Here is a 56,476-nt window from a genome sequence, read left to right on the forward strand (position 1 = left end):
CAAAAAAACAAACTAGAAAGACTAAAAACTAAGACACTTAAAATAACTTGAGTTTGTCTTTGTTTAATAAAAACAGATAAATAATTAACTTCCTGAAACCATAGCCAATCGATAATTATCTGGGAACTCAACTCAGAAATAAATCCCAGAACTATTAATAAAGCGATCGCTTTTACTCGATTATTTTTTAAAAGTTTCATACCTTATCTCAGTAATCACTGTACAGACCTCTTACTTGAGGGGCTGAATGCGCGAGGTTGCTTCCAAAGTTTACTTGTCCTCGAATGGGGATACTAAAAACAGAAGAGTCCGTTTTTTCAGGCTTTTGCACCTATTTTAATTGGTATTCTATTAACTATTTACTATTCAATGCTTGATACCCATTCATAAAACTCTATTTCCTCTGTCTCGCATTTTTGACAAGTTTTGCATTCTTCGGTGGTGAGAGACTTTTGAACTACGCCCTTTTCCACTAGACTATCGAGCATTGGATTAAGAGTCTGGTTATCAATTTGTAGATAGAGTTTCATCTCGGCGATGGAAACACGCTGAAAATTGAAGACAAATTCTTGTAGTTCTTGTAAGTTCATTATCAAAACCTCGTACTAAATAGCCTCAGAATTACTTTAGCTGATAAATTTTTAAACGAGAATCTTTGTAATTAAATCAAATATATTAATAAGCGAGATCGCCAAAGGCGAGGCGCGTTGCGGACAGCTTAGCTGGCGCGTGCGCGCGAGCCTATACTTAGAAAGTGAATGATTGTTCAAGGCTATTTTTCCCTCCCTCAATTACAACAAATACAAATACAGTCGCTACTCAAAATCTATCAATCACGAGCAGCAAACCACCAACTACTAATAAACACAAGATGCCAAATACACCTGCTAAAGGTTGCCGAGCGATTCCTGTGAGCCAATTTTTATCGTCTGTATTGTAACTAATTAATTCTGCACTATCTAAGCAAGTTAAACCCAGAATCCAGCCTGTATGAAGTCCCCAGGCTAAACCGATATTTCCCCCTGCGACAATTCGCGCTAAGACTAATACCATTCCCATAAGCCACAATCCAGGTAGTTGAGGGATGGTTTTTTCGCGTTCCCACACTAAATGCAATAAAGCAAATATAATACTAGAGGCGATCGCTGAAAGCCAATAAGGAAAGTCTACAATCAATTCATTAATTAGAAAACCGCGAAAGATCGATTCTTCTACAAACGAGATTCCTAAGCCTAAACAAAATACTGGCAATACTAAAGAAACTAATCGAGGGCTGTTTTGCCAGTGCCAAGTTATTAAACCACCAGCAAATTCTAAAGAAAAAACGACAATTAGACTGGCTAGAGCTAGCAGAACACCCCATATTAAAAAAGCCAAGCCTTCCAGTTCCCATTTCCAGCCAATAGTTGACCAAGATACACCTTCCCATCTAATCATTAGTCCCATAATAATCAGAGCAAAGGGATAAAGAGAAGCCAGTAATACTATTTTTTGCTTGACTGTGGGTACTTGAGAGAATTGATAGTTAATTTTTTTACTTAAAGGAATAGCCAGAGGTAGCCATACCACAATCCAAGCACTAAAAAAAAAGAAAATTTTCAGTACAGATAAAGTCCACATATCAACGGTGAAATAATAACAAATCACCTCTGAACTCAAAGGTGATTTATCTCTTTTAAATTTAGTTTACAGATAATTAACTTTCTACTTCAACATCATCATCAACATCAAGTTGTTTGAGATGAATGTGTTTGTAACCTAATTTAATTTCAAATTTGTCACCTTCTTTTAATCCCATCGCTTGAGTATAGGTAGAACCGATAACAATTTGACCATTTTTATGAACACTAACACGATAAGTAGGTTCGCGACCACGACCATCTTTTGCTCCTTCTGGATCGAGAGGAACACCCTTTGCAGCAAGGACTGCATCATAAAAGTCGGTTAAATTTACACGAGTCTGATTATCTTTGGTAGTAGTGTAATATCCGCAGCGTTTTGCTGTTTCTCTTCTAGGTAAATGGGATAACTCTTTTACTTTTTGAAGTAAAGCTTTTCCTGTTAAGGGAGCGGTTGCTGTTTCACTCATTATTGTTGAAATTTCAGTTTTACTTTTTGTTAGTTGCCAATTAATTTATCAGCTTATAGTCGATATTATAAAAAATATACCGTTAAATATCTATATTGTCACAATTTTTTTTGAGAATTTTGATTTTTTTTAGATCGGGGTTAGTTGAAATTTAGTGAAATATTGAAGCTGCAAACTAGGCAACTATTGTTTCTATCTCTTTAGTGGTAATTATTTTTGGGCAGCTTAATTACTAGGTATTTTTTTGTAAAGTTGTCCCTCAATACTTTGTAGCTAAATTGGCTGACCAACTAAAATCTTCTTCTAGAACCACATTTCCAACTCTTTTTTCTCTTGCTAGAGGTAAGGAATGAAAATTATAGTGGTATAGTTGTAAAATTGTATGCAGAAAAGTTACTAATTGTAAGAATGAAACTGATATTTTTTTCTCATGAGAGAACTAAGCAATATTTTTTCAGGAAATTTTGACAATTATTTAGATAATCATCATTAAGCAAGTCGATACTAGCTCCTAAAAATCATTATTTCACTTTCAGGGTAAATTGTAGTTATTCCTACCAAGAAAAAGATAAAATTTTTAACAACTTAAAAAATATGGTGTTTATTAAATGGATGAACGACAAAGTTAGTCTCTTCAAAAAAGGCTGACAAAGAGAATAAAGAGTAAGGAATCAGGCACAATACAAAGATTGAAGCGTACTTTATCGATCTGAGAACTGCTGTACGAAAGAAACTTCTACCGATTTCTTAAGACTCTAAGTAATTTAGTAAATTCTTCTGGCAATTGAGCGATCGCCTCAAGGGTGCGATCCGAGATAGGATGCTGTAAAGTTAATTTATAGGCGTGAAGTGCTTGACCTGAAAGATTGACTTTTAATGAGCCTCCAGAGCCATAGAGCTTGTCTCCTACCAAGGGATAACCCAGATGTGTGCTATGGACTCTTATCTGATGAGTGCGTCCTGTTTCGAGCAAAAATCGCATCAGAGTGTAGTTACCCAATCTTTCGATAACTTCCCAGTGAGTAACTGCTTCTCTACCCCCTTTTTCCACAGGGATAATTGCCATTTTTTTTCGGTCTGTTTTATGACGGCCTATCGGTAGATTAATTGTCCCATTATCTTCTCTTGGAGAACCACAAACTACCGCCCAATATTCTCTTCTAGCAGTTTTTGCTTTAATTTGTCCTTGGAGATGCTGATGAACGCGATCGCTTTTGGCAACTACCATCGCCCCTGTGGTATCTTTGTCCAGACGATGGACTATTCCTGGACGCTCTATACCGCCAATTCCAGCTAGATTATCGCAGTGGTATAATAAAGCATTAACCAAAGTACCATTGGGATGTCCTGGTGCGGGATGAACAACTATACCCACAGACTTATTAATAATAATCAGATGTTCGTCTTCATAAAGAATATCTAAGGGAATATTTTCGGGTTTAATATCCAGCTTTTTCGGCGAAGGAATTGTGACTTGAATTAAATCCCCCACTGCTAGTTTAGTTTTTTTGTTGGTACAGATAAGATCGTTTAATTTGAGGTTGCCTTCTTCAATTAATTTTTGTAAACGCGATCGGGAGATATCCGATAATTGAAGGGATAACCATTTATCTAAACGTTCTCCTTTTGTGATTACTTTTAATTCTCTAAGCTGAGAAATGTTATTTTTTGTGAGTTGATTGTTAATGGCAAACTCCTGAGCTTCCTTTAATTATGTAGTTTCTATTTAGTCTTGTCTGAGCGTTAACTAACTGTTTCTTATGAATTTATTCTTGACTAATCATTGGTTATTATTCATCAATTCTATAGCATTCTGGTTAGCCCCTGTTGCTTTAGCCATTAATTTAGCAATAGGTAAGAATAAGCCTAACAGTTATAAGAAAAAAATTGGATATTTCTATGGTAGCTTATGGGCGATCGCTTTTTTAGTTTATTTTGCGATCTTTATTTTTAAGGAATAAGGATGAGTTGTAATGATTAATAAAATACCAGATAGTTCCAAGAGGATTTTCTAATATCTGGGAAAAAGACCAAGTTTTTCTAACAATCGCCAGAAATTCTTTGACGTAATGGATTTTTCCGTTTGTAGAAATTTGATTACTTTCGCATTTCGAGTAAATTAGCTAAGTACAGGACAAAAATTGTCAAGAGAGGAGAAATTCATTAATTTTGTCGCTATGACGTATCCTTAGTCGAAACCGAATTTGTGGTTCAATCAAAAGATACGAGAGCCATTCTTGACCGACAAATTACTTGTCTACAATTTTGTATAAAAACATCAAAATCAACTGCTGCTTAAATTTTGTGTTAACAAACTTATAAAGCAAACGTGGACTCTCCTAAGCTAGCAGTTACCTCGTCGATTCATTTGATTAGAGATAATCGTACCAAATCTGTTTAGTAAAACCCTCAATAAATATTCAGTGTAGAGACGTATCATGATACGTCTCTGCAAGGTTTAACGGTTTCATCTATAAACTGGGTATATAATTCGGATTTGGTATCAATCCTCTTTTATGATTAAGGGGATTTTTAACGAAGATACCTTGTATTCAGCCCACAAAAAATCAAGGTTTGACCTCAAAGTTATAAAAGAGGTATCAAACGGCAGGATGTTTACCATCATTAGCAGAAAGTCATAACAGAGATTGACAAACTACCGATCTGAATCATTATTTTTAATAACTATGTGGAGCAACTTGATTTAGAAAATCTTGAAATCAAAGCCGATGAGTCAGAGAAAAAATTGCCGACAAACCCCACGGATTATAGCTTATGGCTTACAGCTAATTAACTTGGAATGATAATTCAGAATAAAAACAGGATTTGATAAAATCAACTAGATATTATCATAGTCGCTAGTCTTTGTTTTGCTTTACAGAAAAGACAAGTTAAGCCAAAAATTCTCCAAGATCGCTGGGCTATCTATTTTAAAACCGTGCGAGTATGTATTAATAATAGGTTAGTAAGCGAATTTTTAGTAAAGCTTGTAGTGCATAACTTAAGACTAGTAGCTTAAATAGGCACTACGCTTATTAATTTAATTTTAAATATGGCGGGAGGCGGATTTGAACCACCGACCTTCGGGTTATGAGCCCGACGAGCTACCAGACTGCTCTATCCCGCGTCGCCTTAACTAATATAACAAGATATTCGTTAAATAGCAACTAAACACAGAAATTTTTTTTTAGACCATTGCCAGTTCTCCAATGACTTCTAAACGCTTATGATCGGTGAGTTTCATGAATTTTTCTGCTAGATTTTCCGCAATGGCGGGAGATATCCAACCCATTTGCCTTAAGAGATGGATTGCTACTGCGTATTTGGCTCTTTTTGCCCCATCAGCTACTTTAATCGCCAAACCCATACCTTCGCCAACTCGACCAATACATTGGATGCCTTCCGCACCAGATTTGCTAACAATCGAGCCTCCTGTTAACAGCATTAACTCTGTATCAAAATTACCTTTTCCTGATACCATCTGAGGATAGTTGGTCATAGCGCGTACTGTACGCTCTAAACCTAAACTATTACCTGAAGCTAAATGAGCATAAAGATAAGCCATCTGTTGCAATTGCATCGAATAAGTCGGTGCGCCACAATCGTCACGAGCTTGAATCAACTCATCCCCAGGCATAGATAAAATATCTGCAACCTTATTTAAAATCAACTGCTGTACTGGATGGGAACGATGCAAATAAGTATTAAGTGACCAATTACGCTGCTGACAAACTGCTAACATTCCAGCGTGTTTTCCAGAACAGTTGTGTTGTAGAGGACTTTGTTTCCCTTCAGAAATTGGGCATTGTAAAGCAGTGGGGGCAATCTCAGCACGCCACAGAATATTAAATACCTGTCTCGCCTGTTCGATAGTGCCACCATGGGAACTACAAATAATTGCTAAGTCTTTTTCTGTAAGGTCATATCGCTCTAAGATGCCGCTACTAGTAACTGCCAATGCTTGAAAAGGTTTGAGTGCAGAACGGATAAAGGTTGCAGTTTGCGAATTACCAGCTAGTAACATCAAACGATTCCGATTGTCACTAACCACTGCTTCAATTTTATGAACTGATTCCCCAATGCCCTCTCTCAAGAGATGAACTTCCAGCTTGGGTGTATGAGTTCGTTTTCCCCTAGTCATGAGTTATTTTTGATCTTGCTAAACGAACCAGATTATACTGCCAACAATGACTATACATAACAAAAACACAAAAGTTTTTTTAATGCGGTCGAGAATCGGCTGAACTTCGTAACCAACAATTAAGCGATCGCGTGTTAACATAGACTCTGGTTTGAGCCAAACTTGCCCATCGTACCATCCTGACTCTTCATAAGAAATTCGCTCTTGGTACAAGCGATCGCACACATAAGACCAGCCAAAGTATAATTGAAATAGTACTAAAGCGGTTAAAAAAGTCATTCCACCAATACTGGAAAGGAAAAACTTCACAGGATACTTTGTCGGCAAAAAGCTAGCTGCTGCAATGGGTGCTGCAATAATTGATGTGGCAAAACCCACCCCAAGCAGTTTTTTAATGTAGTCTGTAGGTTCTAAAGTAGCCCAGCTAAAAAACCAGGAATCTTGTAATTGTTGATATTCATGAGTGGGTTGTTGTTCTTGGGGAACTGGACAAAATTGAGTAGCAGATTTGTTCATGTTCTAGATCTATACTTAATTGCAGAAATACTAAGTTGCACTAAATTCAATACGTTCTGCATGTCCCCAGAACGCTTCTAAATTATAATATTCTCTTTCTTCCTGCATAAATATATGAACGATAACTTCCCCGTAATCTACGACAACCCATCTCCCATCAGTTTTTCCTTGAACTCTTAGAGGTATTAATTGATACTTGGCTTCAATTTGTTCTTCGATAGAATCACAAATAGCTTTAACCTGAGTAGCAGAAAATCCTGTAGCAACTATAAAATAATCTGCTAGGTAAGAAATCTCAGATACCTTTAAAAGGACAATATCTGATGCTTTTTTATCATCTGCTGCTTCTGCAATACCATGGGCTAGTTGTTCGCTAGAAATTTCAGCAGTAACAGGGATCCTTTTTTCTTGAGTAGCAGTACCATTTAATTCATATTGTGGTGAATTGCTCATTAAATTTCTAAAATTCTACTGTTGAATGCGTAAGTTTTAATTGAGTAAATTGAAAACATTCTATTATTGTAGTGAATTTATACCGAAGAGGAATTTTTTTATGGTTTTTGTTTTCCTTACTTAATTTTAACGACAATTCAGTGAGAATTAGTCAGGCTTTCGATCCCCTAGCACAAAGAGATCGGGGCATTCTCAGCCTTGGTTATAATTATTTTTGTCTTTCCCCTACCTATTGCTCCAAACCAGACCATTAATTTTGCCTCAGTACTTATTTCCAGTTATACAAAGTACACCTTATCTGAATTAAAAACGCCCTTGATACCGTAAAGTTTTTTAGGTTCGCCAAAAGTGATGAATTTCCAATGAGCAAGGAAATTACACGGGTTTTAAAACCCAATTCACATTAAACGTCAGAAATATTTATAAAGAGGCTGTTTTCTTCACTTTCCTTAATGCCCAATTGCGCGTCAAAACAGTACGAGGATGGATTAATTTGCGATCGCTTACCAAATATTGTAAAGTATAGTCACTGGTTTCCCAAACACCCTGATAAAGGTTGTCAGTAGCAATTTCTCGTAAACGATTTAACTCGTTAGTATTTCCGCGATTAGGTTCGATCTTATCAGCAAGATAAACGATACAGCTTAAAGAACTCATTTCAGGATTGCCTAAAGTATGATTTTTAATTGCGTCGAGAATTTTTGTGCTTTTTACGCCAAATTCTTGTTGAGCCACTACCGCACTGACATCTGCATGAAGCAAATGAGGATGTTGCTGAGATATCTCATCGATTTCAATGTTAGCTTTGCGAGCAATACGCAATAGTCGATCTGGCGGAAAGAATTTGGCTAAATCGTGAAGTAGCCCTGCTTTAGCTGCTTTTTTCTCAGGTAGCTGATGACACTTTGCTAAGTGAATACAAGTTGCTTCGACGCCCAAAATATGATTTATACGATGGGAAGATACATTATATTCTAACCACGTTATTACTTGTTTTCGCCAAAGATTTTGTTTTGTACTCACCAGTAGATTTTGCTCAGTCCTATACTTTACCAATAATTGTAGAAGAGCTTTTGACATCAGAGCTATTAAGAACAGAAACAAAAAGTTGTTCGTACTTATCTAAGGCTGATTCAAAAGCATAATTTTGTTCTGCATATACTCTACCTTGACGACCCAATCTAGCTGCTAAGGGACGGTCTTCATATAATTGAATAATTGCATTGGCTAATGCTTGAGGGTCTTCTGGTGGTACAATAACACCGCCACCACTTTTTCTCAATGCGCTAGCTGCTGTACCTGTGGAGGGAACAGAACCCAAAATAGCACGTCCACTAGCTAGTAAAACCTGAATTTTTGAGGGCATATTAAAATCAAGAACATTTTTCTTTTGCACCACCAAACCTACATCCGCAGCCGCCAACATTTCTGGTAGTTTGGCTCTTGGTTCAAAGGGTAGTAGAGTTACATTATCAACGCCATGTTTTTCACAGTATTTTTGCAGTCTTTTGAGAGCTTTACTCTCCCCTACTATAACTACTGCAATATCAGATAAATGTTTGAGGCGGGATGAAGCATCAATAACTGTCTCTAAACCTTGGGTAAGGGCGATGTTACCAGAATATAAAACCACAAATTTATCCTGTAGTTTATTTTTTAGTAAAAAGGAACTGTCTTCTTTTGGTAGTGGCTTAATAAAATTAATATCTACCCAATTAGGAATTTCACTTATTTTGTCTAATTCTACTCCTTTTGCTAGAATATTTTTGGTAAAACCATCCGCAATTACACTAATTTTAGTAGCTGTACTATAGGCGAATTTTTCTAACTTTTTGAGAATTGTGATGATTTTAGAATTGTTAATTAATCCTACATGAACTGCTGCGTCAGGTAAGATGTCTTGTAAATTTAAAACAATAGGGGAACGATAAATTGTACTTAAAATAGCTGCGGAAACTGACACTGGTAATCCTGGAACTGTTAAGAGAATCACATCAGGTCGCCAACCCCGAAAAGCTTGTAGCAAGCTTAAAAACATGAAGCTAAATTCAAAACCCGCTCTATTAACGACATTTCTTTGGCGACGAGTCCAAATATAGCATCTTTGAACCTTCACTCCATTGATATCTTCAGTACAAAATAGTTTTCTTTTGTATTCTGGGTTAATTTCTCCTTCTGGGTACCAAGGCATAGCCGTGATTACTCTAACTTCGTGACCTCGCTTGACCATTCCTTCTGCTAATTCAGTCATTAACGGCGCAATGCCGATGGGTTCTGGATAGTAATTATAAGAGTAAATCAGAATACGCATATTTTTTGTATTGTATGATATAGATAGATATTTGTTACTACTTTTATGGGGGAAGATAGTGACCCGCTCGGTCAATGTTTATCGATAAGTTATGTTACTTAAAGTTATAACACTGAAGAAGCAAAATGACTTTTCAAATTATACTTTTCCTGGCGTTAGTATTATTATTTTATCCTTACTAAAGTGCAAATACAGTAAACATTCTATGTATTGAAGAGCTTTGTATTTAAAACTTTATTAAAGATATCATCAATTCTGTAAATATTCTTGGTATATATTCAGAGATAAACGGTATATTCAATAACATAAATCATGAAAAGTTGGCGTAAAATTCTAGCAATTTGTCTGATCGGCGTTTTATTCCTGACTACTTCTTGTACGGAACAAGTTCCCTCTCGTTTCGATCAAGCACAACAAGACAGTAGCAGCAAGGGCGCAACTACGGTAGTCCAAGAATCGGAGCCTGGTGGTAATTTTAATCGTTATTTCCCCAGTGCGAGTGATGGCTATGAGAGAGTCTATACTCAAGAGAAAAAGGGTTTTGCTGAAGCGAAGCTCAAAAAAGACGGTGAAGAAGTAGCTGTCATGGCAATTTCTGATACCCTCAACAATTCTGCTGCTAAGACTAAATTCCAAAGTAGCCAAGAAACTATTGCTGGTTATCCCGCAGTTAAACAAGGAAGTAAAAGTAACGCTTTATTGGTAGGGGATAGATTTCAAGTGAAAGTGTCTTCCCGTAATGATTCTTTTACTGAGAATGATCGCAAAGATTGGTTGAGTAAGTTCGATCTTCAGGGTTTGTCTGGTTTGAATTAAGCACTGATACTGAACATAAACACTTTAAGAGCTAAGAGGAAATAACCAAATGAGCAAACCAATTTTTGAACTGGTGGATAATTTACCAACCAAAAATATCACCACTATGATGTTAAGCTCTCTTGATTTTGTCGTCCCTGGAGGGTGGCAAAATATAGTGGGTTTTGAAAATATGATTCGCCATGTTACAGGAGAGTCAGATGAGGAGATGATCCAGCAAATCGGCGATCGTGCTATCTGGCTGTATAATGATAAATCTCAGGGTTATCAGAAGGCATTATGGCTCTATCAAACTGTGGATCGTGCTGATAGTGCTTTGGGTGCGGCAGCTTTAGCTAACAAGGTAGGAGATAAGATACCTTTGGTAGGAGGTTTTTTAAGTCGAGTAACTCCCAATCCCGACAAGGCACAATCGATCGATCTTTGTATCAAGCTAGTGGTAGAGCTAGTGGCTTTTTGTCAGATTAATGGTATACCTGGCGACAGCATTGGGGATTTCGTAGCTGCTTTAGGCGATTATGGTGGTGAATCTCTGATGCGAATGGCAGCTTTAGTTTGTGTCGATGGTTTAATACCTTTAGGACCCGATTTTATTTTGAAAGCACAATCTACCTTGGGTAAGATGAGCCATAAAGATTTAGAAGCGAACCCCACATTTAAAGGAGTAAAAGAGTTAATTCCTGGGCAAGACTCTCGCAACCAACTTGATTTTATTGGTAACAGTTTTGACTCAGTTAAAGGCTGGATGAGCAATTTTGTCGCCCAAAGAAATCTCACACCAGAAGAAGTTTTTACTAAACTTCAAGGATTTTTAGAATTTTCGGAAAATAAGCTCGATTATGTAGCAGCTTTTCTCGATTTGACAACAAACTACTACGAGCATACAGGAACACAAACCTTGGCTGCACGATTAATTGAGAGGGCTTCGGCGGAAATTTAAACTAAATTGAGTTTAGTGAAGCATATTTTTTCCTAATAACTAAACAATTACGATAATCGGGGGAGGTAAGATATTGCAATTCATCAGTTAATTTTTTGATAAATTGTAGTCCTCTGCCTCCTTCTTTTTCGATGGAAGTGACATTTTTCTCGTTGGCTAATAGCTGCGCTTTAAGATCGAATGGTTTACCAGAATCCCAAACTCTAATTTCTAAAAAATTAGGAAATAATTCTACTTCTAAATCAATAGGAGTTGATGCAGGTAAATCATGATGAGCATGACGAACTGCATTGGTAAAAGCTTCTGCTAGAGCGACTTCGCATTGCCAGCCTGTTTTTTGGGGTAAGTAAGGACTAATGAGTCTTTCAAACCAAGAGAGGACATCTTTGAGATGACCTAGTTTTGTATCTACTTGTAAATGAAATTTGTGTTTTGTGTGTTCGGAGATCATAGCGAAAGTAGTGGAGAGGAGAAATAGACACCTATAAAAATAGTAATTGTTTTTATGAGTTAAGAAGAATATTCTTCTTACTTAATTAATTATTGATTAACCAAGTTTGAGCGAAAAAATAGTGTTATTTAGCGAAAAATGTACCTGCTAAACTAGGTATTAGCTAAATGCGATCGCAAAGTAATAAGCTAATATAGCGTTTTCCTAGTATGGAAAATTTTTTAGTCAAAAATGTTGATTAAAAACTTATAGTAACTATATTAGCAAATACAAAAGTTTACTTTATTGATTCAACTGTTAATAAGTTTTACAGTAATTTATCATAAAAAACTACTGTAAAAACTCTTAAGTAATTTCCCCATTTCAGATTAGCCAATAGTTTTAGGGACTGGCATTCTACCGTAAAGATAAGTTAAATACTTTAAACGACCGCTAAGTTCTGGGTTAAAGGCTTCTTGGCGACAACGCCATTCCCAATTACCTTCTACTGTAGAAGGAGTATTCATCTTGGTATCTGTACCCAAACCTAAAACATCTTGGAAAGGAACAATTGCAGTGTTAGCTACCGAACTCATTGCGAGACGAATTAATGCCCAGTGAATGCCATCGTCACAGATACATCCCAAGTAGTCTACTACTCTGGCTTGAGCTTCAGGGTCACGAGAGTTAAACCAGCCGATAGTAGTATTATTATCGTGGGTGCCTGTATAGACAATACAGTTGCAGTTATTGTAATTGTAAGGGAGAAAGGGATTAAGGCGATCGCTGTCAAAAGCAAAATGTAAAATTTTCATCCCAGGAAAGCCAAATTGATCCCGTAGGGCTTCTACTTCAGGAGTAATTACCCCTAAATCTTCTGCCACAATAGGTAACTCTCCTAAATCTTGCTTCAGTAGCTCAAAAAACTTGTCTCCAGGGGCTTTTAACCACTTACCACTCATAGCAGTGGTTTCCCCTTGAGGCACAGCCCAATAAGCCTCAAAACCTCGGAAATGATCTACCCGAATAATATCGACGTATTCTAAAATACCTTCGACTCTTCTAATCCACCATTGAAAATCAGTTTTTTCTAACTCATCCCAGTTGTAAACGGGGTTACCCCACAACTGACCAGTAGCACTAAAATAATCTGGTGGTACTCCCGCCATTAACGCAGCTTCTCCTGTTTTTTTGTCTAAACAGAAGATATCGGGATGTGACCAAACATCAGCACTATCATGAGCAACATAAATGGGAATATCTCCAAAAATGGAAATTCCTTTTTCGTTGGCATAGGTTTTTAACTGCTTCCATTGTGAGAAAAAGAGATATTGCCAGAATTTGTGTAAGAATATTTCATCTTTTAGATCGAGTGCCCATTGAGTAATAGCTTCTGGTTGACGGCAGGCGATAGATTTATCCCATTGATGCCAACTTTTACCTTCATGGGCTTCTTTAAGTGCCATGAAGAGGGCATAATCATCCAACCAGTTGGCATGGCGATCGCAAAAGCGATTAAATTCTTTTAAGTCTGTTTCTGTAGCTTGTTGTTGAAATTTCAGACTTGCCTTTCTCAGTAAAGGAATTTTGGTAGCAATTACCAAACTGTAATCTACTCGATCCAAAAAGTAATCGGGTAAATTGTTTAAGTCGTCTTCGGCTAATAAATTGTCTTCTAGTAGTTTTTCAGGACTAATGAGAAGCGGATTTCCTGCTAAAGCAGAATAGCACAAATAAGGGGAGTTACCGTAGCCAGTGGGACCAAGGGGTAAAATTTGCCATACCTGTTGGTCAGCATCAGCCATAAAATCAATAAACTTGTAAGCATTTTCTCCCAAATCTCCAATCCCAAAAGGACTGGGAAAAGAGGTGGGATGAAGCAAAATACCACTAACTCTAGAGTCAAACATTAATTTTTTTCCTTGAGAATATTTCTACTGTGGTTTGATGGGAATCGTCTGGCAATCTTAATTAAAGATTAAAAGGGAATCGGCAAGCGGAATGTAAAAGAAGATATCATCCACTGTGACAAAGTTTTTTCATTGGAGATCATAACAATAACCAATCAGGCAGTTGGGCTAATTAAAGTCAACTGTGCTTATTAGTTCAAAAGTATTATTCAATTAACTTGATAATTACTACCAAAATCTTGCAACATAGATTTTGGTTCATTTTATCTCAATTACTTTTCTACACAGAACTATAGTCACTTCAGCAAAACATTAACAATAATTACAGTTGACGAAAATACCATTTGTAAGAAACACTATTACTCAATTGAGCATCGTAACAGACTAGACCCTATTGCCAGCCTTCTTAGGAGACTTGAGTTATATGAAATTACAACAAAAAAAGACAATCATTCCTTCTCTAGTAAATCGTTTATTGATTAATCGTAAATATCCTTGGTTTTTCTCGCTTTTACTCTGGCTTGTTTTAGTATTACCTGCCCAAGCTCTCGAATTACGAGTGGCAATTCAAAAAAATATTAGTAGTGTTAAAGTAGGTAGTTCTACTACTGCGGTAGTAAAAGACAACACGGGAAATAAAATCGGTGAATTAACGCCAATGGCTGCTTTATCTGCTCAACCAAAGAGTGGCAAAATACTATTAGATCGGTTGCAAGCATCAGAAATTATTGTTGAACCAACAAATAATGGTTATGTCTGGATTGGCGATCGCTGGTATCGAGGAAAAACCCGTTTAATACTCAGTGGCAATAGTATTACTGCTATCAATCACGTCGATTTAGAGCATTATCTCTATAGTGTAGTAGGTGCAGAAGCAGTTTCTACCTGGCCCATTGAAGCTTTAAAAGCCCAAGCTGTAGCAGCCCGCTCCTATGCATTATACAAGCGTAAAACAGGACAGAATAGTCTTTATGATGTAGACACTACCATTAGCACTCAGGTATACAAAGGCTTAAATACAGAATACGTTACCACCCACGAAGCAGTTAACAGCACAGCTGGGCAAATAATGACCTATAACAACAGTGTTATTTTAGCTGCGTTTCATTCTTCCTCTGGGGGACATACCGAGAATGTCGAAGATATCTGGACATCTCCTTTACCCTATCTTAGAGGAGTGATAGATTACGATCATGAATCGCCTGTTTTTGAGTGGGATAAATATTTTCCTCTGAGTCAATTTAATAATTTGCTTGGTATAGGAGTGGGTAACATTAAAAATATGATTCCTGAAAAAGTTACTCCTCAAGGAAGAATTGTCAGCCTGAAGATAGTCGGCGATCGTGGTACAACTGAAGTAAGTGGCAAAAAAATCCGTAAAGCTTTGGATTTACGCAGTACTCTTTTCCGTATTCAAGCCAATGGTAGCAGTGTTAAAGTCTATGGTAGAGGCTTTGGTCATGGTTTAGGTTTGAGTCAATGGGGTGCTTATCATCTGGCAAAACAAGGAGTTGGCTATAACCAAATTTTGGCTCACTATTACCAGAATGCAAGTTTATCTCAATTTAGGTAATTATTTTTATTCCATTTCAGTTTTTTAATTTTTATTGCTACAAAAAACCCAGTCACATTATTTTGTGGCTGGGTTTACCTCTTTAATTGCTAAATAAGTTTAATTTTGTTTATAAGCGATCGCTATTTTCCGAAAAATTATTTAATTTAGCTGAATCAGTAAAGGTGCCTGATTTTATCCATCAAGAAGTAGATATTTAGGACTACTTCCCTTTAGATGATTGGAAAAATTGTATTCGCCAAGTTGGAGGCAAAATTGTTAAAAGTTCCCCTGGTGAATTATTTTAATGTTGGCAAATTAGTTTTAAAGAATAGTGTCATCGCTTTTTATTTTTTCCCAACATAAATCCTATAATTTTAATTCTTATTATTAATTGTAAGTAATTGTTGTCACTTCTAAATTAACTTTTAGTTTTTGGCGTAAAACATCGAAAATTGCAGTTAGGTTATTCATAGTTGGATTGCCTTTTGCGGACAACATTCGATGTAAGCTTTTACTTGGTAAAGATGTTTGTTGGGCTAATTGTTCAAAGCCGATAGTAGCATTCACTAAATCTCTTAATATTAGTCTTGCTGTTTCTGGTTCGCCATTGAGTAATAAAGAAGCAGCTTCATCTAATAATGCTTTGGCAAATTCAGGGTCTTTTTTGAGTCGTTCATTGACTGTTTCCGTAATATCTCTCGTTATAGTCATTTTTGCTATTTTTTATTTTTCTTATTTAATTTTCGTTTGCGAGCTTTGTATTCCTGATATAGAGTTTTAGCTTTCTTGATATCTGCTTGCTGCTTCTTCTTCGTTCCACCACCAAATAAGATTATTAATTCTTTCCCTTCTTGCGCTAAATATATTCTATAACCTGCTCCCCAATTAATCTTGTACTCACCAATGCCATCAAACCATTTAACGTTTGAAGTATTACCCAGCTTTAAGCGGGTTATGGCTACTGTAACTTTGGCAGCAGCTTGAGCATCTAAGCTATTAAACCACTTCTGATAGGGATTTGAGCCATCCTCTCTAATATATTCTCTGACTTCCATACCAATATATAGTAACTTATATGTTACTTTAATACGGTATTAGTTATTGGTGAAGCGATCGCTCTTTTGCTATTTCTGCTAATCTGTAACTGAATAACACGCTTCATTTTATTTCTGAGTTTTGGATGGATAAATGCTACTAATTAATTGCTTTTAGGCTCTATTTTTCTGTCAAGATAGTTTAAGTTTTAAATATTTGACTATGCGATTTTCCTTTAAGCTCTTATTTCTATCTTTATCTACAGTCTCGCTCGGATTTGTATCATCTGGTGAAGCGAGGAAAGCTTTTTTTAAGGGATTAGGCGATATTCCTGGTGGTAATTTTGATAGTTCTGCTTTTGGAGTATCGGCAGACGGTAATGTTGTAGCAGGAAAAGGAAGTTCTGAGAATGGTGGATGGGAAGCCCTGATCTGGAATAACACTGATGAAATAATAAGATTAGGCGATCTTGGCGAGCTTTCAGGCAGTGTATATCTTAGTTATTCCTCTGCCGTATCGGCTGACGGAACTATTGTTGTCGGGAGTTCTGGTACAACCAAGCAAGCATTTATCTGGAATGAAGCTAATGGGATGATCGGTCTAGGCGATCTCCCTGGCGGTAGTTCTAATAGTAATGCTTATGATATATCAGCAGATGGTGATTTTGTGGTAGGTTCAAGTAATTCTGCTAATGGATGGGAAGCCTTTGTCTGGAATAAAGCTGCGGGAATGGTTGGTTTGGAAGATCTTCCTGATGGTGATTTTTACAGCAAGGCTCATGGAGTATCGGCAGAGGGTTCAGTCGTCGTAGGGCAAGGAACTTCTGCTAACGGAAGAGAAGCTTTTATCTGGAGTAAAACTAATGGCATGGTGGGTTTGGGCGATTTTCCTGGTGGCAGATTTTACAGCGAGGCTTATGACGTATCAGCAGATGGTTCAGTTGTTGTAGGACGAGGGACTTCTCATAAAAAGGAGAAAGGTATTCCTTGGGAAGGAGAAGAAGCCTTTATCTGGAGTAAAGCTAATGGCATGGTGGGTTTAGGGGATCTTCCTGGCGGTCATTTTGCTAGTATTGCTTTGGCGGTATCGGCTGATGGAAATATTGTTGTAGGAAAAAGCCATTCTGCCAGAGGATGGGAAGCCTTTATTTGGGATAAAAAGAATGGAATGCGATCTCTAAAAAATGTTTTAGAAAACGAACATAACTTGGACTTGACTGGTTGGACATTAGAAGAGCCATCAGATATTTCTGCTGATGGCTTGACTATAGTTGGCACGGGGTATAATCCCAAGGTAAAATCAGAAGCTTGGATTGCTAGATTAGATTCCGAATTATGAACGACCGTTTCTCGACCGTAGTTAAAAAATGGCAGAGCGTGGGTAATGCCTATTGTACTGATATCGCAGTTAATTATTGTATCTTTGCAAAACTTGTTTTAAATACTTCCCTGTGTAAGAACTCTTATTCTCTGCTACTTCTTCAGGAGTTCCTGTAGCTATAACTTCTCCTCCTTTATCGCCTCCTTCTGGCCCTAAGTCAATAATCCAATCAGAACAACGAATAACATCCAAGTTGTGTTCGATAACTACTAAAGAATTACCTTTATCTACCAATCGCTGTAAAACATTCAAGAGGTGATGAACATCGTAGAATGATAAGCCCGTAGTGGGTTCATCAATGAGATAGAGAGTTTTTCCCGTGGCGCGTCGGGATAATTCAGAGGCGAGTTTGACTCTTTGGGCTTCTCCGCCTGAGAGGGTGGGGGCTGGTTGTCCAAGTTTGATGTAGCCTAAACCGACATCTACGAGGGTTTGCAGCTTTTTCTGGGCGCGAGGGATGTTTTGAAAGATTTCTAAGGCTTCTTCTACTGTCATGTTAAGTACATCGGCAATGGAATAACCTTTATATTTAACTTGGAGGGTTTCGCGGTTATATCTGGCACCTTTACAAACATCGCATTGCACATATACATTAGGGAGAAAATTCATTTCAATGACGTTGACACCCTGTCCGCTACAGGCTTCGCACCTCCCTCCTTTGACGTTAAAAGAGAATCTTCCTGCCTTGTATCCTCTGGCTTTGGCTTCGATAGTTTCGGCAAAAATAGCTCGAATAGCATCAAAAACTCCCGTGTAGGTAACAGGGTTAGAACGAGGTGTTCTACCAATAGGAGATTGATCGATGATGATTACTTTATCAATTGCTTGTAAGCCTTTGATTGTACCTAATTTAGTGGGAAAGGGTTTCTTTTTAGTCAGGTGATGTTGCAGTGCGGGATGGAGTAATTCATTAATTAAAGTGGATTTCCCCGAACCTGATACCCCTGTGATGGCAACAAATTTACCCAGAGGAATATCAACATCGATATGTTTGAGATTATTTTGATGACAGTCTTGGAGTGAAAGACAGACTTGCTTACCTTCTCTTCTTTCGGTGGGAGTAGTGATAACTTTTTTGTGGGATAAATAGGCTCCTGTAAGGGACTTTTTAGCAGCAAGTAATTTTTTAAAACTACCCTCAACGACTATTTCCCCACCGTGAACTCCTGCATGGGGCCCTATATCCACAATATGATCGGCACATCTGATAGTATCTTCATCATGTTCTACTACGATTAATGTGTTGCCTAAATCTCGCAGTTTTTGTAAGGTAGTGAGTAAGCGATCGTTATCTCTTTGATGTAAACCGATACTAGGCTCATCAAGTACATATAGTACCCCTGTCAAACCTGCACCAATTTGGGTAGCAAGGCGGATTCTTTGGGCTTCTCCCCCTGATAATGTCATGGCAGCACGTTCTAAAGTCAGATAGTCTAAACCGACATCTAAGAGGAATTGCAAACGGGCTTTGATTTCTTTGAGAGCTAATTCCCCAATTAATGCTTGACGCTGGGTAAGCTGAAAATGGTTAATTTTATTGAGACAATCGCGGATGGGAACACTTACCAGATCGTTGATTCTATATTGTCCTAAACGCACAGCCAAAGATTCTGGTTTTAAGCGTTTTCCGTTACAGACTTCACAAGGCTGATTAATTAAATACTGTTCTAATTTCTGTTTAACCCCATCAGAACTAGTTTCGCGATAATTGCGTTCCAGCATTCTAACAATGCCATAGTAATTACGGTGATAACCTTCTCCGCCACCACGACTATCTGAGTAGAAAAAAATTGGTTCTTCTGTACCATAGAGTAAGATGTCTTTTTGTGGTTTAGTTAACTTATGCCAAGGAGTTTGAATATCAAAACCATAAGCTTCTCCAACACTGTAAAGCAGAGAGAGATAGTAAGTATTATCTTTATCCGACCAAGGAGCGATCGCACTGTATAATGGTTGTTTAGGATCGGGTACTACTAATTCTGGAGCAAATGTCCGCATACTACCAATCCCGTGACAATGGGGACAAGCACCGTAAGGAGAGTTAAAAGAAAACAAACGAGGTGATAACTCTTCGATGACTGCACCATGTTCGGGACAGGCAAAGTTTTCGGAAAATACGATTTCGTTGGTTTGTTCATCGTTAGTAGAGACGTTCCGTCGGGATGTCTCTATCGTTGATTTTTTGTTATTAGAATCAGGGATAACATCAATTACAGCAATGCCATCAGCAAGACTTAAACAAGTACTCAGGGAATCGGCTAAACGTTCTTCAATCCCAGGTTTTTTGACTAAGCGATCTACTACTACTTCTATATTATGGGCGTAATTTTTCTCTAAAGTAATCTCTTCTGCTAACTGTTTTACCTCTCCATTTACTCTTACCCGAACAAACCCCTGAGAAGCCAAACTGGATAATAGCTGTTTATGAGTTCCCTTTTTACCCCTAATTACTGGTGCGAGAATCAGAAACTTGGTTTGATCGCTTAATGCCATTACCTTGTCGCACATTTCATCGATGGTTTGGGGTACAATAGAGCGATCGCATTTTGGACAATGAGGTTCACCAGCCCGACCAAATAATAACCTTAAATAATCATAAATTTCTGTGACTGTACCCACAGTAGAACGAGGATTATGGGAAGTAGACTTTTGATCGATAGAAATGGCGGGACTTAAGCCTTCAATGGCATCGACATCGGGTTTATCTAATTGTCCTAAAAACTGTCTAGCGTAAGCACTTAAAGACTCTACATAACGCCGTTGTCCTTCTGCAAAGATGGTATCAAACGCTAAAGAGGATTTACCCGAACCCGATACCCCAGTAAACACAATTAGTTTATTACGAGGCAGATCGAGATTGACATCTTTGAGGTTATGCTGTCGCGCACCACGAATGCGAATGGTATCCAGGGACTCAGAGAGATTAGGCATTTACACGGATGATTCAGGACATAAATGATTGTAACGAGTTTTGACCGTGAGAGAGGCTTCTGGCTAGGGAGCATCTCTAATCGCGATGTTGACAGGCTTTGCGCTCAAAGGTAGATGGTAAAAGGATTCTATTTTACACAGCTCCTATTATAAAACCATTGGCTTTAATCATATATCAATCTTTTCTACTACAGAACTTACATAGATACATCTTTTTGGGCTGCTTAATTAATTCATCATTAACTTGGATTAGTTGCAAACTGTGGAAACTAAAAACTATAAAGTAATCTGATATTACTCAAAATTTAGCCAGTTTCTTGAATAATGATAAGTAAGTACAATTTTTTAATTGATTTGGGGGTATGTGGAGCAAATCCTAATATTTAGCAGACCTTCTATCTTAATTTATGAGGGCTTTAGTATTCCATTAATCTGACTTGTCTATATATAAGTCAGAGAAATATAATTAGTATCAAAGATGATTAACAAACACAAAAGTAAAGGTATATCTCATAGATTTCAAATTCGCATTTTGGCTGTATATTGTATTTTAATTCTGTTGACTTTTTCTGGGGCTATTATAGCAATTCGGAGAGTATTATTATTGCGTCTTGATGCGAGAATAGAACAAGCTCTTGAGCAAGAAATACAGGAATTGCAGTTATTATTAGATGGCAAAGATCCAGAGACAGCACAGCCTTTTGGCGGTAACATTACTGCGATTTTCAATGTATTCTTGAGGCGTAATATCCCTATTAGTGATGAATATACAATTGCTTTACTTCCTGATGGTTTTTACGCTTCCGAACCTTCAAGATTACCAAGCTCGATCGGTGCTAATTCTAGAATAGTTAAACATTGGCAAAAACTTACTTTACCAGAGCGAGGAGAAATAGGTGATTCTCACGATCTCATTGCCTATTTAGCCGAACCAATTAGAATTGATCAAGAAGTAAAAGGAGTTTTTGTAGTTGCAATCGCTACTCAAAATCAGCTACAAGAAGTTGATGAAGCAATTTTAATTATGATTCAGGTTACCGCAATTGCCATTGCTATTACTTCGGTTTTGGCTTGGATTTTTACAGGAAAAATTTTATCTCCCTTACGTTCACTGACAAAAACTGCACGAGCAATTAGTAAAAATAATTTAGACCAGCGAATTCAAGTTTATGGTAATGATGAGGTTACTCAACTGAGTATCACGTTTAATGAAATGTTAGAACGACTGCAATCAGCTTTTGTTAACCAACAGCAATTTCTAAGTGATGTCAGTCACGAACTAAAAACTCCCATTACGATTGTTCAAGGTCATTTAGATTTGATGGGGGATAGCCTTGAAGAGCAAGAAGAGACTAAAGAGCTTATTTTTGATGAATTAGAAAGAATGAATCGTTTGATTACCGATCTGAGTTTGTTAGCTAAATCCGAGCAACCTAATTTTTTACAGCTAGAAAAAGTTAGCCTGAGTACTTTAACTGAAGAAATATATATCAAATCTCAAGCAATTGCTTCACGCCAATGGCAATTGGAAGCTGTGGGAATAGGAGAAATACTAGCAGATCGTCAAAGAATAGTTCAAGCAATTACCAATCTGGCTCAAAACGCTACTAAACACACGAAACCAGAAGATACTATTGCTATTGGTTCTGCTATTAATAACAATCACTTTTGTTTATGGGTGCGAGATACGGGAACTGGTATTGCAGAAGAAGATCGACAACGCATTTTTCAACGTTTCCAAACGGTATCAAAAAATCATGATGAAAAAAGTACTGGTTTGGGTCTTTCTATTGTTAATGCGATCGCTCAAGCTCATAGAGGAAAAATTGAATTATCAAGCCGTTTAGGTAAAGGTTCAAAGTTCACTATTGTCTTACCATTAAGATAAGCTTTTTTATAAAAGCTTACATATATATTTTGTGACAATATAATATCATATTTAATTTTTTTAGCTTCTTTCTTGACAAGCAAAAGTTACTTATTGCTTTTCATCACATGAAACATCCCTCGGACTTTAGCGATCGCCAGACAAACGGTCTTCCATGGTATAAAAAAAAATTTATTGAAGTTCGTACTCAAATTTTACTTTGCTATCTTGGTTTATTAGCAATTTTAATGGGAATTTCTATTCCCACAGTTCATAACGTCATTTTTCAACGAATAGATAGTCGTTTACGAGCAGAAATCGCTTCAGAAATTGCCGAATTTGAATCAGATTTTGATCTTAAAAAAAATCAAAATTTATCTCAAGTAAAACAATCAGCGATCGCCTATTTAAGAAATGATTTAGTTGAAAAAGAGCAATATTTTATTATTCTTTTAGAAGACAATTTTTTTCAATCAATTCCTGTAATTTATGATTTACCACAATCACTACAGCCTAATTCGCAATTAATCGAGCGGTTGATTTCACAAAAAGAAACTGTTTCTGGAGAGTTTCAGACTCAAGAGTTGGAAGTTGGCAAAATTATTTACCGCACTTTTCTTTTTGATACACCAGGACAAGATAAAGGAGTTTTTTTGGTTGCTCGTGCTACTTACAGCGAGTATAAAGAAGCAGCTTTAGCAATGCGATTAATTGTCATTGTTACGACTACTTTATTCTTATTAACTTCCATTGGAGCTTGGTTTATTTCTGATTGGATTTTAAAACCTTTAAGGCTCATGTCGGCTACAGCAAAACAAATTAGTGAGAAAGATTTGTCCCAGCGTCTTTCTATTTTAGGACAAGGAGAAATGGCGCAAGTTGCTAGCACTTTTAACGCTATGATGGAACGTTTAGAAAAAGCTTTTCAAACTCAAAAAAGTTTTGTTCGGAATGCTAGTCACGAACTAAAAACCCCTATTACTATTATTCAAGGTCATTTGGATTTGATGGGTGAAGATCCAGAGGAACAACACGAAACCCAAGCTATTATTAATGAACAATTAGATCGAATGACTAGATTAGTTGAAGATTTGTTGATTTTAACTAGGGTTGAACAGCCAGAATTTTTACAACCTGAGTTAATCGAAATCGAAGTTTTTACCCAAAAACTTTTTCAAAAAGCCAAAGTTTTCACTGAAGCTAATTTACAATTAGAAAAAGTAGGACAAGGGAAACTATATATCGATCCCAAACGGCTAACCCAAGCAATCATGAATTTAATCGAAAATGCAGTTCAGCATACACCATTGGGGGGTAAAATCTCCATTGGTTCTGTTTGTAACGAGTCTGATGTCCGCTTTTGGGTAAGGGATACAGGTATGGGGATTGCTCACTCAGATCGAAAGCAAATTTTTAATCCTTTTGCTCGTGCTGCTCATAGCTATCGTCGTTCTAATGGCTTTGGTTTAGGATTATCGATCGCCCAGGCAATAGTTAGTGCTTGTGGTGGTAGTATTATTCTGGACAGCTTGCCAGGAAAAGGCTCTACTTTTACGTTAATTTTTCCCGTTAAAAATTCTTTAGTTATTTATGATTGATTTTTCCAAGTACCATGAAAACTTGGAGGAATAACGCTAGGTAAAGCCAAACTACACACTGGCTCTTCTTCTAAGCGATCGCTATTATAAACCCTTATTTCACTCAAATCTCGCTCGCCGTCATAAACTACTGTAAGTAACCATCCTGAGTCGGGGTTATTTGGTTGAGAGACATAAATCGGTTCGGAAGGATACATATTTGCACCCAGATCCGTAAAGGATAAATTACCTGTTTGGCGGTCAAATCTAGCGATCGCTGTTAGGAGTTCTTGACTGATATCGACATTATCTCGATGGGTAGATAAATAGGTGTAACGCCAAGACTGTCCAACGTCTTGTGGTGCTAGCATCGGAAATTCGCAGTGACGATCTAATAATTGCTGTGTTTCGCTTACTTTTGCTGTTTGAGGATTAATTATGGCTTGCCACAGTGTTCCTTTTGCTGAAGTCTTGGTATTTCCTGTAGCGACTTCTTTGAGGTATTGATTAGTTTTGAAATCTTCGTAACGGACAAATTCGATTACGATATTGCCATCACTATTTACATAACCATTGGTATGATGCCATTGATACCAAGGATCGGTTTCCCCTTGACTTACCAAAGAGAGTTCGTGACGGTCAAATATCCAGATTTGTGTTCCTAATTGGGGTTTCCATTCCATCGCATCACTGTAAGATTTTCTTCCCAAAAGCACAGGAAGTACATTAACCCTCACAGGAGAGATTACAAAGACTAAATAGTCCCCTGCTAGAGCAAAATCATGCATTAAAGGTAACCCTGGCAGGGAAACCTCTTTTTTCTTCGTAATTTTCCCCGTAGCGTCGCTTTTATAAATATTGAGAGTAGTTTCTTTACCAGGACTAATGCCAAAATTAAAAATTTCTCCTGTAGCAGCATCTACTTTAGGATGAGCAGAAAAAGACAAATCATTAAGAGTATTCTGTAAATTGTCCGTGCCGATTGTTTCTAAAGTAGCTAAATCCAAACTGTGGGGTACACCCCCTTCCCAAAGAGCCAATAGGCGATCGCTTAAAGCCAAGACAGAGATGTTCGCACAATTTTTGACTGGTTTAGTCGCATTGTTCCAAAACGCCCCAGGCGCAGTCATGCCATAGTTAGGGAAGAGATATTTCTCAGCTTGACTTTCGGCGATGTAACCTTCTGTCTGCACATACTTGTAGGTTGCATTTGCACCCTCAGCAGTAAAATTAATCCCTAAAATCGCACCATCTCCATCAAACAAATGTCCCACTCTTTGCTTACCCCTATTTAAACGAGCAGGGCCATTACGATAGAGTGTCCCTCTGAGGGTATCAGGTATAGCACCAGAAATCACAGTCAAAGGAGTTTTATTAAATTCTCTTGCTGGATTGGCGATCGCTTTTTGCCAAGACATAGTTTTCAGGAATAAGGAGAAAGGAATAAGGATTAAGGAAGGAAAGCAGAGAGAATGGAGTAAAGATCAAAAAGCCAACGAGCAACAAGCAACGAGCAACTAACCACTAACAACCAACAATTTTATTTTGTCTTTGAGGTGGAAGTAAAAGAATAGTCTCGTAACATTTTCTTCAATTCCAAAGTATGCATTTCCTCATTACCTATCATAGTACGAGCATATTCTTCTAGATATACGCTGGAATTTTCTACTACTTCTAAGAGTTCTTTATAAAGACTGAGAGCTTTTTTTTCGTGTTCTAGACTTTCTTGTATGATCTCTTCTATCGCATGGTGAGAACTTTCTTGAACAGGGGCAATTTTCAGGCTGGGATGACCTTCATCAAGTCCTGTAATAATCTCTCCTGCTTGTTGGGCGTGAGTTAAAGATTCGGTAGCTTGGGCTTTAAAAAAATCTACCAAAGGAATACGATAAGGCCCTGTTATCATCAGAGAATAGTGAGTATAACGAACAACTCCCGCAAGTTCATATTCCATAATCTCATTGAGAGTTTTAATAGTAGACTTCACATCTAATTCTTTCATCGATAGCTCCTCAAATTTATTTAACAAATCATTTGTTTATTGATGACAAAAATCAACTTTCAACTCATCCAAGTTATTTACTCATTATTACTTGCTGCTGATTATTTTGTTGCCCCTCAACTTATCTAAGTATATTGAAAAGCTGCTCACTGATTAGGTGATTACTGCTACACTTCAGCCCATTTCCGCAGTAAGTTAGCAATACTTTTGGAAATTAAATCAAACTCGGCTGTTTTACCATCTCTTGTAAAGATAACTCTTCTTGCAGTTTCAAGATCGAAAAGAATTTCTCTGTCGCTCGCACTTCGCACCAAGCTTTGCACCCAACCCACCGCCACAAAACGAGTACCTTGAGTTACTGGATTGACTCGATGTAAAGTTGTCGCAGGATAAATAATTGCCGAACCTGCTTCTAGCTTATAAGATTTTTCCTCATCAGCACCTTCAATGACTAATTCTCCTCCTTTATATTCTGAGGGGGAACTGATAAAGATAGTAAAAGATACGTCGGTGCGCCACATCCTACCATTATTCATTAAAGCATTATCTACGTGGCGATCATAAGACATTCCCACATCGTAACGACTAAAAAGAATTGAATGAATTGACTTAGGGCGCACTGCGGTTTGAAATAGGTTGTTGCGATTGAGAGCCGATTGAACTTGTTCGCTTAGTTGTTTTCCTAAAGTAGTTTGTTTACTTAATTGCTGATTATTTTTAACTAATTTAGCGTGCCAACCTGCGGTTAATTTCCCGTCAGTAAATTCGCCTTCAGCAAGAGAGGAAGTAATTTTTGCTATTTCTTGTTTAGTAATTACGCTAGGAATAGAAAAGATCATATTTTAGGGAAGAAGGAAAAGAAGATAGGGGAGGTAACAGGTAATCATAGGTAATATGTGACAATTAATTAATAACAACTAACAACTAACAACTAACAACTAACAACTAACAACTAACAACTAACAACTAACAACTAACAACTAACAACTAACAACTAACAACTAACAACTAACAACTAACAACTAACAACTAACCGATAATAATAATAATTAATTTCCTATTAATGCCCAATCTTCTGGCAACATATTAGCGATCATTTCAAAACTGCCGTTCCCGTCAGGCTTTAACACATAAGCCATGCCTTGAGGTGCAGGATAGATACCTGTTGCCGACTCAAAAATATCATCATGACCGACAATAACTGTATTTGTGCCACTGTCTGGTACAGCAGTTAGTAAAGGCATGACATTATTTTTCATTTCTTCTACTTGTTCATTGGTATAGTCTTCAAAAGGAAGAAAATTAAGTGCAGCATTTTTTTCATACTCACCAAAAGCGATACTCGCAGTTTGCCAAGCACGACAATATTCACTGGAAATCACCTCGCCCACAGGAATAGAATTTTCTTCAAAGGCTTTTTCAATTACTCTTGCTTGTCGCCATCCATATTCACTAAGAGTGCGCTGAGTAGAACAGTTATTTACATCAGCAGTTACTTGATCGGCGTAATCTTGTTCTGTTTGAGCGTGCCGAAAATAGATTACGTAACCACCTTGTTTTAACGTACTTAATAATTCACTACTATTGAGTTGGTCTTGAAAATCGGCATTAGCTTCCTCCCCTGGAGTCATCTCGGTAGCTCCTTCACCACCTTCGCCACCTTCACCGCCTTCACCGCCTTCACCACCTTCGCCACCTTGAGCAATCAGATTAGCCGTAGCAATATCTTCTGTTAATTGCAGACTATTACTAACTTCAGTTTCTTCAACAACTACTTCTACTGCTTGGGTTGCGGAAGCATTAACAACAGTAGCTAAACCGATAGCCAGAAATAATTCTACAGATTTTAGTTTTTTGTTCATCACAATATCAATTTCTATTTGTACTAAGGTTGTATATTACTATTAGTGCTATAGATTATCAATAATTTTTAGAATTAGTTAGAAACTTATAACAATTAGCAAGAACTGTCTCAACAATCTACAGAGAAAGTGAAACAGCCCTAGCCCTAGAAATTATTTTTGGTGCTTAAGAGTTAAAAAGCAAATGTGGTGCGGATTGTTCCAATAATCAGATCGTCGTTATTGCTATTGTTATCAGGCGCACTTACCCAAATTACTCCAGGAGTAACAGCAATATTGTCGTTGAGTTGATATTGATAAAAAGCCTCAACACGGAAAGAAGTATCTTCATCTTCACCAAGGGCATCAATACTAGAATCTGTAACCCAAGGTTCCATCCCAACAATTAATCCCGCTAAGTTGCCTTCTTTCCCTAAGTCTGGTAGGGCTAGAGTAGCAGCCCACTGCCAAATAGTTTGTGTTCCGCGATCTATTTGTCCATCTAAGCTAGAATTAGCAATTACTTTAGACAGACTACCCCACGCACCAACAATAATGCGATCGCTGACTTCCCAAGAAGCTTGTAAGCCATAAGAATCAGAAACAGTAGAGACTGCTTCGCCGAATTCTTCTTCAGTAAAGGATTGTAGATTAGCAAGGCTACTACCAGTTTCAGTATCACTTTGATCGCGACTATGGGTATATGTAGCAGCTAGAGTTAAGCTTTCAATAGGGTTAAAAGAAACTTGCCCAATGGCTGTATAAGGAGCGTTGAAGATACCACCGTTATCACTAGGATCGTTGGCAGGAGATGCTAAATACCCTGCACTCAGTTCAATTTTTTCTCCGAAGCGATGGGTAACGCCCAAACCAGCATCTCCCGCTGGAAGATAAATCGGGCTACGAGTTCCAAAGGCAGACACTGCCCCTGAACCACCATCCCCATCTAAAACACTGATCGTACTAGCAATATCATCGGCTGCTGTTCCCGCAGCACCTACTATAACTTCTGTATTTTCACCAATGGGGAAGGTATAAAACAAGACTTCCAAACCAAGATCGTTATCGGCTGGTTCAGCAAAAGCTAGATCGCCCTGAAAAGTTCCTGTTTCATCAGCCAAAGAAGGGGCATTGCCTGTGGAAAGACGAGTAAATAGTAAATCATCTCCACTAAAGCTAGTTTCTAACTCTAATCTTACGCGATCGCCGAGTGTTACTTGACTATCAATATCTTCCGTATCATCGTTTCTTGAGCCAGTGAAGGCATTACTTAAGCCAAAGATTACCTCTCCCGCAAGTTTAGTAGTGGTGGAAAACTGATTATCTTCAAGAAATGCCGTACGACTTTCTAGGCTATCGATTCTACCGCCAATAGTGGCGAGTTCAGCTTCAAATTCTTGGGTCAAGCGATTGATAGTATCGATATCTTCTCTGACTACAGCTTCACTAGATGCAATCAAACGTTCAATCTGATTCAAACAAGAGTTTAAACCCGCAGCAAATTCGTAACGAGATAAAGCTTGAGAACCCCGATAAGTTTGGTTGGGAAAACCTGCAATACAACCATAGCGATCTACTAGAGAGCGTAATGCCTCATAAGCCCAATCCGCAGGAGAAACATCTCTTAGTTGATTAACGTTTGTTACCTGATTGAAATTGTTAGTAATGCCTTGATTTTTTCCTTCTTGGCTATATTGTTGCAGTTGTTGAAAATTAGATTCTGAGGCTGTTTGAGCAACCACTGCATTAGAAAAACCTAGTAACGATGCAGCTACTAGAGCAAAAGTTTTGAAAGTAGACATAATGTAAAATCCTCACACCAATAATTAAGGATGAATGATAAATGATGAATTATGAAGTAGCAGATAGCAAGGGGTAAGTTTTTTTAGTTATCAGTTACCTGTGATCGCTGATTCCCAAGCTTCCACCAGGGGTAACTGTTGGATTGCTTGCTCTTTAAAATAAGCTAAACCTCGATCTACCTCTGCTGCATAAGCGTCTGCTTGAGCAGTTAATCTAGGAAGTTTCCCAGTGCTAGCACTACTCGAACGTCCAACTTGAGATAATAAAGTAGTACCAATTCCTGTTGCTGCTGCAACTTGTAGTAATTGACGACGATTCCAATTCATGTTTTTGGACTTATTAGAAATTAATTTTGATAGCTAACTAAGATAGCGATCGCTTATATAATGGCAATGATTAGATTGATTTGTCAATGATTGAAACCAACCACAATATATTATCGTTTATTGCTTGAAGTTAATAAACTTTATCAATAAGCACCGCTATTCGTTTGTTTATCAATCTTGATGAAGCCATAAAAAAGTAGAAGCAATTCATAAATCACTTCTACCTTCTAAAAAAAACTAAAGCTTACTGAAATATCCAAAAGCTAACTCTTGTGATTAAGATTAACTTTAGTTGGTTATAGAATAAAATCAATGGTTTTTGATTTTATTTTAGTTTCCTATTGTTGAGAGAAATCTTAAATTCATCAAACTGTTCGATTGGTTATCATAATTTTTTTAATCTTGGAATGACGTAAATTCAGGAAATTTAACGCCACTAATTAGTCATTTTCCCATGTTTCGTCTGCAACCAAATCGCCAATGGAATCCCTGAGTAAATATTCACATCTTTCTAATTGATATTCAATACACACCCATTCGCGAGCGGGAATATATTCACAGAGAGTATATATGGGTTGCTGACGGCTAACAGTTCCTTTTTCAATCAGATGACGAGCTTCGTCTTTAATGGCATCTATAGAGTAATTAATATAATGGTTGTGGGAGATAGTAGCAACGCTCATGAATAGTCACCGCAATAATTTTTTGTTATCAAGTTACATAATAATAATATAGAACAAATTCTGTGTAGTATGGATAAAATTTTGTCTGTATCCAATTTTACAATAATTATTACAATAATATTAGATGTTTGTTACGCTAACTAGGTAAAATTTTGATAAATAAAAAGTTAAAATTCTACGAACTCAGAACACTTAAAAGCCTTGAGACTTATATTTTAACAATCTTACGTAGTTTAAAAGTCTCAAGATAATTTTCTCAATATTTTCCGTATTTCTAAAGATTTGAAATATTTTAGTGTTGCTGAATGCATAAGGATTTAAATTTAACGTGCTACTATAACTAAAAACCAAAATTATCCATATTGGTTATATATCTGGCTTCTCGATCTTGAGAGGATGATAAATTAAATAAAGTTTTAAGGGCGATCGCTTGTGCCAGAGCCATTTGACCATAGGTAAAAACCCAAGGTAGATCGGGCTTTAAGCGAGGGAGAAACCACTCTAAAACGTAAGGACTACCATAGATAATTAAAGCTATAAGGCGATCGCTTCGCGCCAGCCCTTCAGGCTGTCCGCAACGCGCCTCGCCAACGGCGAGATCGCTTTTTAACAGTTGACTATATTGAGCGATCGCTTCTGAAGTTAAACCCGCACTTCCCCGAAAGGGATTCCCCCGAATAAATAATTGCAGTAAAGTGGCTTTGCGATCGCTGGAGACAGATTGTAAACTATTCTGGTCGAGAATTTGTCTTTGATAACCTAATTGTTGGGGAATTGCGATCGCTGGTGTGGATAAATCGAGAAAATTACTATTTAAAACATCATCAACTACTATTAAATTACGACAAGGGTTATTTGTGGGAATTTGAAGCGGTAAATTACCCCCAGTTTGCAAAGAATCTTCGATAATTTCTCTTACGACAACCAAACTATTATTTTCATTTTCTATTCCCTCTTCAAGGGGTTTCACTGAAACTTCTCTAGTTGTTTTTCTTTTAGCTGCGATAATTCTATTTAAAGAGCGATCGATTCTAGCTTCTGAAATTTTTCCTGAGATAACAGCTTGATAAATAGAGTCGATCGCCACTTGAGGATTATCGGGCATTAATAAGATATCAACCCCTGCATCGATCGCCATGACTGCAATTTCTTCAGGAGAAGCATATTTAGTGATTCCTCCCATAATTAGCGCATCGGTAATAATTAAGCCATTAAAACCCAATTCTTGTCGCAGTTTCCCTGTCAAAATGGATTGAGATAGAGTTGCAGGATGTTCATTGTCCCAAGCAGGTATAGTAAGGTGTGCTGTCATCACACTATCTACTCCTTTAGCGATCGCACTTTTAAAAGGAGGTAATTCTATTTCTTGTAAACGAGACTCATCATGATTAATAACAGGTAAGTCTAAATGGGAATCTATAGCGGTGTCTCCATGTCCAGGGAAATGCTTAGCTGTGGTTAAAATAGGGTATGGTTGTGCGCCTTCAATAAAAGCAGTAGTTAAGGGACTTACAATGTCTTGGCGATCGCTAAAAGCTCGAATATTGATTACGGGATTGTTAGGGTTATTATTAACATCCACCACAGGCGCAAGTAACCAGTTAATGCCAAGGGAAATAGCTTCTTGGGCGGTAATTGCTCCCATCTGTGTGGCATACTTTTGGGCGGTAACCAAGTCTTTTTTGGCGATCGCTCCTATTGCCATTGGAGGGGGAAACCAGCTTTTACCAGAGAATCTTTGTCCTACACCTTCTTCGATATCGGCTGCAATCAAGAGAGGAGTTTGCGCCCAGGATTGTAATTGCTGCGATCGCTCTCTTAGTTCTACCGCACTACCTCCCAACAGAATGACACCACCAAGATTTAATTCTTGTAGCCATTTCTGGAGAGTCTGGTTATCAGCTTCCCATTGAGGATAAAGTCTTTGGCGATCGCTTAAATATCCGGAAGCACGCACCACAATCATTTGACCAATTTTTGCTTTTAAATTCATAACTTTGCTTGTGGCTAATGGTTTTTAATATTACTACAATTGGTATTGTTGTGGATAATTCTGAATAGAGATTTGAGGGTAATATGCTATTATTTGCTGATTATTTTCTCGATAAAAATCACTAATTAATTTATTCAAATATTCCATGTATGAATATGTTTTATCTTCATTTTTTAACTCGATAAATTGAGGATAAAACAAAGTCCCTAATCTCAAGAAATAATTATTTTTAGTATTAAAAACTGATTTAACAATATTTTGATATCTTGTAATTTTAATTTCAGGAATTACTTAATATTTATGCCTAAAATAAGCAAATTTATTTTGGCAATTCAAATTAAATTTTTTATATGATGTTTATCAGTGTAAATACTTAAATGACTTTACATAAACAATCCCAAAAAACTGCATAAATATTATTTTTACCATTGATTATTGACTATGATTAATTTATTCACGAGTAAGCAGAATAATAACTTTTATTCATTCACAAAACCTTAAATGAAAAACAATTAAGCTATTTCTCAGGTTAAATTAAGTTAATTTGTCTTAAATAAATCTGTAATGTAGAAAAAAAATTAAATTATTAAGTAAAAATGTTTATTTGATGTGCATAACACTTTATATTCAGATAAATTCAGTGTAAAATCTAGAATTACCCAGAAAAACCCTAACTATCGTTAAAAATCATCAAAATTGAGTAAAAGGATCGAATATCTGTGACAGAAACTACCACATCAGCCCAAAATTCTCCTGTAATGTCTTATGACATAGAGTCAGAAGTTTTAGAAAGATATCAAGAGGGCGCGAAACAACAACAACCGAGTTTATGTTGTCCTACAGAATATGAAGGTAATTATTTGCAAATCTTACCAGAAGAAATTATTGCCAAAGATTATGGTTGTGGCGATCCTACTCGCTATGTCAATGAAGGTGAAACCGTAGTTGATTTGGGATCGGGTGCTGGTAAAAACTGTTACATATTAGCGCAAAAAGTTGGTGCAACAGGGAAAATCATTGGTGTTGACTTTAATGATGAAATGTTATCTTTAGCGCGAAAATATCAAGATGAAATTGCTAAAATAATAGGCTATCATAATACACAGTTTGTTAAAGGTAAAATTCAAAACTTAAGACTACCTTTAGATAAATTACAAAGCTGGTTAGATAAAAATCCGATCAAGAATATTAATGATCTTAGTAATTACGAGCAAGAATGCGATCGCTTACGTCAAACAGAAACCTTAATTCCTGATAATAGTGTTGATGTCGTTATTTCCAATTGTGTTTTGAATTTAGTCAAACCTGAAGACAAGAAACAACTTTTTCAAGAGATTTTTCGGGTTCTTAAACGAGGTGGCAGAGCAGTAATTTCTGATATTGTATGTGATGAAGACCCTACTCCTAACATTATAAACGATCCTGAATTATGGAGTGGCTGTATTGCAGGAGCATTTCGTGAAGATAGCTTTTTGAAAATGTTTGAGGATGCAGGATTTTATGGAGTAGAAATATTAAAAAGAGAAGAGACACCTTGGCAAGTTATTGATGGTGTTGAATTTCGTTCTATGACTTTAAGGGCTTACAAAGGTAAACAAGGAGACTGTTGGGAACGCAAACAGGCTATAGTATATAAAGGTCCTTGGAAACAAGTTCAAGATGATGATGGTCATACCTATTGTCGTGGTGAAAAAATGGCAGTTTGCGATAAGACTTATCAGATTTTAACTAATGCTAATAGTCCTTATGCTAAAGATATTATTGGCATTGAACCTTATGAAAATATTCCTTTAGAAGCAGCAACAGAATTTAACTGTAAGAATAAAGCAATTCGTCATCCCAAAGAAACTAAAGGGGTTGAATACAAACTTACAAACATGAATGACAGTGATTGTTGCGCTGCTGGAGAATGCTGTTAATTCATCAATCATTGAATATTTATCATTTATTGATTTAGAGCAATCAAGTAGGTTGGGCAAAATATTAATTTTTTAATGCTTAATTACTCAATTTTAGTAATTTGCCCACCTTGGACAAAATATTAAGCTCAAAAATATTGTTTGATTTGATATGACTATTACTTGCTAGATATTATAAATAATGAATACACAAACTTCTCCGATTCCCAACACTTCCTCAATAACTCCCTTTAGAAAAAAGATAAATTATGGCTTAACTAAAAATAAAATCACTGTTCTCCAAGTAAATTTAGGGCGCAAATGTAATCTTGCTTGTACTCATTGTCATGTAGAAGCTAGCCCCAAAAGAACCGAAGAATTATCTTCCGAAGTTTGTCAACAAATTATCGAAATAATTAATCGTTTTCCACAAATTAAAATAGTAGACTTAACTGGTGGTGCGCCAGAAATGAACTATGGTTTTGAAAAAATTGTCGAAGCTGCAAGAGCAAAAGAAAAAGAAGTAATTGTTCGCTCTAATCTTACTATTTTTTTTGAGTCAGGATATGAATATTTACCAGAATATTTTGCCAAAAACAAACTACGAGTTACGGCATCTTTACCTTGTTATTTGGAATCTAATGTAGACAAGCAAAGAGGAACAGGAGTTTATAATCAATCGGTTTTAGCCATCCAAAAATTAAATCAATTAGGATATGGAACACAAGCTAATTTGATACTTGATTTAGTTTATAATCCAGCATTGCCAAAAGATACCAATTTCTCATTAACACCTAATCAACAGCAGCTAGAGCAAGATTATAAAGCTTATCTACTAGAACACTTCAATATTAAATTCAATAATCTTTTTACCATTACTAATATTCCAATTGGTCGCAGTAAACAATATTTACAAAGAAAAAATATACATAATGACTATATCAAATTTTTAGAAAGTCATTTTAATTCAGGAACTTTATCTCATGTTATGTGCCGTAATGAGCTATCAATAGATTATCTGGGTAATATTTACGACTGTGATTTTAATCAGATGGAAAATATCGCAGCTACGGATTCTAGTGGTAAAAAAATAACTATTACTGATTTATTAGAAGCTAATAATCTTGACTTAATTACAGAAATTAAAACTGCTAATTACTGTTACGGTTGTACCGCAGGAAGTGGGTCTAGTTGTGGTGGCTCTTTGACATAATTTTTAGTAATTACATTGCCAAAAAATAAAGTAGCCTTTTGAGAGACTACTTTGATTAAATTGAATTGAACTTCGCTAAATTAAAAAAATTATCGATTGCATTGTGCCTAGTCCTCAGCAAGATTGCTTTTTTAATATTTACAAATACCTATGCTGTAACTAATTCAGGACGTTTACTGTTGCGAATTCCTTCAATAGCTTCTGCATAATCTGATGCTTTAAATACCGCAGAACCAGCAACAATCGCATTAGCACCAGCTTCTAAAACTTGCCAAGTATTATGGACTTTTAATCCGCCATCTACTTCAATCCAGGGATCTAAACCTCTTTCATCACACATTTGACGTAATTTGCGAATTTTAGACACCATTTCAGGAATGAAGCTTTGACCACCAAAACCAGGGTTGACACTCATAATCAAAATGAGATCGCATAGAGGCAATACATACTCAATAAGTTCTAAGGGTGTAGAAGGATTTAAAACTACACCAGACTGTTTGCCTAATTCACGAATTTGACCGAGAGTACGATGTAAATGGGGGGATGCATTATGTTCTGCATGAACAGAAATAATATCGGCACCAGCTTTGGCAAAACCTTCTACATATTTCTCAGGCTCAACGATCATTAAATGAACGTCTAAAGGCTTTTTAGTAAGGGGACGAATCGCATCTACGATTAAAGGACCAATAGTGATATTAGGAACGAATCTCCCATCCATAACATCAACATGAATCCAATCTGCACCAGCCTCATCAACTGCTTTAATCTCTTCTCCGAGACGACTAAAATCGGCTGATAATATTGATGGTGATATAACTACTTTTTTATCGCTCATTGCTGTTCCTCTCTATAGCGTCTTGATTTTTTGTATCAATCTTAACAAAAATTTAATCTTTCTTAGGATAATATACCACACTCTTGATATGGGCTTATGGTTGAGCAACTATTAAATATAATGATTTCATCACTAATTTATAATTTCTATCATAGTAATACTGAATTAGTGTAAGGGATTATAAGAAAACTACTTGCTAATTACTTATCATTCATCATTCATGCCTCATTTATTTTCCAATACAGAAACGGCTAAAAATGCGGTCTAAAACTGATTCGGTTACTCCTTCTCCTGTGATTTCGCCTAAAGCCTGAATTGCTGCTCTAAGATCGATTGTCCAAAAATCTAGAGGAAGGTTATTTTGAATAGTTTCTTGAACTTGGTTTAAAGCATTTTGTACTCTATATAATGTGGTTGCTTGGCGTTGATTAATCGCAATATCGGAGTTGGTTATTTCCAGATTTCCTGTTTTAACAGCGTCTAAAATAGCAGTTTCTAAAGCATTAATTCCTTCATTTTGGGCAGCAGCAGTCATGACAACGCTTTTGATTTCTGGGGGATATTGGATATTATCAGGAGTCGCTAAATCAATTTTATTAATTATAAGAATCAAAGGACGATTTTTAACTTGTTGATAAATTAGATTATCTTCTGCTGTCCAACCTTTTTCCGCATCAATAGTCAGTAACACCAAATCCGCAGATTCGGCTGCTTTGCGCGATCGCTCTACCCCGATTTTTTCCACAGTGTCGCAAGTATCTCTAATACCCGCCGTATCTAATACTTGCACGGGAATTCCTCCTACTACTAAAGTAGATTCAATTACATCACGGGTAGTACCTGGTAATTCTGTCACAATAGCGCGATCGCTACGACTCCAAGTATTGAGTAAGCTAGATTTTCCCACATTAGGACGACCCACAATAGCAACTTTTAAACCACTTCTGAGTAATTCTCCTCGATCCGCAGTAGCTAAAATACTTTCAACTTTGGATAACAATTCTTGGATTTGCTGACGGATGCTATTTTCGTCTAAAGGGGGTAAGTCATCTTCAAAATCAATTCTGGCTTCTACTTCCGCTAGAATATCGAGACAAGTTTTCCTTAACTCTTGAATCGGATGAGCGAGTTTTCCCTTTAATCCTGCCAATGCCACTTGAGAGGCTTGAGAAGATTGAGCCGATACTAATTCAGCAACGCTTTCGGCTTGAGTAAGATCGATTCTACCATTGAGAAAAGCTCTGAGGGTAAATTCTCCTGGTTGAGCGAGTTTCGCTCCTTGTTGTACACACAGTTGCAACACTTCCTGTACCGCAATAATACCCCCATGACAATGAAACTCCACGACATCTTCTTTGGTGTAAGAACGAGGAGCGAGCATTAGTAATAACAATGCTTCATCAATTGTCTGCTTGGTTTCAGGGTGTTGAATATAGCCATAAAGTATCTGATGGCTTGACCAAGTTTGCTTACCTACCGCGTGAAAAATTTTTTTGGCAATCGCAACGGCTCGCTCTCCTGATAAGCGTACAATACCAATACTGCCTTGTTGCGCTACTATAGCAGTGGCAATCGCAACAATGGTTGCTCCCTGAATTGTTAACATTACAATAAATCTCTGGATTTTTTTTACACTATACGGTTTTCTTTATGCCTAATTGTTGTGTAGCATTAAATCAGTAATTACACAGAGTTACTATTAGTTCGCGAGTATCCTGAATGCATAAATTGTACCAAGAAGATAATTCGCGCCCGTTTACCGTTTTGCCAAGATCCAAGAAAAATCGTCGAAAACCACTTAAATACTGGTTGAAAATCTACCAACGTCGGCTCTATCTCCGTATCAGGAAACTCAAAGGGAAACCTGTTACTCTCGCTAGAGGTTTAGCAATTGGGGTTTTTGCTGGTTGTTTTCCTTTTTTTGGCTTGCAAAGTTTGATTGGCGTATTATTAGCAACTATTTTTAGATGTAGTAAAGTAGCTGCGGTTGCGGGAACCTGGATTAGTAACCCTCTTACCTATATTCCTATCTTTGTTTTCAATTTCAAAATTGGCAAACTACTTTTAGGTGTCGAAAGTATTTCTAGTCAAGAAATTGATTTTGAGTCTCTTTCTGATTTTATGGAACTTGGTTCTACCTTCGCGATTGTTTTATTGACTGGTTGTTTTGTGGTAGGTGCGATCGCTGCTTGCATCAGCTATTTTGTTAGTCTGTCGATGTTTAGGCGTTTACAGCCAAGCAATTTCCAGAACTCTCCGCGAAAATTAAAAGCAATCAAACGACCTCCAATTGACCTGAAAAAATAATCTAGTTAGTGGTTAGTTGCCAGCAGTTCGTTGTTTGTTATTTCTGGAATAATTGAATATTGGGCGTTAATGAATCAGAATATTAGTGCTAAAGGATAAATATATAGTTTTTTCTTTGAGATTCAACAAGTCGATTAACAAAAGAAACCTCTGTTTATTATACTTTGTAGCATCTATGCTGTACAGGAGATGCATACTTCGACTCTAAAAACCTTAAAACAAATAGCGACAAGCAAAGAGCAACTAGCAACAAACCTTATTATTACCTATTTTATATCTAAAATTACCAACGCTAAATGTTACTATATAATAAATATCAAGTCATAGTCGTTATGAGTTTAGTATAGAAAATATTATGGCAAACTCTCAGATAGAAAACGTAGTTATTATCGGTTCGGGTCCTGCTGGATTTACCGCAGCTATTTACGCAGCCAGAGCCAACCTCAAACCAGTAATGTTTGAAGGGTTACAAGCTGGAGGAGTCCCTGGAGGGCAGTTAATGACTACGACAGAAGTAGAAAACTTTCCTGGCTTTCCTGAAGGAATTACGGGTCCTGAATTGATGCAGCAGATGAAAGCTCAAGCAGAAAGATGGGGTACAGAATGCTTTACCGAAGATGTAATTGAGGTTGATTTTAGCCAAAAACCCTATATAGTACGTTCTACTGAAAGAGAAATTAAGACCCACAGCATCATTATCTCTACTGGTGCAACTGCTAAACGTCTGGGACTTCCTGGGGAAAAAGTATATTGGAATAACGGGATTTCTGCCTGTGCAATTTGTGATGGTGCAAGTCCTCTCTTTACTGATGAAGACTTAATCGTAATTGGTGGTGGTGATTCGGCTGCTGAAGAAGCAGTGTATCTGACTAAATACGGCTCTCGCGTTCATTTGCTCGTTCGTAGTGACAAAATGCGTGCTTCTAAAGCGATGCAAGATCGAGTATTAAATAACGATAAAGTAACGGTTCATTGGCACACAGAAGCCATCAATGTCTTTGGTGAAAACAACCGCATGAGCGGGATTAAAGTTCGCAATAAAGAAACAGGCGCGGAAACCGACATTGCAGCTAAAGGTTTATTTTATGCGATCGGACACAACCCTAATACTTCTTTATTCCAAGATAAATTAGAGCTAGATCGAACTGGTTACATCGTAGTCAAACCAGGTACGGTAGAAACTTCAATCCCTGGAGTATATGCTGCGGGGGACGTGCAAGATCGTGAATATCGTCAAGCAGTAACGGCTGCGGGTACAGGCTGTATGGCTGCATTATCAGCAGAAAGATGGCTCTCAGAACACAATTTAATTACAGAGTATTCTCAGAACTCCCCTGAAATTGTCGAAGCAATTTCTGAAGAGGTAGTCAGAAGTTCTAATAAAGCAGATACAGAAGCAACTTTTGATATTAATGCTACTCGTCATTATGGAGGTTATGCATTAAGAAAACTTTTCCATGAAGGCGATCGCTTATTAATGGTCAAATATGTCTCTCCTACCTGTGGTCCTTGTAATACCTTAAAACCAATGTTAGACAAAGTAGTAGATGAATATGAAGGTAAAATTCATTTTATCGAAATAGACATTGTAGAAGACCCCGAAATCGCTAAAATGGGTCAAGTTATTGGTACTCCCACAGTGCAATTTTTCCACAATCAAGATTTGGTTCAGGAAATGAAAGGTATCAAACAAAAGAGTGAATATCGTCAGATAATTGATAGCTATCTACCCACTAAAGTATCCAGTTAATTAATTATTCGCCCCAATGTCTAAAATTAATTATCATTAAGTAGGTAAACATAAATTTTTTTTTACCTTTTACTTCTTGTCTGTTTTTTGAATATCAATTTCATTTTGTCCTAATACTCAACAAACTTGTTTGCCAAAAACTTTTTTGATTTTGCTATTACAAACGCAACCTATTCATGGGAAAATTGCCATAATCCATTTTTCTGAATTACTTATGCTATCATGCTGTATGGCATTTTAATAATTGGCTTAAGAATTCTTTTATCTGACTACTTTATCTAGATGCTTTTTAGCCTGAAAATTCATAACTTTGCTTTGGTCGATCGCTTGGAATTAGATTTTGATAAAGGTTTAAATGTTTTAACAGGCGAAACAGGAGCAGGTAAATCTATTATTCTCGACGCGATTGATATTGCTTTGGGAGGTAAAGTAAGCTCACGTATGATTCGTAGTGGTAGCGATCGCGCAACAATAGAAGCTACTTTTAAAGTTAATGACCAATTTCAGCAATGGTTACAAAAGCAAGCAGTCACCGTTTCAGAAAATAGTTTGATCTGCACCAGAGAATTAACAGCAGGAAAAGGTAATAGAGTGCGATCGCGCTGTCGCTTAAACGGAAATGCAGTAAATCGTCAGTTAATGGAGCAATTGCGCTCTCGTTTGATTGAAATTACCGTCCAAGGACAAACTAGCGATCTTTTAGTACCTGAAAAGCAACGAACTTTACTCGATCTCTATGGTGGGAAACCCATTTTAAAACAAAAATCCTTAGTGGCAAAAATTTATGCAAAATGGCAACAGGCAAAGCAGAAATTAGCCAAACGCCAAAAAGCGCAACAAGAAACACTACAAAAACAAAATTTATTAGAATTTCAACTCAAAGAACTCACTGAAGCCGAACTTACGACGGAAGATGAATTAGAGCAACTCCAGCAAGAGCGCGATCGCTTGTCTCATGTAGTAGAGTTACAGCAACTGAGTTATCAAGCTTACCAATTACTCTATCAAAGCGATGCCGATGCACCTACCGCTAACGATTTGCTTGGTGATGCAGAAAGTAATCTCGAAGAAATGACCTCCTACGATGGAAAATTACAACCCATTTTAGAAATGGTACAGTCAGCCATTGCCCAAGTAGTAGAAGCAGGACAACAGATTAACAGCTATGGCGATTCTTTAGAAGCCGATCCCGAACGCCTCGGCGAGATAGAAGCCAGAATCAGAGTTTTAAAAGATATTTGTCGCAAATACAGCTCAGATTTAGGAGAGGTTATTGCTTTTTACCACAAAGTAAAGCAAGAATTAGCCGAACTGACAGATAGTGAACAATCTCTTTCTAAACTAGAAGCTATCTGTCAGCAAGCTCAACAAGAACTATTTGAAGTTTGTGCAACCTTATCACAACTGAGACAAAAAGCCATTACCAAGCTAGAAAGACAATTAGTCAAAGAACTAAAACCTCTAGCAATGGATAAAGTAGTGTTTGAATGTCGCCTCAATAGCTGTCAACCTACTATTAATGGTGCAGACGAAGTAGTATTTTATTTTAGTCCCAACCCAGGGGAAGTAGTACAACCTTTAGCAGATACAGCTTCTGGTGGGGAAATGAGTCGTTTCTTATTAGCATTAAAAGCCTGTTTCTCCGATGCGGCGATCGTGTCCAATACCTTAGTCTTTGATGAAATAGATGCAGGTGTCTCAGGAAAAGTAGCTCAAGCGATCGCTGAAAAGCTCCATCAACTCAGTCAAGAAAACCAAATACTTTGTGTCACACACCAACCTTTAATAGCAGCGATGGCAGATTCCCACTATAAAGTAGAAAAAACCATTATTGAAGAAGTGAAAAAAAATAGTAACGGGAATTCTTCTCTGTCCGATATTCGTACTGTAGTTAGGGTTTACAATATCAGCGATCTCAATCTCAGGATTCAAGAATTAGCTCAAATTACAGGGGGACATTCTGCAGATCAAGCTATGGAGTTTGCTCAATCTTTACTAATCAAAGCAGCCGATTATCGCAAAAAACAGCAATAAGTACCTAACAGGCTCTCTTGATTATTTTAGGGAATTAAGAACTAACAATATTTTAGCCAAAAAGCGATCTCGCCGTTGGCGAGGCGCGTTGCAATCGCCATCTCGGAATTCAAGAATTGATTGAGTTTTGGATTAACTAAAACAGCAAATTCTGACAATAAATAGCCAGCAAAAAGCGATCGCTTTTAAAGCGATCGCTGAAAACAACTAAATTGAGATTTAGATTACATTGAGATAGTTAGATTATGTGATTTCCCAGAAAGACCATGCCAGCCTACAGCAGTAAAATCAGCACATAGTTGATTACTTGAGGGTATAATCATTGCTGGAAATAACCTTAGTCAGCATAATCAAAAATATAAGGACGAGGGTCTTCGTTGTCAGGAAATCCATCATCATCGTTGTCAGGATCTTGCCAGTTAGGAACACCATCCTCATCAATGTCTTGCGTAATAACCTCTTCCCCACCAATAGGGGTCACAATAGGAACAAAACCATCTCCATCAGGATCGCCAAAAGGCGCACTTTCTACAAGGTCAGAGATACCATTGCCATCACTATCACACAATAAGTTCATAGATGTTTCTAAAACAAAATTGGATTGAGTAGTATGTCTTTCGGCGAAGAAAAAGTCGAAATCGTAAGTTTGACCGATTTCCAGACCTAGCTGTGCTGCAACAGCATCAACGTTAACACTAGCATTTTGTCTTCCATGAACTCCACCGAGGTCAATGACTCTTTGACCATTGATGTAAACCCAAACATCATCGTCACCGCTAAAGTTGAGAACCTCGCCACCTTCATAAGTGAATTGGCTATGAATTTCGTAAGTAAAGTGGAAGTTATGATTACGTCCTTCATTACCCATCATTTGGTTATCAATGGGGAAGAAAGAAGTATTTTCATAACGGAAATTGTCATTGGCTTGCTTGGTCAAAGTTATGGGATAGTCCATACTTTCATTGACTCCATTTATATCTCGATACCATTGATCGAAGTACTCTTTACCATTAGTAGTCCGAGTACTACCGTCAGGATGAGCGTAAATTGGTTTGCGATCTACACCGAGATTAGTGGTTACCATATTGCGATCATCGCCAATTCTATACTGAAAGTCAGGGTGAGAATCAGAAAAGTCTCTTACAGTACCTGCCACAGTAACACTATCAGTTACCTGACAACTCATGATGGGTACTGTAAACTCATCGTAGGTATCAAAAATTTCTCTTTGTAACTTGGTTTTAACGGCTTCAGTAAAGTTGTCAAAACCATAAGCAACTTCTGCGAAAGAATCTGTTCCACCAATTACATAATCACGATAGTGATTAGCTACATACTGATTGTTAGAAGGGTCGATAGGTAGACCATTAACAGTGATATTATTGGCTACAGCATTATCTCTCGCATCACGAATCAGAGACCAGTTTCTAACATTTTCTCGACCATCACCAGAAACATCGATGACTAAAACTTCCCCTGCATAAGCATTTTCTAAAATAGAAGTTGTGGCAGCTTCTAAACCATTAGCAATACCTGTCCATCCTTGGATTCTGCCAGACCAAGGGGATACGGCTGAAGTTGAACTTGAAGGCCTAGGTAAAGCGTCTAGTTCATCAGCAAAAGCTAAAATATCTGCCCTAGTGTTCAAAACTCGCCAACCAATATCTGGAGCAGGTTTTTTCGCCCAAAACTGGAGACTTATCGCCATACCATCAGGCAATCTTTCAATTGCAGCAATTACTTCGTCATCTCTAAAGGCTGCTGCATAACCATCCATTTGTAGATTATATTCGCTGCTGTCAACACTTCCAGAAATGTCAACAGACAACATTAGTTCAACAGATACAGGTGTTTCTCCGCTAGCTGCTGCTGGTCTGGGTGTAGGAACGGTTAAAAGTCCTAATCCCATCAGAGGTAATAATCCCCTGGAGATAACTTTTTTAAAATTGAAACGATTTAACATGAGATTACATTTCTTACAAATTTATGACTGTTTAAAAAGACTATATTGGAGTTACTAAAAGATAAAATCTTGAATTTTTATCTGAACTAACTTCAAACAATATTAATTATCTATTAGTGATTAAAAATATTGTTTAACTATAATCAGCACAAATAGAGCTTAAGTCTTCACCATCTTCAACCTCTGTTCCTATTTCAGTTAAAGATATTAAGTCATCTATTGTCATATCTTCTATTTCACCAATAAAGTTTTGTAGCATTAGGGAAATGTCTTCTGAATCAGTTAAATCTCCATATTCTGCACAGAACCTTGCAACTTCACTACTATATTCATTATCGGCTTGTGCAGGTAAAGTTAACATACTTCCCATAGCTAAGGCAGCAAAAGAGATAGAAATTAGTTTTTTCATGATTATTTCTTGGTTTTTCTAGTTATGTGTGTGAATCAAACTGTGTGTTTTTTGATTTGTTTTCAAATCTTTCATCTAAGTTAGCAACTATAACGCCAAGAAGTAAATCCTCAAAAATACTGTTTTTTAAAAATATTTTTTCGATAAAATATGGTATTCTACATTGAGCTATATCAGCATTTATTCAATCAATATATTTAGTTCATAAAAGAACAATAAATAAAAATACTGAATCAAAATAAAGTTATTGTGCGGTGAAATAAAAAAATAATAAATCTTTGGTTAATTCAGACTGATATGGCAATAATTTATAGTTAAAAATAAGGATAATTCACGACAAAATAAATTTTAAGGAGAAAAATATAGATCCTGTTTATCCGTAATAGCTCTGATTCTCTAATGACTAATACTTTATGATTACTCTATATCGTGTTTATGTAGTATTACAGGATAAAAAAGCAATCTTTAAAATTAGCGATCGCCTTTCTGAAAAACATTTAGCAAACAAAATAATTTATGGCTTTACTTGTGCCATTAGTTAGCCCTACAATAGGCTTTTTCTCAGATTCACCTCAAATCAAAGACTTAAACCAACAGTTATTTAGCCAAGACAAAGTTAGAGTTAACTATGGAACACCTGCAAGGAAGAGATTTATTAAGTATTGCCGATCTTGATGCTCAAGAACTTCAAGAGCTACTACAATTGGCGCAACAATTAAAAAGTGGAGAAATTAACCTAAAATGCGATCGCACATTAGGGCTATTATTTTCTAAAGCTTCTACCCGCACCAGAGTATCTTTTACTGTAGCGATGTATCAATTAGGAGGACAGGTAATAGATCTCAATCCCAATGTTACTCAAGTAGGAAGAGGAGAGCCTTTAGAGGATACCGCCAGAGTGTTGGATCGCTATCTTGATGTGTTGGCAATTCGTACTTTTGCTCAAGCAGATTTAAAAACTTTTGCCGACTATGCTCAAATTCCTGTAATTAATGCCTTAACCGATCTGGAACATCCTTGCCAAATTTTAGCGGATCTTCTAACAATTAAGGAGTGCTTTGGCTCTTTAGAAGGAACAACTTTAACTTATGTAGGTGATGGTAATAACGTTGCTCATTCTTTACTCTTGGGAGGTGCTTTAGCAGGGGTGAATGTCCGTGTCGCTACCCCCACTGATTATCAACCAAACCCAGAAATAGTTAAGCAAGCTCAAGAATTAGCAAGAAACAGTACTGAAATAGTTATTACTGATGATGCGATCGCTGCTGTTGAAGGGGTACAAGTAATCTATACTGATGTTTGGGCGAGTATGGGACAAGAAGATTTAGCCGATAGTCGAATTCCTATTTTTCAGTCTTATCAAGTTAATGACAAATTATTAGCTAATGCTGCTCAAGATGCGATCGTGCTACATTGCTTACCCGCTCATCGAGGAGAAGAAATTACCGACGCTGTCATGGAAGGAAAGCGATCGCGTATTTGGGATCAAGCAGAAAATAGAATGCACGCTCAGAAAGCTCTACTGGCTAGCGTACTCGGTCTTGTATAAAAAAATTGTTTGCTTCATAACAACAAACAATATTCACTCAAAAAATTAGGGATGGCTTTAATCCTTCCCTAGATTTTTGCTTATGTTTATTTTTTTAAATAACTTACTAAAGCCTGTAAACCTAAAATATAGCTATTAGCACCGAATCCGCTAATTTGACCAATGGCTATGGGTGCGATATAAGAATGGTGTCTAAACTCTTCTCTCTGGTAAATATTGCTCAGATGAACTTCCACTGTAGGAATTTCTACAGCAGACAAAGCATCTCTAATAGCTACACTTGTATGGGTATAAGCCCCTGCATTGATAATAATTCCTTGATATGAATTTCTTGCAGAGTGAATCGCTTCTAACAATTCCCCTTCCAAATTGGATTGTAAACAAGATACATTCACCTGAAGCTTTTGCGCCTCTAACTCCAAAGAATTGTGAATATCTGCTAAAGTCACCGAACCATATATTTCTGGTTCTCGCGTCCCCAATAAGTTCAAATTAGCTCCGCTTAATACTAGCAAGTGCAGTTGAGACAAAACTTATAAACCTACGTATGCGATTAACGATTACGGCGATTCTTTGGCTCGTTTACAGGGATGGGAATTAATTCTGCTTCTGGCTCTGTTTCTGGCCCTAAAAGCAACTCAATTAATTTTTGCGCCCAGTCTTTTATTTTTTCTATTACCTTATCTAAATAGTCCATTTAAAAGAAAACTCCTTTAGAATACAATGCAGCAACCACTTAAATGGTTTTGCAACAACTAGCTGTTAAGTCATAGACTTAATGAGTCAGTAACCAAAACTTTGCTAATCTCAATTTGCTACTGCTTTTCAAATCGTCTTGATACGACGATTGCATAATTTTATATTATTGCCTAATAATTAGACTAACACAGGTTAGGGACATAGGTATGCAAGGATGATCGAGAAAATCCATTCAGCAAAATTAAACAACTCCTTCCTTTGGTGTATTTTATAGTGCGTGGTACATAAACCAATGAGACTAAATAATTTAGTTAGTAAAGGAAGAAAATGGCTCTCTAGCACTCCAGAAAGGGCTTTAGACGCTGCTTATCGCGCTGCGGTAAAAATCAAAGCGATTGAAGACGATCACTTCCAAGGTCAGAAAATATCTGCGGGAACAGTAGCCTATTCTCCCAGTGTGGTGAAAGTGTTTCGTGATGATGTTAATAACTATCTCAACACAATTAAAGTCAGACTTGCTGAATTTAAAATCAGTCGAGGATTAATAATTTTTTCTAACAATCGATCTACCACAGAAATTACAGTTGTCACTTATCAGGAAGACATCATAAAACAAAAACAACTATCGGCGATCGATAAACTGAACTATATAGATTCAGTAATATTGAAGTACGAAAAAGAATTGCCTCAAGAGGAAATACCCTTAACTAATACTGGTCAAATAAATCCAGTAACCAAAGTAGCTCCCAAAAAGCAGAAAAAAAATTTACTAATCAAACCGCAGCCAACAAATAATACGCCAACAACTGCAACTATTTCTAATAAAACTGGTGTTTTACCGCGTTCTTTTATGAGAACTCTTAATCGGATTCGCCAAGAAATAGACCCTCAAGCAGAAAATACAGAAGAGGAAGTAATTAAAAAATTCCGTCGTTCCCGCAATAAAACAGTTATATCTATCTATTTTCTATTGATTTTAATTATTGTTCCTTTATTTACTCATCAAGTTACAAAAACCTTCATTATAAATCCTTTGGTCGAAAAATATTTTAATAATCACGAACAAGTTATTTTTATTAATCAGGATTTAGAAGAAGAAGCTTTGATGGAGTTACATCGTTATGAAGAAAATCTCCATTTCAAGAGTTTAGTTGGTTTTGCTCCGCCAATTTCTAATGAAGAAGTAGAAGAAAAATTACATCATAAAGCAGAAGAAATAGCCGAAAATTATCGTCATCAAGGAGTCAACGGAGTAAGTAACGTTTTTGCTGATTTTTGTTCTTTGTTCGCTTTTGCTGCTATTATTTTCCTTTGTAAGCGAGAAATTGCCATCATTAAATCTTTTCTCGATGAAATTGTCTACGGATTGAGCGATTCAGCCAAAGCTTTTTTAATTATTTTGCTGACAGATATGTTTGTGGGCTATCACTCTCCCCACGGTTGGGAAGTAATTTTAGAAGGGATTTCGCGACATCTTGGTTTACCAGAAAATCATGATTTTAATTTTCTATTTATTGCTACTTTCCCTGTCATTTTAGATACGGTACTAAAATATTGGATTTTCCGCTATCTAAATCGGATTTCTCCTTCTTCTGTTGCTACATATAAAAATATGAATGAGTGAATTACGAAGGGGAGAAACCAACTTCAAGGGTACGGGGTTTTCTCACTGGCGGTTAATAAAGAGGTTTCTTAAATTAGTATTAAATTTGCTATACGAGGCTAATACTAAACCAATTAAGTTTTGACCTCTAAACATTTTCCCTAAACCCCCAAACCCAATCTCAACCTATCAAAACTAATAAAATAGACCACTGGGATGTAATATCTGGATACTCACAAAAGTATTTTATGAACAAGAAAACTCCAAGCCATGATCTTTGGGAATTAAATCTTGGTAAATAAATTCATCACAACGATTATTTTTATCTGCTACTAAAACTTTTGCTTGATGTCCTTGCTTTAGTACAAATGAGCGATCGCATTCTTGATATGCAATAATAATCAGTAAATCTCCTGGTTTACACAATAAAGCAGCACCCCCATTAGGGCAAATGTGACCACTCCCTGCTTTTCCTGGTAGGGTGTATGTAGACCAACGCTTACCATTATCGAGGTTAATCACATCTACTTCTTCTAAAGGTAATAGCCCTACTTTGTCCATTAAGTCACTATCGATAGTAATGCTACCGACATAATTAACATTGGCTTCAGTCACAGTAACACGATGTAATTTAGCGTGCATCAATCTGATGGTTGCCATTAATTCAGGGACTCCTATCAAGAAAAATTAAATACGACTCATAAGTATTTTATTGTACCTTGCCTTTTAAGGATGTAATAGTTGCAAGATGCGACGACGATTGTTTAATGCTTTTTGATAGCGAGGATTGACTTGTAGGGCTTCAGTGTAAGCTTCCAAAGCTTTTTTCTTGTGTTCTAAAGCTTCTAAAGTTGCTCCTTGATTGTTCCATGCTTGATAGTATTCTGGTTGTAAAGAAATTGCTTGTTGATAGGATGCCAGAGCTTGATGATATTGTTTTAGTCGGAAAAATATATTGCCCTGATTGTACCAAGCTCGATACTGTTGATCATCTATTTGTAAAAGTCTTTGATACACTGCTAAAGCTTCTTCAGTTTTACCTTGTTTTTCTAATAAATGGGCTTTACTGTACCAAGCTAGTTCATAATCAGGTTTAATAGCGATCGCTTTTTCGTAAGCTACGGAAGCTTTTTCGTATCTACCCAACCTGGTCAAAATTTTACCGCGATTGTACCAAGCTAGATAAAGTTCTGGATTCAAATTAATCGCTTGTTCGTAAGCAGAAATCGCTTCACCATAAACGCCTAATTTTTCGAGAGTTATTGCCTGATTGTACCAAGCTGTGTAATCATCAGGGTTTATTTGTAATGCTTGATTGTAAGAGAAAAATGCCTGACTATAATCTTGGAGATGGCTGAGAGCTACTCCGCGACGATACCAAGCTTGTTCTGATTGGGGTTGCAGAGATAAAGCTCGATCCAAACAAACAATAGATTCTTGATACTTTTTTAGCTTTTGTAAGGCGATTCCTTTATGAACTAATATCTGATGGCGGTTTGCCTTCGGCAATACTGCGCGCTCGCTAAAAGAACTAAATTCTAGATTAGAAGTGATACAAGAAATATTTCGCTCGTAATTATCTAATACATCTAATAAGTTAGAGTTACTTTTGTAAGCGTAATGATTACTATTTTGGAAAGTATTTGAGATTGTTTGTTGAGTATAAATCCCTATTGCAATAGCTGGAGATAAATCCATTCCTATACAGCTAACGACTATTGCTGTAGTGATAGAATTAAGCAAATACTTCATGCTGACAACTAGGTTCTTATTAATTAAGCTAGTTCTCTTATAACTTTTAAAAAGCTTTTTGATTGTGATTTACGTTCTTGACAAACATTACACAAAAAGTTTATGCAAATTTCATTAAAAGTTCCAATAAAAAATTCTTTTTGTATACGAAATTTATAGTATTTTGCCTAGCAGTCATTGTTTGTTTCCAAAAACTCTTTGCTATCAACTGTTATTTATCAAGTCTCCTAACACCAGTAACTATAGTAACAATTTTATTTTTTATAAAAACTTAATCCTGATTTTGGGATAACTGCTCTTTCAATGATGCTAAAGAAGCCCAGCGACTATCAATTTGATGTTCATTTTCTGATGTAGTTTTAGCTGCACCCTGGCAATTTTCACCACACAATCTACGTAAAGGCATAGCCAGCGAAAATTGCTCATATAGCCATTGTTCTGATTCAAAATGACCATTAGGAGGTAAAGTTTCTGATAAGTCCTCTAAGGACACTTCTCGCTCTAATGGAAGGCGATCTAAATCGGGAGCGACTGCTTCCAACCAGATTAATTCTGAGGTGTCAATTGCGATACGATAATTGTAGTTTTGTAAACAGCGATCGCAAATAAGAGTTACAATAGTTTCTGCTTTTACTGAGATTTCTAAAAAATTCCCCCCATGTCTGACGACCAAAATTCCTCTAATAGGGGTTAAAGTCTCTAAACCAGAAATCGGATCGTCTAAAGTAATTTCTCTGGTACTACGGGGTGCTTTTAGCAGTTGTGGAATATATAGGGCTTCCATCGTTAAATAAACTTCTTTCAGAAGTTAGGTCAAAGGAAAGAATAATTAATTTGAATTTCTAATTTATGTTTGCAAGACAGATTCGATTTTGAAAATAGCGTCCAGTATTAAAGTACTTACAATAATCATGCTTAAATCGTTGCTCAACAAGTAAGGTGAACAGCGATGCGACTCCGAAGCGTTCAGAACTCTTCACAAGGTTGTCTTGGAGGACGTTTCCTTGCTAGGTCAGCATTCGGTAATTCCGCGAATGCGCGAGGTCTCCAAGGGAAGTTTAAGTCGGACGCTTATACCTTCAGAAGGTATTATCCTACTTGATGGCAAGCTTTTTAGATGGGGGACGCGAGGTCTGACTTCTTACAAAGTGTCTGTATGCGAGAGCTTGAGGGATTATGGTGAACCCTTTGCTTACCCAATCACACTGTTGAGATTTCCTCAACAGCTTGTACGCCACATCTGACGCAGGCTTATTAAACTTCTTCAGCCAAGAATGAATGAGTTTTGCTCTCTAGCACGAACGAGCATCTTTTGATGCTCCTCCCAATCATCTACTAACGTAATTTAACTACCAGTTTGCGATCTGGCTCTTGACCACGACTTTCTGTAACCAAATCTGTCGAATTTTGCAAAAAAGAATGGATTTGTTTTCTTTCTGCGGAAGATAAATCGGGAACTTCAATTTCTTGTCCTGTATCTCTTACCTGGGCTGCGGCGGTATCAGCAATTTCTAATAGCTCTTGATACCGTGTTACGCGATAACCATCTAATTCAATAGTGTAAGAGCCTTGACTTTCAGAACTTTGAAGCAAATTTAATAATGTGTTGGCTAAATACTGAATTGCATCTATATTTTTACCTCTTTCTCCAATCAAAAGCTGGATTTGTTCGGAAGTTAGATGATCGATACCAATATTTAACCAACAAGATTCTCGATCTTCAGTAATGGTGGCAAATCCTTCTGAAGTCGCAGTAGTTGGCATTCCCATTAACGTTAACAAGTTTTCCAACCACTGCTTTCCGCGCTCTATTCGATCTTCCATAATGGTTGCTTAACCAGAAGTTTTTTCTTTCTTTTTAGAACGTTTGCGTTCAAAGGGAAGCGATTCTCGATTTTTATCGGCTTTTTCTTGTTCTGCAATAATTTTCTGCAAGTTTTCTGGTAGTTCTTCCTGCATTAAGAACCAAGTCTGACCCATTTGGAATAAACTAGCAACTACGATATACATTAAAACTCCCGCAGGAAGAGGAAAGAATAAAAACATTCCACTAAAAAGAACGGGAGTTATTTTGCTAATAGCTTGCTGTTGTTGAGCACCAGGATCGTCGCTCTTGGAGTTTCCACTACCGCTCATTTGCTGATTAACGTAGATACTAATGCCAAATAACAGAACCAGAAACAGAATATCAAAGTTTATGTTACCATCCTCATCCGTAACACCGACTTGACCTAGAGCTTTAATAAATAAAAATCCTTTATCGGCTGCAATCCCATGGATTGCCACTTGCACAGTGGCATCTCCAGGTTCTAAGGCTTCGATAGTACCATCTTCTTTGATATTAAGTCTTTCTGAACCTTTGGTTACTTCCCATTGAGGAACAAGATCTTTTTCTGAGTACTCTTTTAACAAATTGTCAAAAGGTTTTCCTTCAGGAGTCTGTAATTCAATGCGAGTTGTTTCTCCAACAGCTAGCTTATTGCCTCCTGGAAGCAGAGCTTCAATTTTATCGTGAAAGCCATCATCAAGATAAATATTTTGAGCTTTGGTGGCGAAAGGCTGGGGTTGAATTCGTTCAATTTGCTCTCTAGGAAAAATTTGCAAATCTACAGTGTAAGGGGTGTCAGTAAATGGTGACCCACGTAAAGTAGCAAACAAAGCAAATAAAATAGGCATTTGCAAGAGCAGTGGTAAACAACCCGCAAGAGGATTACCAAATTCTTGCATCAGCTTCGCCATCTCTTCTTGTTGCTTTTTCGGTTCATTCTGATAGCGTTGCTTAATTGCTTCTTGTCGCTCCTTCATTAGAGGCTGCACAATCCGCATCTTACGCATATTGCGAATCTGTCCCGCACTTAGGGGAAATACTGCAAAGCGAATTACCAGCGTCAGAGCGATAATTGCCAAGCCATAACTAGGTACAATCCCGTAAAAAAAGTCCAGGATTGGCAACATTATGTTGTTTGAAATAAAGCCAATACCAAAATCCATTCTTTAATCCATCCAGCCTTTGCGCGGTAAATTTTCTCAGTCTAGTGTAGCCGATCGCTGTTCTTGATAGTAGAAGGGTTTTCCCTACCAAAAAAATTAATTTCTACTACAGTCGAATAACTTATTGAGCGATCTTATCTTTAGGTTTACCTGTTTTAGCTGCCGATCTTTCAGCTATGTAATCAGCAATTTCTCTAAATCTAGGTACAGCCCTTAATTCAAGACGACTTCTATCTTTTAAGGTTACTACCAAGTCACCCCATAAGCCAATACCTCTAGGAACATTTACTACTTTAACGATTTCATTATAAATAATGTCTGTACGTTCTCTACCCATCCAACCACCAGTGATCGAAATTCGGCGATCTGTAATGCGATAGCGTAGCCATAAAGCACGTACAATTGCTCCCACTGTGAGAGGAATTGTAATCACAAAGAAACCCAACAATATATTTAATATTAAGTCTCCGACGTGAGGCCCACCTTCGTAATAAACTTCTTCTTTAATACCCATTGATAATGTTTGATTCTATTAATAGTTGCTCTAATTCTCGCAAAAAATCTCCATATTTGCATTCAATTGCTTGATTTTTTACTACGATGACAATGTACCAGCCACTATCGATCCTTGGCAGTAACTCTTGAAAAGCCGACCTAATTCGGCGTTTAATAAGGTTTCGTTGAACAGCTTTTTTGCTTACCTTAGTGCTAATAGAAATACCAATACGAGTTGGAGAATTATGGGATTGCGCGACTGTTTTGGAAATCAACAAAGCTCTTAGTATCAAACAAGAACCGTAACGACGCATTCCTTTTTGATAAACAGCACGAAATTCTCGCCAATGTTTTAGACGATGGATACTGGGCAATCCCACACTAATTAGTTAGCAAGACTGCTTTTAAACAGCCAAACGATGACGACCTTTTTTACGACGAGAGCGAATTACTCTCCTACCCGTGTGGCTACGCATCCGAGCGCGAAAACCTGATGTTCTTTTTTGTTTGCGGTTTGTTCCGCCCAAAGTACGTTTTGTCACTTATTTTGCCCTCCTAAAAATTTTTGATTTTAGCTCTAAAAAGTCACAATCTCTAATCTTACTATAACCTTATGGATTGATGCTAATTATCCAAGTGCCAATGTATTGACGAATGGGTACATCAAGGGCGGGAAGTACTTCACCACGGAAGTAATAAGTACCAACATCAGGATTTTTGACTCCTGAAAATACCAATTCTACTTTTTTGCTTTCTTTTAAGGGTTCTTCAAGCTCGATTTCAATTAAATAATTTTCTCGATCCCAAATCACTTCTCTAAGGGCTAAGGGTTCACCATTAATTCTGACTTCGATTCTGTCTTCTTTAAATGTACCGTCGTAGTAATCTGGATAAAAAATGTAAAATTTTGATGCTCCCTGCATCAGTTTTTTACCAGGAATTCTCAAGCGATAGCGATCGCGACTATTTCTTTGTCCATGAAAATCAAGGTAATAGTTAAGAATATTTTCTCGGTCAACACCGCTAAAAATCGTTAAACCAGAACCTCCTTGAGCAGCAGTTATGATAGGAACACTAGCGACTAAGCAACTAGTAACGCCTAAAGTTGTAAAAATCTTTTTAAGAGATGGACGTAATTTAAACATAGACTTAAATAGCTTAAGTAAGCGTAAGACTGGAACGTTTCTTAGCAGATTTTTAATCTGTAGAATCGCTCGTAAATATAATTTACTTTTGTTTGACTGTAACAGATTGAGACGCTAAACAACTGGAAAAGTGCCACACTTTGGATTCACCGATTCACCGAGTTACCGATTCACTGAGTTAGAAGGAAAAGAGAAGAAGTATTGGTTGATTTTTTAGTTGGTTATGGTCAGGAGTTTTGCTGAGGTTTTTTGAACTGGTTTAATTGTGGTGGGGGGATTGTGAGGAATGGTTTGTTCTAAAATTTCGACATTAATACTTACTTTGATGAGGTAAGAGCCTGGTTGATTTTGAACTGCTTTGGCGATCGCATTTTTCAGATCGGGATGTTCTCCTGTAATGGGGTTTCTTAAAACGCAACGATCCCATTCGTGGTTGGCTTGAGGGTTAATCTTTAATACGTAGTGTCGATCCATAATGCTGCTCAACTTATTTTAATGATTTTTTATTCAACATTTACAGTATACATATATTAATTGAAAAATTCAAACCTGATTCAGTCATCACCTTATCAGTCACCAAATGAGTCGCATTTTTTCGTAATCAGCATCGTAAATAAACTCAGAACGTCTAAATTTAGTAGGAAGATTGAGCAATGTGGGGTTTGAGGTTTAAGCAATATTTGTTAGGAGTTAGCTCTTTTGCGATCGCAATGACCATCGCTATTGCTCCCATTGAATCCGTAAACGCAGCCGAGAAAATTAAATTTAACCATGGAATTGTAGGTCAATCAATCTCTTTGGAGGAGTTAGAAGTTTTTGCTCAGACTGGAGAAATATCTCCTTCTTTAGACTTTCTGTTCAAGTTTACAGGTCATAAGCCAGAAGTTATTCGCCTATTGCTAATACAAGAAATTCCTATGGATGCGGTAACCGCTTCTAGTTTACTCAATAGTTCTATAGGGGGATACATTTTAGATCGAGCGAGTAATATTGTTAATTCAGGAGCTTCTCAAGGAAATAGAGAAGCTTTGAGGGGTGCTTTGATTGGATCGGCAAGTGGCGATAACAAAATCTCGTTACTAGAAGTGTGGCGTAATTATCCCACTAAAGAAGTTGTTGTTGATGGACAATCTTGGAGAGCAATGAATCAAGGATTTAGCAGTACTTTGCAGCAAGTAGGAAAAACTGCTGGACTATCAGTCGCATTACTCCGTAATTTTTTGAGTCGTTA

The 56,476-nt window shown here is 37.0% G+C and carries 54 protein-coding genes, 1 tRNA gene and 1 pseudogene; 16 read left to right on the top strand and 40 right to left on the bottom strand.

Translation table 11 applies throughout. The features are described 5' to 3' along the window. From H1P_RS35695 to H1P_RS02715, 5 genes are all read right to left on the bottom strand, one after another. Positions 1-200 (bottom strand): UPF0182 family protein (locus H1P_RS35695; RefSeq protein WP_186375806.1); only part of this gene is annotated, 200 nt, incomplete at its 3' end. A 162-nt stretch (positions 201-362) separates the two neighbouring features. Continuing rightward, the gene (locus tag H1P_RS02700; protein WP_144863888.1) at positions 363-590 is read right to left on the bottom strand and encodes a FeoC-like transcriptional regulator; all 228 of its coding nucleotides are present in this window, start codon (positions 588-590) and stop codon (positions 363-365) included. Positions 591-819: 229 nt separating this feature from the next. Beyond that, entirely contained in the window at positions 820-1,620 is an 801-nt protein-coding gene (locus H1P_RS02705) for a CPBP family intramembrane glutamic endopeptidase (protein WP_144863890.1), read from the bottom strand. Between the two features lie 76 nt (positions 1,621-1,696). After that, entirely contained in the window at positions 1,697-2,089 is a 393-nt protein-coding gene (locus H1P_RS02710) for an AbrB family transcriptional regulator (RefSeq protein ID WP_144863893.1), read from the bottom strand. Between the two features lie 736 nt (positions 2,090-2,825). Then, on the bottom strand, positions 2,826-3,749 hold the full coding sequence (locus H1P_RS02715) for an RluA family pseudouridine synthase (protein WP_144863895.1): 924 nt from the start codon (positions 3,747-3,749) through the stop codon (positions 2,826-2,828). A gap of 100 nt (positions 3,750-3,849) precedes the next feature. Between H1P_RS02715 and H1P_RS02720 the strand changes: the two genes are divergently transcribed. After that, complete coding sequence (locus H1P_RS02720) at positions 3,850-4,050, top strand: hypothetical protein (protein ID WP_144863897.1); 201 nt, start codon at positions 3,850-3,852, stop codon at positions 4,048-4,050. A 1,092-nt stretch (positions 4,051-5,142) separates the two neighbouring features. Here the strand turns inward: H1P_RS02720 and H1P_RS02725 are convergent. From H1P_RS02725 to H1P_RS02750, 6 genes are all read right to left on the bottom strand, one after another. After that, positions 5,143-5,216, bottom strand: a tRNA-Met gene (locus H1P_RS02725). A gap of 60 nt (positions 5,217-5,276) precedes the next feature. Beyond that, the gene (locus tag H1P_RS02730) at positions 5,277-6,230 is read right to left on the bottom strand and encodes an asparaginase (protein WP_144863899.1); all 954 of its coding nucleotides are present in this window, start codon (positions 6,228-6,230) and stop codon (positions 5,277-5,279) included. Between the two features lie 18 nt (positions 6,231-6,248). Beyond that, positions 6,249-6,746 carry a CGLD27 family protein gene (locus H1P_RS02735; protein WP_144863901.1) on the bottom strand — a complete coding sequence of 166 codons (498 nt, stop codon included), beginning with the start codon at positions 6,744-6,746 and terminating at the stop codon, positions 6,249-6,251. Positions 6,747-6,776: 30 nt separating this feature from the next. Further along, on the bottom strand, positions 6,777-7,199 hold the full coding sequence (rsfS, locus tag H1P_RS02740; RefSeq protein ID WP_144863903.1) for a ribosome silencing factor: 423 nt from the start codon (positions 7,197-7,199) through the stop codon (positions 6,777-6,779). A 420-nt stretch (positions 7,200-7,619) separates the two neighbouring features. Next, on the bottom strand, positions 7,620-8,222 hold the full coding sequence (yqeK, locus tag H1P_RS02745; RefSeq protein ID WP_246141442.1) for a bis(5'-nucleosyl)-tetraphosphatase (symmetrical) YqeK: 603 nt from the start codon (positions 8,220-8,222) through the stop codon (positions 7,620-7,622). Positions 8,223-8,241: 19 nt separating this feature from the next. Further along, positions 8,242-9,510 carry a glycosyltransferase family 4 protein gene (locus H1P_RS02750; protein WP_144863907.1) on the bottom strand — a complete coding sequence of 423 codons (1,269 nt, stop codon included), beginning with the start codon at positions 9,508-9,510 and terminating at the stop codon, positions 8,242-8,244. A 312-nt stretch (positions 9,511-9,822) separates the two neighbouring features. Here H1P_RS02750 and H1P_RS02755 point away from each other — a divergent pair, with 312 nt between their 5' ends. Further along, a complete protein-coding gene (locus tag H1P_RS02755) occupies positions 9,823-10,326 on the top strand; it encodes a hypothetical protein (protein WP_144863909.1) in 504 nt (167 codons plus the stop codon). Positions 10,327-10,375: 49 nt separating this feature from the next. Then, positions 10,376-11,266 (top strand): hypothetical protein, encoded by an 891-nt coding sequence (locus H1P_RS02760; RefSeq protein ID WP_144863911.1) that lies wholly within the window; start codon positions 10,376-10,378, stop codon positions 11,264-11,266. A 1-nt stretch (position 11,267) separates the two neighbouring features. On the opposite strand, the gene H1P_RS02765 is transcribed toward H1P_RS02760, so the two are convergent. Together H1P_RS02765 and malQ are read right to left on the bottom strand one after the other, a co-directional pair. Next, the gene (locus tag H1P_RS02765) at positions 11,268-11,717 is read right to left on the bottom strand and encodes an ATP-binding protein (protein WP_144863913.1); all 450 of its coding nucleotides are present in this window, start codon (positions 11,715-11,717) and stop codon (positions 11,268-11,270) included. A 368-nt stretch (positions 11,718-12,085) separates the two neighbouring features. Next, a pseudogene (malQ, locus tag H1P_RS02770) lies at positions 12,086-13,615 on the bottom strand (4-alpha-glucanotransferase); the annotation flags it as partial. A gap of 415 nt (positions 13,616-14,030) precedes the next feature. Here malQ and H1P_RS02775 point away from each other — a divergent pair. Then, on the top strand, positions 14,031-15,179 hold the full coding sequence (locus tag H1P_RS02775; RefSeq protein ID WP_144863917.1) for a SpoIID/LytB domain-containing protein: 1,149 nt from the start codon (positions 14,031-14,033) through the stop codon (positions 15,177-15,179). A gap of 369 nt (positions 15,180-15,548) precedes the next feature. On the opposite strand, the gene H1P_RS02780 is transcribed toward H1P_RS02775, so the two are convergent. Further along, on the bottom strand, positions 15,549-15,872 hold the full coding sequence (locus H1P_RS02780) for a helix-turn-helix domain-containing transcriptional regulator (RefSeq protein WP_144863919.1): 324 nt from the start codon (positions 15,870-15,872) through the stop codon (positions 15,549-15,551). 5 nt (positions 15,873-15,877) lie between these two features. Next, entirely contained in the window at positions 15,878-16,216 is a 339-nt protein-coding gene (locus H1P_RS02785; protein ID WP_186375807.1) for a type II toxin-antitoxin system RelE/ParE family toxin, read from the bottom strand. Positions 16,217-16,418: 202 nt separating this feature from the next. On the opposite strand from H1P_RS02785, the gene H1P_RS02790 reads away from it, so the two are divergent. Continuing rightward, positions 16,419-17,534, top strand: a complete 1,116-nt coding sequence (locus H1P_RS02790; RefSeq protein WP_144863924.1) for a PEP-CTERM sorting domain-containing protein — start codon at positions 16,419-16,421, stop codon at positions 17,532-17,534. Positions 17,535-17,603: 69 nt separating this feature from the next. Here H1P_RS02790 and uvrA read toward each other — a convergent pair whose 3' ends face one another. Then, on the bottom strand, positions 17,604-20,507 hold the full coding sequence (uvrA, locus tag H1P_RS02795) for an excinuclease ABC subunit UvrA (RefSeq protein ID WP_144863926.1): 2,904 nt from the start codon (positions 20,505-20,507) through the stop codon (positions 17,604-17,606). A 478-nt stretch (positions 20,508-20,985) separates the two neighbouring features. Here uvrA and H1P_RS02800 point away from each other — a divergent pair, with 478 nt between their 5' ends. Continuing rightward, on the top strand, positions 20,986-22,395 hold the full coding sequence (locus tag H1P_RS02800; protein WP_144863928.1) for a sensor histidine kinase: 1,410 nt from the start codon (positions 20,986-20,988) through the stop codon (positions 22,393-22,395). A 107-nt stretch (positions 22,396-22,502) separates the two neighbouring features. Then, complete coding sequence (locus tag H1P_RS02805) at positions 22,503-23,972, top strand: sensor histidine kinase (RefSeq protein ID WP_144863930.1); 1,470 nt, start codon at positions 22,503-22,505, stop codon at positions 23,970-23,972. On the opposite strand, the gene H1P_RS02810 is transcribed toward H1P_RS02805, so the two are convergent. The 8 genes from H1P_RS02810 to H1P_RS02845 form a co-directional block, all read right to left on the bottom strand. Continuing rightward, entirely contained in the window at positions 23,963-25,369 is a 1,407-nt protein-coding gene (locus H1P_RS02810; RefSeq protein ID WP_144863932.1) for a carotenoid oxygenase family protein, read from the bottom strand. The two genes, H1P_RS02805 and H1P_RS02810, sit on opposite strands and share 10 nt — an antisense overlap. Positions 25,370-25,491: 122 nt before the next feature. Then, the gene (locus H1P_RS02815) at positions 25,492-25,953 is read right to left on the bottom strand and encodes a ferritin-like domain-containing protein (RefSeq protein ID WP_144863934.1); all 462 of its coding nucleotides are present in this window, start codon (positions 25,951-25,953) and stop codon (positions 25,492-25,494) included. Positions 25,954-26,120: 167 nt separating this feature from the next. After that, positions 26,121-26,792 (bottom strand): Fe2+-dependent dioxygenase, encoded by a 672-nt coding sequence (locus H1P_RS02820; protein WP_144863936.1) that lies wholly within the window; start codon positions 26,790-26,792, stop codon positions 26,121-26,123. A gap of 210 nt (positions 26,793-27,002) precedes the next feature. Next, entirely contained in the window at positions 27,003-27,815 is an 813-nt protein-coding gene (locus H1P_RS02825) for a histidine phosphatase family protein (protein ID WP_144863939.1), read from the bottom strand. A gap of 173 nt (positions 27,816-27,988) precedes the next feature. Further along, positions 27,989-29,596, bottom strand: coding sequence for an iron uptake porin (locus H1P_RS02830; protein ID WP_144863941.1), 1,608 nt, complete (start codon positions 29,594-29,596; stop codon positions 27,989-27,991). 90 nt (positions 29,597-29,686) lie between these two features. Beyond that, positions 29,687-29,923, bottom strand: coding sequence for a hypothetical protein (locus H1P_RS02835; RefSeq protein WP_144863943.1), 237 nt, complete (start codon positions 29,921-29,923; stop codon positions 29,687-29,689). A gap of 440 nt (positions 29,924-30,363) precedes the next feature. Further along, complete coding sequence (locus tag H1P_RS02840) at positions 30,364-30,606, bottom strand: DUF4327 family protein (RefSeq protein WP_144863945.1); 243 nt, start codon at positions 30,604-30,606, stop codon at positions 30,364-30,366. Between the two features lie 340 nt (positions 30,607-30,946). Further along, positions 30,947-32,599, bottom strand: coding sequence for a glycoside hydrolase family 3 N-terminal domain-containing protein (locus H1P_RS02845; protein WP_144863947.1), 1,653 nt, complete (start codon positions 32,597-32,599; stop codon positions 30,947-30,949). Between the two features lie 758 nt (positions 32,600-33,357). On the opposite strand from H1P_RS02845, the gene H1P_RS02850 reads away from it, so the two are divergent. Together H1P_RS02850 and arsS are read left to right on the top strand one after the other, a co-directional pair. After that, positions 33,358-34,518 (top strand): methyltransferase domain-containing protein, encoded by a 1,161-nt coding sequence (locus tag H1P_RS02850; RefSeq protein WP_144863993.1) that lies wholly within the window; start codon positions 33,358-33,360, stop codon positions 34,516-34,518. Positions 34,519-34,699: 181 nt separating this feature from the next. Beyond that, positions 34,700-35,710, top strand: coding sequence for an arsenosugar biosynthesis radical SAM (seleno)protein ArsS (gene arsS, locus H1P_RS02855; protein WP_144863949.1), 1,011 nt, complete (start codon positions 34,700-34,702; stop codon positions 35,708-35,710). A gap of 148 nt (positions 35,711-35,858) precedes the next feature. On the opposite strand, the gene rpe is transcribed toward arsS, so the two are convergent. Then, positions 35,859-36,548: a ribulose-phosphate 3-epimerase gene (rpe, locus tag H1P_RS02860; protein WP_144863951.1), complete on the bottom strand. Its 690-nt coding sequence runs from the start codon at positions 36,546-36,548 to the stop codon at positions 35,859-35,861. Positions 36,549-36,777: 229 nt separating this feature from the next. After that, on the bottom strand, positions 36,778-38,154 hold the full coding sequence (gene mnmE / locus H1P_RS02865; protein ID WP_144863953.1) for a tRNA uridine-5-carboxymethylaminomethyl(34) synthesis GTPase MnmE: 1,377 nt from the start codon (positions 38,152-38,154) through the stop codon (positions 36,778-36,780). A 203-nt stretch (positions 38,155-38,357) separates the two neighbouring features. Between mnmE and H1P_RS02870 the strand changes: the two genes are divergently transcribed. The 3 genes from H1P_RS02870 (at position 38,358) to recN (ending at position 42,639) form a co-directional block, all read left to right on the top strand. Next, positions 38,358-38,855, top strand: a complete 498-nt coding sequence (locus tag H1P_RS02870) for a DUF2062 domain-containing protein (RefSeq protein WP_246141444.1) — start codon at positions 38,358-38,360, stop codon at positions 38,853-38,855. Between the two features lie 355 nt (positions 38,856-39,210). Then, positions 39,211-40,605 (top strand): thioredoxin-disulfide reductase, encoded by a 1,395-nt coding sequence (gene trxB / locus H1P_RS02875; RefSeq protein WP_144863957.1) that lies wholly within the window; start codon positions 39,211-39,213, stop codon positions 40,603-40,605. A gap of 282 nt (positions 40,606-40,887) precedes the next feature. After that, positions 40,888-42,639, top strand: coding sequence for a DNA repair protein RecN (recN, locus tag H1P_RS02880; RefSeq protein ID WP_144863959.1), 1,752 nt, complete (start codon positions 40,888-40,890; stop codon positions 42,637-42,639). A 337-nt stretch (positions 42,640-42,976) separates the two neighbouring features. On the opposite strand, the gene H1P_RS02885 is transcribed toward recN, so the two are convergent. Together H1P_RS02885 and H1P_RS02890 are read right to left on the bottom strand one after the other, a co-directional pair. After that, a complete protein-coding gene (locus H1P_RS02885) occupies positions 42,977-44,602 on the bottom strand; it encodes a DUF1194 domain-containing protein (RefSeq protein ID WP_144863961.1) in 1,626 nt (541 codons plus the stop codon). Positions 44,603-44,735: 133 nt separating this feature from the next. Continuing rightward, a complete protein-coding gene (locus H1P_RS02890) occupies positions 44,736-45,011 on the bottom strand; it encodes a hypothetical protein (RefSeq protein ID WP_144863963.1) in 276 nt (91 codons plus the stop codon). A 413-nt stretch (positions 45,012-45,424) separates the two neighbouring features. On the opposite strand from H1P_RS02890, the gene H1P_RS38775 reads away from it, so the two are divergent. Together H1P_RS38775 and argF are read left to right on the top strand one after the other, a co-directional pair. Further along, the gene (locus H1P_RS38775; protein ID WP_281291078.1) at positions 45,425-45,553 is read left to right on the top strand and encodes a hypothetical protein; all 129 of its coding nucleotides are present in this window, start codon (positions 45,425-45,427) and stop codon (positions 45,551-45,553) included. A gap of 86 nt (positions 45,554-45,639) precedes the next feature. Next, a complete protein-coding gene (gene argF / locus H1P_RS02895; protein ID WP_144863965.1) occupies positions 45,640-46,560 on the top strand; it encodes an ornithine carbamoyltransferase in 921 nt (306 codons plus the stop codon). 86 nt (positions 46,561-46,646) lie between these two features. On the opposite strand, the gene aroQ is transcribed toward argF, so the two are convergent. Both aroQ and H1P_RS35700 read right to left on the bottom strand, forming a co-directional pair. Then, on the bottom strand, positions 46,647-47,090 hold the full coding sequence (gene aroQ / locus H1P_RS02900) for a type II 3-dehydroquinate dehydratase (RefSeq protein WP_144863967.1): 444 nt from the start codon (positions 47,088-47,090) through the stop codon (positions 46,647-46,649). A gap of 23 nt (positions 47,091-47,113) precedes the next feature. Further along, entirely contained in the window at positions 47,114-47,257 is a 144-nt protein-coding gene (locus H1P_RS35700; RefSeq protein ID WP_186375808.1) for a hypothetical protein, read from the bottom strand. 294 nt (positions 47,258-47,551) lie between these two features. Here H1P_RS35700 and H1P_RS02905 point away from each other — a divergent pair, with 294 nt between their 5' ends. Next, complete coding sequence (locus H1P_RS02905; RefSeq protein ID WP_144863969.1) at positions 47,552-48,883, top strand: proton extrusion protein PcxA; 1,332 nt, start codon at positions 47,552-47,554, stop codon at positions 48,881-48,883. 225 nt (positions 48,884-49,108) lie between these two features. Here H1P_RS02905 and panD read toward each other — a convergent pair whose 3' ends face one another. The 10 genes from panD to H1P_RS02955 all read right to left on the bottom strand — a co-directional run bounded on the left by panD (position 49,109) and on the right by H1P_RS02955 (position 55,719). Then, positions 49,109-49,522, bottom strand: coding sequence for an aspartate 1-decarboxylase (gene panD, locus H1P_RS02910; RefSeq protein ID WP_144863971.1), 414 nt, complete (start codon positions 49,520-49,522; stop codon positions 49,109-49,111). Positions 49,523-49,588: 66 nt separating this feature from the next. Further along, complete coding sequence (locus H1P_RS02915) at positions 49,589-50,560, bottom strand: tetratricopeptide repeat protein (protein WP_222426899.1); 972 nt, start codon at positions 50,558-50,560, stop codon at positions 49,589-49,591. A 325-nt stretch (positions 50,561-50,885) separates the two neighbouring features. Next, the gene (locus H1P_RS02920) at positions 50,886-51,398 is read right to left on the bottom strand and encodes a YceD family protein (RefSeq protein WP_144863975.1); all 513 of its coding nucleotides are present in this window, start codon (positions 51,396-51,398) and stop codon (positions 50,886-50,888) included. 551 nt (positions 51,399-51,949) lie between these two features. Then, the gene (locus H1P_RS02925; protein WP_186375809.1) at positions 51,950-52,438 is read right to left on the bottom strand and encodes a Jag family protein; all 489 of its coding nucleotides are present in this window, start codon (positions 52,436-52,438) and stop codon (positions 51,950-51,952) included. Positions 52,439-52,447: 9 nt separating this feature from the next. Further along, positions 52,448-53,605 carry a membrane protein insertase YidC gene (gene yidC / locus H1P_RS02930; protein WP_144863979.1) on the bottom strand — a complete coding sequence of 386 codons (1,158 nt, stop codon included), beginning with the start codon at positions 53,603-53,605 and terminating at the stop codon, positions 52,448-52,450. Positions 53,606-53,726: 121 nt separating this feature from the next. Then, entirely contained in the window at positions 53,727-54,119 is a 393-nt protein-coding gene (locus H1P_RS02935; protein WP_144863981.1) for a PH domain-containing protein, read from the bottom strand. After that, complete coding sequence (gene rnpA / locus H1P_RS02940) at positions 54,109-54,480, bottom strand: ribonuclease P protein component (RefSeq protein ID WP_144863983.1); 372 nt, start codon at positions 54,478-54,480, stop codon at positions 54,109-54,111. The genes H1P_RS02935 and rnpA overlap by 11 nt, the downstream gene beginning before the upstream one ends. Positions 54,481-54,504: 24 nt before the next feature. Continuing rightward, entirely contained in the window at positions 54,505-54,642 is a 138-nt protein-coding gene (rpmH, locus tag H1P_RS02945; protein WP_144863985.1) for a 50S ribosomal protein L34, read from the bottom strand. 69 nt (positions 54,643-54,711) lie between these two features. Beyond that, complete coding sequence (locus H1P_RS02950) at positions 54,712-55,245, bottom strand: DUF2808 domain-containing protein (protein WP_144863987.1); 534 nt, start codon at positions 55,243-55,245, stop codon at positions 54,712-54,714. 213 nt (positions 55,246-55,458) lie between these two features. Beyond that, the gene (locus H1P_RS02955; protein WP_144863989.1) at positions 55,459-55,719 is read right to left on the bottom strand and encodes a hypothetical protein; all 261 of its coding nucleotides are present in this window, start codon (positions 55,717-55,719) and stop codon (positions 55,459-55,461) included. A 179-nt stretch (positions 55,720-55,898) separates the two neighbouring features. Between H1P_RS02955 and H1P_RS02960 the strand changes: the two genes are divergently transcribed. Next, positions 55,899-56,476, top strand: a 578-nt coding sequence (locus H1P_RS02960; RefSeq protein ID WP_144863991.1) for an alpha/beta hydrolase, incomplete at its 3' end; no start/stop codon positions are given.

It is taken from the genome of Hyella patelloides LEGE 07179 (genome assembly GCF_900659865.1).
In the GTDB taxonomy this organism is placed as follows: domain Bacteria; phylum Cyanobacteriota; class Cyanobacteriia; order Cyanobacteriales; family Xenococcaceae; genus Hyella; species Hyella patelloides.

Excerpts from the sequence above, each read along its gene's own strand:
- H1P_RS02700 (WP_144863888.1), bottom strand. The coding sequence starts at position 590 with ATGAACTTACAAGAACTACAAGAATTTGTCTTCAATTTTCAGCGTGTT.
- H1P_RS02705 (WP_144863890.1), bottom strand. The coding sequence starts at position 1,620 with ATGTGGACTTTATCTGTACTGAAAATTTTCTTTTTTTTTAGTGCTTGG.
- H1P_RS02710 (WP_144863893.1), bottom strand. The coding sequence starts at position 2,089 with ATGAGTGAAACAGCAACCGCTCCCTTAACAGGAAAAGCTTTACTTCAA.
- H1P_RS02720 (WP_144863897.1), top strand. The coding sequence starts at position 3,850 with ATGAATTTATTCTTGACTAATCATTGGTTATTATTCATCAATTCTATA.
- H1P_RS02730 (WP_144863899.1), bottom strand. The coding sequence starts at position 6,230 with ATGACTAGGGGAAAACGAACTCATACACCCAAGCTGGAAGTTCATCTC.
- H1P_RS02735 (WP_144863901.1), bottom strand. The coding sequence starts at position 6,746 with ATGAACAAATCTGCTACTCAATTTTGTCCAGTTCCCCAAGAACAACAA.
- rsfS (WP_144863903.1), bottom strand. The coding sequence starts at position 7,199 with ATGAGCAATTCACCACAATATGAATTAAATGGTACTGCTACTCAAGAA.
- H1P_RS02750 (WP_144863907.1), bottom strand. The coding sequence starts at position 9,510 with ATGCGTATTCTGATTTACTCTTATAATTACTATCCAGAACCCATCGGC.
- H1P_RS02755 (WP_144863909.1), top strand. The coding sequence starts at position 9,823 with ATGAAAAGTTGGCGTAAAATTCTAGCAATTTGTCTGATCGGCGTTTTA.
- H1P_RS02760 (WP_144863911.1), top strand. The coding sequence starts at position 10,376 with ATGAGCAAACCAATTTTTGAACTGGTGGATAATTTACCAACCAAAAAT.
- H1P_RS02765 (WP_144863913.1), bottom strand. The coding sequence starts at position 11,717 with ATGATCTCCGAACACACAAAACACAAATTTCATTTACAAGTAGATACA.
- H1P_RS02775 (WP_144863917.1), top strand. The coding sequence starts at position 14,031 with ATGAAATTACAACAAAAAAAGACAATCATTCCTTCTCTAGTAAATCGT.
- H1P_RS02780 (WP_144863919.1), bottom strand. The coding sequence starts at position 15,872 with ATGACTATAACGAGAGATATTACGGAAACAGTCAATGAACGACTCAAA.
- H1P_RS02785 (WP_186375807.1), bottom strand. The coding sequence starts at position 16,216 with ATGGAAGTCAGAGAATATATTAGAGAGGATGGCTCAAATCCCTATCAG.
- H1P_RS02790 (WP_144863924.1), top strand. The coding sequence starts at position 16,419 with ATGCGATTTTCCTTTAAGCTCTTATTTCTATCTTTATCTACAGTCTCG.
- uvrA (WP_144863926.1), bottom strand. The coding sequence starts at position 20,507 with ATGCCTAATCTCTCTGAGTCCCTGGATACCATTCGCATTCGTGGTGCG.
- H1P_RS02800 (WP_144863928.1), top strand. The coding sequence starts at position 20,986 with ATGATTAACAAACACAAAAGTAAAGGTATATCTCATAGATTTCAAATT.
- H1P_RS02805 (WP_144863930.1), top strand. The coding sequence starts at position 22,503 with ATGAAACATCCCTCGGACTTTAGCGATCGCCAGACAAACGGTCTTCCA.
- H1P_RS02810 (WP_144863932.1), bottom strand. The coding sequence starts at position 25,369 with ATGTCTTGGCAAAAAGCGATCGCCAATCCAGCAAGAGAATTTAATAAA.
- H1P_RS02815 (WP_144863934.1), bottom strand. The coding sequence starts at position 25,953 with ATGAAAGAATTAGATGTGAAGTCTACTATTAAAACTCTCAATGAGATT.
- H1P_RS02820 (WP_144863936.1), bottom strand. The coding sequence starts at position 26,792 with ATGATCTTTTCTATTCCTAGCGTAATTACTAAACAAGAAATAGCAAAA.
- H1P_RS02825 (WP_144863939.1), bottom strand. The coding sequence starts at position 27,815 with ATGAACAAAAAACTAAAATCTGTAGAATTATTTCTGGCTATCGGTTTA.
- H1P_RS02830 (WP_144863941.1), bottom strand. The coding sequence starts at position 29,596 with ATGTCTACTTTCAAAACTTTTGCTCTAGTAGCTGCATCGTTACTAGGT.
- H1P_RS02835 (WP_144863943.1), bottom strand. The coding sequence starts at position 29,923 with ATGAATTGGAATCGTCGTCAATTACTACAAGTTGCAGCAGCAACAGGA.
- H1P_RS02840 (WP_144863945.1), bottom strand. The coding sequence starts at position 30,606 with ATGAGCGTTGCTACTATCTCCCACAACCATTATATTAATTACTCTATA.
- H1P_RS02845 (WP_144863947.1), bottom strand. The coding sequence starts at position 32,599 with ATGAATTTAAAAGCAAAAATTGGTCAAATGATTGTGGTGCGTGCTTCC.
- H1P_RS02850 (WP_144863993.1), top strand. The coding sequence starts at position 33,358 with ATGTCTTATGACATAGAGTCAGAAGTTTTAGAAAGATATCAAGAGGGC.
- arsS (WP_144863949.1), top strand. The coding sequence starts at position 34,700 with ATGAATACACAAACTTCTCCGATTCCCAACACTTCCTCAATAACTCCC.
- rpe (WP_144863951.1), bottom strand. The coding sequence starts at position 36,548 with ATGAGCGATAAAAAAGTAGTTATATCACCATCAATATTATCAGCCGAT.
- mnmE (WP_144863953.1), bottom strand. The coding sequence starts at position 38,154 with ATGTTAACAATTCAGGGAGCAACCATTGTTGCGATTGCCACTGCTATA.
- trxB (WP_144863957.1), top strand. The coding sequence starts at position 39,211 with ATGGCAAACTCTCAGATAGAAAACGTAGTTATTATCGGTTCGGGTCCT.
- recN (WP_144863959.1), top strand. The coding sequence starts at position 40,888 with ATGCTTTTTAGCCTGAAAATTCATAACTTTGCTTTGGTCGATCGCTTG.
- H1P_RS02885 (WP_144863961.1), bottom strand. The coding sequence starts at position 44,602 with ATGTTAAATCGTTTCAATTTTAAAAAAGTTATCTCCAGGGGATTATTA.
- H1P_RS02890 (WP_144863963.1), bottom strand. The coding sequence starts at position 45,011 with ATGAAAAAACTAATTTCTATCTCTTTTGCTGCCTTAGCTATGGGAAGT.
- H1P_RS38775 (WP_281291078.1), top strand. The coding sequence starts at position 45,425 with ATGATTACTCTATATCGTGTTTATGTAGTATTACAGGATAAAAAAGCA.
- argF (WP_144863965.1), top strand. The coding sequence starts at position 45,640 with ATGGAACACCTGCAAGGAAGAGATTTATTAAGTATTGCCGATCTTGAT.
- H1P_RS35700 (WP_186375808.1), bottom strand. The coding sequence starts at position 47,257 with ATGGACTATTTAGATAAGGTAATAGAAAAAATAAAAGACTGGGCGCAA.
- H1P_RS02905 (WP_144863969.1), top strand. The coding sequence starts at position 47,552 with ATGAGACTAAATAATTTAGTTAGTAAAGGAAGAAAATGGCTCTCTAGC.
- panD (WP_144863971.1), bottom strand. The coding sequence starts at position 49,522 with ATGGCAACCATCAGATTGATGCACGCTAAATTACATCGTGTTACTGTG.
- H1P_RS02915 (WP_222426899.1), bottom strand. The coding sequence starts at position 50,560 with ATGGATTTATCTCCAGCTATTGCAATAGGGATTTATACTCAACAAACA.
- H1P_RS02920 (WP_144863975.1), bottom strand. The coding sequence starts at position 51,398 with ATGGAAGCCCTATATATTCCACAACTGCTAAAAGCACCCCGTAGTACC.
- H1P_RS02925 (WP_186375809.1), bottom strand. The coding sequence starts at position 52,438 with ATGGAAGATCGAATAGAGCGCGGAAAGCAGTGGTTGGAAAACTTGTTA.
- yidC (WP_144863979.1), bottom strand. The coding sequence starts at position 53,605 with ATGGATTTTGGTATTGGCTTTATTTCAAACAACATAATGTTGCCAATC.
- H1P_RS02935 (WP_144863981.1), bottom strand. The coding sequence starts at position 54,119 with ATGGGTATTAAAGAAGAAGTTTATTACGAAGGTGGGCCTCACGTCGGA.
- H1P_RS02950 (WP_144863987.1), bottom strand. The coding sequence starts at position 55,245 with ATGTTTAAATTACGTCCATCTCTTAAAAAGATTTTTACAACTTTAGGC.
- H1P_RS02955 (WP_144863989.1), bottom strand. The coding sequence starts at position 55,719 with ATGGATCGACACTACGTATTAAAGATTAACCCTCAAGCCAACCACGAA.